Origin of the sequence: Streptomyces sp. NPDC017520 (assembly GCF_044329855.1) — a bacterium.
GTDB lineage: Bacteria > Actinomycetota > Actinomycetes > Streptomycetales > Streptomycetaceae > Streptomyces.
In genome coordinates this window covers 167,211-223,404 of the sequence record NZ_JBIRKB010000003.1, presented here as the reverse complement: position 1 = coordinate 223,404, position 56,194 = coordinate 167,211, and the positions used below count along the sequence as shown (strand labels likewise).

Below are 56,194 nucleotides of genomic sequence, written 5' to 3'. Positions count from 1 at the left end.
GGAGACGAACAGCAGCGCGCCGATCAGGCCGACGACGGCGAAGACGATGTTGACCAGCAGGCACCACCGCCAGTCGGCGTACTCGGTCAGGACGCCACCCAGCGCCAGCCCCACCGCGGCACCGGTGCCGGCGACGGTGCCGAAGACCGCGAACGCCGTTCCGCGCTCACGCCCGGCCGGGAACGTCACGGTGAGCAGAGCAAGCGCCGCCGGGGCCAGCAGCGCCGCGAAGACGCCCTGGAGACCGCGCGCCACGATCAGCTCGGTCCCGCTCTGCGCGAGACCGCCCCACACGGAGGCGGCGCCGAACCCGAGCATCCCGACCATGTAGCTGCGCTTGCGCCCCCAGTAGTCGGCGACGCGTCCGCCGAGCAGCAGCAGCGCGCCGAAGGCCAGGACGTAGGCGGTGATGACCCACTGCCGCTCGGTGTCGCTCAGCTCCAGTTCGAGCTGGGCCTGGGGCAGGGCCACGTTGACGATGGTGGCATCGAGCACGACCACCAGCTGTGTCAGGGCGATCACCGCGAGCGCCCACCATCGGCGGGGATCGGGCGCGGAAGGCAGGGAAGCCTGGGAAGGCAGGGGGACAGACATGAAGAAACCTCCGGGGTTCTGTCCAGATGAGCGCCGGAGGTTTCAAGCCTCGGACCAGACACCGGAAGGCGGGATCTGACCACCTCGGCCACGGGGCCGAGCCCATCCATCCTAACCACCGGCCGGGGCCTGGTTCGCGCCACGGACAGCCGTGATCCGGCTCACAGGCCGGTGAGGATCACGCCGCCCCGCCCCCGCCCCTGTACTCGGGGAAGAGATGAGGATGCCGCGCGGCGAGGGCCCGGGTGATCGCCTCGTCGGTGGGGTCCGTGACGCGCCAGCTGTGCTCGGACCGGTGCCCGGCGAACAGCTCGCACGCCTCCTTCCGCGCATCGCGCGCAGGGCACCACGGGAGCGAGACCAAGCGCGTGCGCTCCACGCTCCACCGGACCCAGACGGCGCTTCCGGGCCGTCCGCCCTCGTCCCACAGCAGCGCCGCGTGGTCGCCGCCGTGGTCGTCGTCATGGTCGTCGTCATGGTCCTCGCCCAGTTCACAGAGCACGTGTCCGGGCTCCGGACGATGCCCGGGGACGAGGGCGGGAAGGGCGAGAAGGAACTCCGGGGGCTTCAACAGGGCAACAGCGGTGCACTGGTTCATGGTTGCGGCCATCCTCATGAGGTGTCGGGCCCGTCGCCGGACAGGAGCCGTTCTGCGATCAGATCGCCCAGCGGGTCCGTCACGCTCCAGGAATGGGGCGCGGGGTGGTGGTCGGGGAACGCGCACTGCCGTACGACCCCGGTACGGAGGTGGCGGAGGACGGCCGGGCACCACGGCACGGTGGCCACCCGGTGGGGCCGGTCCGGGCCGGTACCGGTCCAGAAGAACCACAGAGCCGGAGCGCTGGACGGCTCGGCCGCCCGGAGGTAGGCGGCGTGCTCGGTGAAGGCGTCGTGCTCCCCCAGTTCGCAGAGGAGGAAGGGGGGCGGGATGACGGTGTCCGGTGGGCCGTCGGGCCCGCCGTCCACGGCGACGAGGGCGTCCAGAGCGTCACCGGGAGGAGCCGGGGTCACGGCGGTGCATTGCAGCACGTCGGCCTCTTCTGTCGGCGGGCCTAAAGATCGGTCAGGGAACCGCGCCACCCCGAGAGGGTCAGGCTCAGCCCGACCGCCGGGTCAACTACGGTGAACAGCAACGGAAATCCTGCTTCCAGGGCCCGTATCGCGTCGTCCTGGCGCTCACGGTCGGTCGCCCAGGCCCGCAACCCCAGCGGGGCGTCGAAGCCGTGGAAGAGGACGGGCCGCACGTCACTGGCCGGCGGCCCCAGCGGGCCGGGGGGCCTCGTGTGCCCGCGCCCGTGTCCGTCGGCCAGGCGGAGTGCTTGCCCCCGCAGCCACAGGAGCGCCAGCCGCCGGTTCCGTACGGTCACCCCGCCGAGCGAGGCGAACCACTGCCCGTCCGTCACGGTGACCTCGGCGGCGTACCCCGTGCGCGTCACGCGGCACGCTCGCCGGTGACCGCGAGCCGGACCCGTAACCGGGCGAGGAGGCTCACAACACCTCACCCCGGCTCCGGGCGTTGGCCCGCGCGGTACGGGCACGGAGCTGCTCTATGGGAAGCGCGGGGCGTACGTGGCGGGGCTCGACCTCCCACTCGATGCCGCCGCCGACGGGGCGGAGGGACCAGTAGAGGCCGGCGACGCCACGGAACTCGCCCACGCGATTCCCGCGACTGGTATCCACCATGAGGGTGCCGGGGGCCGGGGGAACTGTGGGAACCGTGGGACCAGGAGACTGCGGGATATTCGGACGCGCGTTCTCGCCGTACACCTATCGCTCCTCTCCGTAGCTGTTTGACTACCGGGGGGCCTCAGAGTGGCCTAGCGTCAAAGACCCTTCAACTAGCGGAAAAAGAAGGAAGGGGAGGGGCTTCAGCATGGTCAATCGCAAGGATCTGAAACCTGGCAGCAGCCCGCAGGCGGCCTACGGTGCCCGCATCCGGCGGTTCCGGGAGGCGCGGGGGTGGAGCCAGGAGGGTCTGGCCCCGCGCATCGGGTACTCGAGCCAGCACGTCTCGGCCGTGGAAACTGCTCGCAAACCGCCAACCCTGCGATTTTCGCGTAGGTCTGATCAGGCGTTCGGTACGACCGGTACGGCCGACTCCTTCGAGCGCGAGTGGGCCGAGCTGCGGAACGGCTCGCTGCTGGAGGGCTTTCCGGAGTACGTCGGGTACGAGGGCCGGGCGGTGGAGATCAGGCTGTTCGAGGTCGGCCTCATCCCGGGGCTGTTACAGACACCGGAGTACGCGCGGACTGTGGCGTACGGAGACGTGGAGCGCGGGTCCATCACCGCCGAACAGGCCGACGAACGCGTCTCGGTCCTGGCGGAGAGGCAGGCGGCGCTGGTGCGGTCCCGCCCGCCGATGGTGTTCGTCGTCATGGACGAGAGCTGCCTCCACCAAGCGGTCGGCGGCCCGGAGGTCATGGGGCCTCAGCTTGAGCGGCTGGAGGAGATGGCGGCGCTGCCCAACTGGATCATCCAGGTAGCACCGTTCAGCCTGGGTGCACGGAGGGCGTTCGACCTGCCGGTCTACCTGCTCACCCTTGCGGACCGGTCCATCGTCGCGTATGCCGAATCACAGGCGCAGGGCCATGTCGAGCGCGAAACTTCGTTCGTAGTACCCATGCTCACGGCCTACCATCAACTCCAGGGCGAGTCGCTGTCGAAGGCGGCGTCTGTGGCCAAGATCAGCCAGTTGCGAAAGGGCACTCCGTGATGAGCGAATCCCCCCGTTGGTTCAAGTCCTCGTACAGCTCGAACGGCGGCGCCTGCGTCGAGGTTGCCGCCAACCTCGCCGCCACACGCGGCATCGTCCCGGTCCGCGACTCCAAGGTCGCGGGCGGCCCCGTACTGAGCTTCCCCGCCGACGCGTTCTCCACCTTCGTCACCGGCGTACAGGCCGGATCGCTCGACGCCGCCTGACGGGCCGATCCAGGACCACCGCCCCACCGTGGCACGCACCGCACGGTGGGGCTTCCTGATCGGCCGGCCCGAGCGGACTGCTGCTCCCGGTCGTCGGGGGCGCCGCCGCGTCAGTCCGCCCTGTTGCGCCGGATGATCGTCCCGTCGAAGGAGGCGACGAGCAGCCCGTCGGTCCCGTATGCGCCGTTGGCGTGGATCAGCATCGCCTCCTGCCCCAGGTACCAGTCGAAAACGACGGAGCTGTCATCGGGGTTGGGCTTCAGTACGCCCAGTTCGGTCTCGGCGATGCGGCGAAGGCGGGGCAAGGCGTTCCAGTCGACCCGGTCGAGGTCCAGCAGGCGCTGATCCTCCCTCATGATGCTCGCATTGCCCCGAAGAGTGCCTTGGCCGTCCTCGTACGAGAACCCGTCGAGCACCTTCTTTCCCGGCACGAGCTCCTTCTCCAGGGGCGCGAGGCCCGAGGCGTAACCCGGCCGCAGGTCGAACATGGGGAGCACCTTGGTCCCCCCTGTCACCGCCTCCAACTGCTTGAGGACTCGCCGCGCACCGGCGGGGGTGAGCAGATCGGTTTCCTCCTTGCGCGTGGGTGTGGGCGAGGGAGTGGGGCTGGACGGGCTGGACGTGGGGGTGCGGGTCCCGGAGGGCGTGGACGGGGCCCCGGCGGACGGCTTGTCGTCGCCGCCGAAGGCGGGGGCGTACTCCCAGGCCAGCAGCCCGGCCAACAACGCGCCCAACAGCGCCGCCGGGAGCACGATCCGCCGGCGTGACCGCCCGGCGGCCCCCGCGACCTCCGTGCCGTCCACGGGCGTCCGGCTCGTCTCCGCACGGGAGCCTCCCGCGCCGTCGGTCCCGCCGTCCGGTGGCGGGCCGGCGCCGGGCTCCGGTGCCGCAGACGGGTCGGGTTCGCCCCGCACCGCCCCGGTGGTGCCGGGGCCGGGGCCGGCGGCGTCGCCGGCCGGCGGACCGGAGGCAGAGGCAGGGGCGGAGTCAAGGGACACCTGCTCCGTGGGTGTGTACGGGACCGGCGGCGGGGCCGGGGCCTCGTCGGGGGCCTCCACGGGGCCGGCCCGTACGGGTGACGCGGCGACGATGCCGTCGACGACCGTCATGACACGGGCACCGGCGGCTTGCGCGAGGAGGTGGTCGAGGGACTCCGCGTCGGGCCGGGAGGCGACTTCCTTGATGAGGACGGACGTCAGCACGGGGCCGAGGGGGCCCGCACGCCGGGGCGGCGGCACGTCCTCCTCCAGGATCGCGGCCAGCGTGGCGAGGGTGGACGAGCGGTGCATCGGATGGTGGCCCTCGACCGCGACGTACAGCATCATCGCCAACGACCACAGGTCGGAGGACGGATCGTCGTCACGGCCGCGCAGCCGCTCCGGGGCCATGTAGTCGGGTGAGCCGATGAGTTCGCCGGTGTTGGTGAGGCTGGTGGCCTCGCGCACGGCGGCGATGCCGAAGTCGGTGAGCAGGGGCGTGCCATCGGCCCGCATCAGTACGTTGCCGGGCTTGACGTCACGGTGCAGGATGCCCGCGCCGTGGGCGGCCCGCAGTCCGGCCAGCACGCCCCGGCCCCATTCCGCCGTTTCCGTGGGTGTGCACGGCCCGCGCTCCAGCCGGTCCTGGAGGGAGCCGCCGGAGATCAGCTCCATCACCAGCCAGGGGTGCGCCACCTCCGCCGAACTCACGATGTGGTGGATCGTCACCACGTTGGGGTGGCTGATCCGGGCCAGCGAGACGGCCTCCCGCAGCACACGCTTGTGCAGCATCTCCGCCGCGTCGGGACGCAACCGCAGCAACTCCGGATCCGGCGGCCGCACCTCCTTCAGCGCCACGTCCCGGTGCAGGACGACGTCGCGCGCCCGCCACACCAGCCCCATTCCGCCGCCGCCGAGCCGCTCCAGCAGTTCGAAGCGCTCGTCGATCACCCGTCCCTCGAAACCCGCAGTCATGGGCGAAACGGTACGGCACGGACTGATCACGCCTACACGGCACGAGCGCCCGGCAACTCCCTTGCGGAACAGACTGGTTGGCGCTTCCGCCGACGCTGACACCGACTCCGGGGAGAGGGCGTCCGACTGTTCACCCCGAGGTCCGGAGGAGCCTGTCGCGCTCAGCCGCAACGGCAACGGGACCGGCGACGCCAACGGCGGCGGGCCGGGTCCGCATCCAGTACGAACGGGTGGCGGCGATCAGGGCGCATCCGTAGACGCCGAACGCGACCATGCCGATCCAGCCGACCAGCAGCGCGTCGCCGGGCGAGGGGAAGTCGCCCCGGCTCATCGTGACGACGTCGGCCGTGGCCAGAGCGAGGTAGCCGCCGCCGAGCACCCCGTACGGGGCCAGGGTCGCGGCACCCAGGAGGGCCGGGACGAGAGGGAGCGCGCGGGGGACGCGCCGGCCGCGCAGCCACGGTGTCCAGCGCGGGTAGACCTGGCCCCATGGCCGGACCAGACCCCACAGCAGGAAGACGCCGAGCGCGGCCAGCAGCACGGTGCCGTCCAGGCCCCAGGACTCCAGGGTGAGCCAGATCCCCGAGGCTCCGTTGTGCTCGGAGATCGCGAGCATCTGCTCGCCGGTGTTCCCGGCGAAGGTGCCCCCGGACACCCATACGATCTTCATCGCCGCATAGGGCAGGAAGGCCACCGTGCCCGCGCAGGCGGCGAGTTGCACGGGCCGGGTGGCGGCGGACGGGGCCGGCGGGGCGGCCGCGACGATCGCGGCGGTCGCGCCGCCCGGGCCGCCGACGGTCCGGGCCGTGGCCGCGAGCAGCAGGCACCCGGTCGCCGCCAGGGCGTGGTTGGCGGCGGCCGGCGCGCTGTCCACGCCCTGGCCGAAGACCAGCGTGACGATGTCCAACAGCAAGCCGAACGCGGCAAGCGCGGCCAGTACGCAGGTCACCCACAGCAGTACGCGCAGGCCCGGCCGCATCCCGTACCGCGTCACCGCGCCGGAGACCGTCGCGGCCAGCACCCCCACCCCCACGACCGCCCAGTTCAGGGCCGGGGAGGCCGGGGTGTCGCCCAGGGAGAACAGCGGCGTGGCCCACACCACGCCCACCAGGCCGAAGCCCGCGTACGCCACCGCCCAGGCGGTCGCGGCCCGGTCCACCCGGCTTCGCCACCGCTGCCACCACGCGCGCCGAAGCGCCCTCGTGCCCGCCTCGGACCCTGCCTCTGGTTCTGCTTCGGCCTCCATGAACCGAACATCGCACCGGCAGAGGCGGGCGCCATCAACCGTCAGAACGAACCGCCTCCCCCGCGCGGCCGATCGTCACCACCTGGTCCACCACAGGCGCGGGCACGACCCCGCGCACCGTCTGAAGACCCTCGCCCCCGACCGCGCGCCCGCCGGAAGTCGCACAGCGAGCGCCCCGTCAGACGAGTTCGATCACGTGCTTGCCCCGCACCCCGCCCGCCTCCAGGGCGCGGTGGGCGGCGGCGATCTCCGTCAGCGGGTGGACCGTGTCGACGACGGGCCGCAGGTCGCCCCGTTCCACGGAGGCCGTCAGCTCGGCGAGCAGGTGGTGTTTCGGGTTTCCGCTGAAGAAGCGGACGCGCCGGCGGCCGTGCACGGTCGAGCCCAGCAGGTAGCCGACACTCCGGACCGGACGGTCGAGGTCGAAGGCGATGGAGACGAACCGGCCTTGCGGCGCCAACCGGCGGCGCAGCACTCGGTGTTCCGTTCCCACCGTGTCCAGGATGACGTCGTAACGGTCCAGGCCGTCCAGGGGCGTCGCCCGGTGGTCCAGGGCCACGTCAGCGCCCAGGTCGCGGACGAAGTCGAGGTTCTGCGCGCTCGCGAGACCGGTGACCTGTGCGCCGAGGGCCTTGCCGAGCTGGACGGCGACGCTGCCGACGCCGCCGGAGGCCCCGCGCACGAGGAGGCGTTCGCCCGCCCGCAGGCCGGCCTTGTCACGCAGGGCGGTGAGGGAAGTGGTACCGCCGGCGAGGAGCGAGACGGCCTCGGTCGGGGTGACGTTCCCGGGGGCGTACGCGATCTGGCGCGGGCGGACCGAGACGTACTCGGCCGCGCTGCCGAAGGTGCGCCCCAGGAGGCCCCAGACCCGGTCGCCCGCCCGCAGCCCGGTGACCGCCGCGTCCACCTCGGCGACCTCGCCCACGAAGTCGAGCCCGGTCCGCTGCGGAAAGCGGCGGCCGGTGACCAGGCGGACCTTCCCGGCGCGGCCGTGCAGCTCCCCGCCGTTGACGCTCGCGGCGTGGACGCGCACGAGCACCTCGCCCGGCCCGCGTACCGGCACGGGCACCCGGCCCTCGTAGAGGACCTCGGGCGGTCCGTAACGGTCGTAGAGCGCCGCACGCATGTCGTTCACGATGGGGGTCCTGTTCTGTTCCGCCGATACGAGGTACGTCCTGTCCCTCGTCCCTCACCTTTCACGGTAGGCGGCTAAACGGAGGACACTCTCCATTTACCGTAAAGTGAGAGACATGTCGGCTCGGCCCTCTCACAACGCCCCCCTCCCCGGCTCCGGCCCCGCCAGTGGCCCCGCCGCCAGTGGCCCCGCCAGTGGCCCCGCCCTGCGGGCGGACGCGCGGGAGAACCGGGAGCGCATCCTGCGGGCCGCCCGGGAGGCGTACGCGTTGCACGGCATCGACGTGCCGATGAGCGCGATCGCGCGGCGGGCGGAGGTCGGCGTCGCCACCCTCTACCGGCGCTTCCCCACCCGGGCCTCGCTGATCACCGAAGCGTTCGCCGAGCAGCTCGCCGAGTGCGCGGGCGTACTGGACGAGGCGCTGGAGGACCCGGACCCGTGGCGCGGCTTCTGCACGGTGTTCCGGAAGGTATGCGCGATGCAGGCCGCCGACCGGGGCTTCACCCACGCGTTCCTGTCCCGCTTCCCGGGCGAGACGGCGTACGCCGGGGAGCGTGACCGGGCGGAGGAAGGGCTCGCGCTGCTGGTACGTCGGGCGAAGGCGGCAGGGGCGCTGCGGCCGGACTTCGACGTCTCCGACGTGGTGCTCGTCCTGCTGGCCAACAGCGGCGTGGTGAACGGGGCGGGCCAGGAGTCCGCCGCCGCGTCCCGTCGGCTGGTCGGCTACCTGCTGGAATCCTTCCGGGCCACCCCTTCGCCCCGCCCTCTCCCGCCGCCTGCGGGGCTGGAGTTGAACCGGCTTTACGGGACGGGGTGAACATCCGTCCCCGGACGGAACCCTTGTCCCCCACGGCTCACCCGATCAGGCCGAATAGCCTGCTTGACACCGGAATTGACCTGGTGGTCACTGATACGTTGACCCACTCGGGAGGGGAGGGCGCAGCATGGGCAGACCCTGGGAAGCTGATCCTGACACCGGCTTCAAGAGACGCCTCGGAAAGTCGGCACTGGAGCTGGGCGCCACCGCTACCGGACCCGAGTGCCCGGATATCTGGGAGCTGGAGAACGGCGACATCGCCGTGATCGGACGCGACCTCACCGGCTCTCTGGGGACGCGCCTGCCGGACGGAGTCTCCATCGGCCCCGATGAGCGTCTCGTGGTCATTCCCCGCAGGATGCTCGTCGCCGCAAAGGTGGACATCCCTGATGTTTGAGTGCTTCCGCGGCGGTGCCGGTGAGGTCCTCTCAAGAGCTGACTACCTCGCCGATTTCGGTCGGGTCCATCAGAGCGACATCAGCCTGCTCGCCAAGATCGAGCGTGGTCAGACGTTCAAGGAGCAGGGCTCTCCCAGTTATGACGCCTTCGCCTCCGGGGACTGGGCCGGGGCCCTTCGGCTGATCGAGGACGAGCGGGATGCGACTGCCGCCTACTTCCGGGATGCCGCTCGACGCGGCCTGGCTTTCCGCAGAATTCGTGTCGTGGAGTTCCCGGTGTCCCCGTATCTGCAATGGGAGATGAACGTGTTCCGGCTCAGGTCGGAGCTGGGCGAGGACATCCGTGTGCTGGACGCCCGGAAGATCGCGGACCTGGAACGGGATGCGCCGGTGCCCGAGGTCATCGTTCTCGGGCGTTCGGTGATGTACGCCGTGATCTACGACGACGAGTTGAAGGGGGCGGGGGCCCGTCGCTTCACCGACCCCGACCAGGTCAACCGGACGACCCGGGAGTTCGAGGCCCTGTACGCGATGGGCGAGGGTTTTCCGGAGTTCTTCGAACGGGAGATCGCCCCGCTCGCCCCGCCCACCGTCCACTGACCGCAGCCCACTGGCCGATGGCCGCTGACCACCGACCACCGACCGCCGACCGCCGACCGCTGACGTCGACCTCAACACCGTTAGGAGCCCGCGTCATGAACCCGGAGCTGGTCGCGCTCGCCCAGAGCGCGAGCGTGACACTCGTCGGTCTGATGGCGACCGACGCTTGGGAGCACACCAGGGACGGGTTCGTCGCCCTCTGGCAGCGGGCTCGACCCGAGCGAGCTGATGCGGTGGCCGCCGAACTCGGCAACACGCGGGAGGATCTGGCCGCCGACGCCACCGCCGAAGGTGAACTCGCCGCCGAGTGGCAGGGCCGGATCCGGCGGTTGTTGATCGACCGGCCAGAGGCCGCGGAGGAGCTTCGAAGGCTCCTCGACGAGCTCGCACCCGGCGCTTCAGCACCCGCCACGACCGTCTCACAACATGCCACGGTCGGCGGCCACTCCAGGGTCTACCAGGCCGGCCGGGACCAGCACATCACCGAACGGTGAACGGCTCGACCGAGGGGCGGGCGGAGGGCAGCGGCCGCGTCTTCCAGAGCGCCGGCGACCAGCACATCACCGAGCACCACCACCACGGACAAGCGGCGTTCCCCGTCGGGTCCGCTCCTGATTCCGTGCGGCAGCCGGCGGTAGGGCGCGCACCGGTCGTCCTGCGCGACCGACTGGAGCTGATGACGCAACTGCGGTCGGCCATGGAGGATGGTGGAGCGGAGCAGGTCTACGTACTTCACGGCCTGGGCGGATGCGGAAAGACCGCCGTCGCCTCGGAGGCCTTTCGCATCGCGACCGCCGAAGGCGGCCGGGCCGGCCTCTGGGTGAACGCTCCCGACCTGGCCTCACTGCGCGCGGGAATGCTCGCTGTCGCCGCAGACCGCGGCGCGGGCGAAGGCGAGCTCGCCGCTGCGCGTAACGGGCTGCGCGCGGCCGCGGACCTGGTGTGGGAGCGGCTGGACCGTTCCGACCAGCCCTGGTTACTGGTGATCGACAACGCCGACAACCCGGCCATCCTGCGCGAGGGCAACTGGCTGCGCACCAGTCCGCGCGGCATCACTCTGGTCACCACCCGCCAGGTCGCCGCCCATTGGTGGCCCGGTGCGACCCTTCATCACGTCGGGGTACTGCCGCGCGAGGACGCAGCCCAAGTGCTGTGCGATCTCGCGCCGGAGAGGGGCACGGCGGAGGAAGCGGCCGAGATCGCCGATCGGCTGGGCAGGCTGCCACTGGCGCTCACCCTCGCTGGTGGCTTTCTGGCGCATCAGGTGATCAGTCCGTGGAGCATGGCGGAGTACGGGCGGGCGCTCGACCGGGGCAACGAGACGGACCCCATCGCGCTCCTGGACCAAGGGGTCTCGTACAGCGGCGGTGACGCCTCCCGCCATCTCGCCAGCACCACCTGGGAACTGTCGCTGAACGCACTGCATGACCAGGGGCTGCCGGAAGCCACCGTCCTGGTCCGGTTGCTCAGCTGCTGGTCCCACGACCCTCTGCCGCTCCATCTGCTCACCGGGTCGGACATCGATGCGGTCGTGCCCCGGGCGCGGGTGGAGTCGGCGCTGCGCGGCCTGCTCGACCACTCCCTCACCCGTCTGGTCCCCGGCCCGCCCCGCTGTCTGCGCACCCATGGCGTACTGCTGGACAGCATCGCCCGCAGTGCCCCGGCCGATCAGCACGACGTGCTGGTGAGCACGGCCGCAGAGCTGCTCAGTGCGGTCGTGCCGGAGTTGTCCCGACCGTGGGCGCGTGAGGATCCGCCCCTCGCCCCGTACGTACCGCACACCCTGGCATCGCTGCGGCGGGCGACCCGGTGGACGGGGGTGGGACCGGCGGCCCTGATACGCGTACTGGAGTGCACGTTGCGGCTGGCGGTCGCGCTCCATCGAGCCGGGGACTACGCGTCGGCCCTGTCGGTGGCGCAGGAAGCGGTGGCCCGCGGGACGCGGGTGCTGGAGGCGACCCACCCTGCGGTGATCGCGCTCCGCCAGCGCGTGGGCCGGTCCCTCTACCGGCTCGGGCGGTACGAGGAGGCGGAGGCGGCCCATCGCCTCGCCCTGGCCGACTGCACCGCCGTGTTCGGAGCGAGCGCCGTCGAAACACTGGAGAGCTGCGCCGGGCTGTCCCCGGTGCTCGCCTGGGTTCTCGATCGGAAGGACGAGGCGGTGGCGCTGGTGCGGCGCGCGGTCGAGGGGCGGACCGCCCTGCTCGGCCCGACCCACCCGTCCACACTCATCGCACGGACGTACCTGTTGGAGTTCACCGCCGGTCCCGACACACATCCGGACGCCGGAGCCGCCTTGGTGACGGACTGTCGCAGCGAGGTCGGCCCCGGCCACCCCATCACCCTGGACGCCGAACTGAACCACGGCTTCGCCTTGGTCACAGCCGACCGCCAGTCCCAGGCCCTGCCTCTTGTCCGCAACGTGGTCACGGGCTCCGAGCACACCTATGGAGTCGACCATCCGAAGACTCTCGCCGCCCGTTCCCTGCTGAGCCGCGTACTCGCAGAGCTGGGGCAGTCCCAGGAGTCGGCAGAGCAGGCGGAGTTGGTGGCGGATACGCGGAAGCGCGTACTGGGGGCCGGGCATCCATGGACCCTGTGGTCGTTGGATCGCCTCGCGGAACGCCGGCGCACCTCCGCACGGAACGCCCGGCGGTAGGCGCCCGGCGTCGTGCCCAGGGCGTCGAGGAAACGCCTGCGGAGGTTGGTGGCCGAGGAGAGCCCGACGCGGCGGGCGACGGTGTCCACCGGGAGATCGGACGACTCCAACAGCTCGCGGGCCGCGACGATCCGTTGGGCGAGCAGCCACCGTCCCGGGCTGGTACCGAGCTGCTCGGTGAAACGACGGGCCAGGGTTCGAGCGGAGCAACCGGCATGTACGGCCAGGTCCTCGACGGTCAGCGGTTCGTCGAGTCTGCCCGTCGCCCACTCGACGAGCGGCGCCAGCGAGCCGTCGACCTGGGAGGGGTGGGGCGGCGCGGCGTACTGCTCGTTCATCCACGCTCCCGCCGGCTCGTGGCACATCCCGCAGACGACGTCGGGCTGCACGCTCTTCGTCTTCTACCCCGAAGGCTGAGTCCGTGAGTGGCCGAGTGGCCGAGTGGCCGAGTGGCCGAGTGGCCGAGTGCTGAGTGCCCGAGTGCTTGCCGCAGCCGGTCACGGCAGGTCTTCGAGGCGCTCCATGTGCTCCTCGCCCCACTCACCGAGCGGCATCAGCGCGGCGACCAGGGAGCGGCCGAAGTCGGTCAGCGAGTACTCCACTTTGGGCGGCACCTGCTCATGCACCTCTCGGTGGACGAGCCCGGCCGCCTCCAGTTCGCGCAGTTGCAGCGTCAGCATCCGCTCGCTGATTCCGGCGACCGTCCGCCGCAACTCCCCGAAGCGCAACCGCTCTTCCTCGCCGAGCCAGAAGAGAATCAGCCCTTTCCATTTTCCGCCCATGACGGCGATGGCGGCGTCGAATCCGCAGGTGTACCTCGGCATGTCCCTTCTTCCCACTGACAAGAGTGTGGGTACCGAACAAAAATGTCGGTACTTGTGCAATCTATCGTGCCACCACAGCATGGAGATCACCGGAGCCCGGACCCACCGGGCCGCCCCACCTCCCCCAACAGGAGCGGAAGATGTCCACGCGAAACGAACACGAGCACCAGCCCCAGCCCCCGCCCCCGCCCCAGCACCAGACCCCCGTGACCGTCATCGGACTGGGCGCGATGGGCAGCGCACTGGCGGCGGCCTTCCTGGCGGCGGGGCACCCGACCACGGTGTGGAACAGAACCGCGTCGCGGGCTGCCCCGCTCGTCGCCCAGGGCGCCGCACATCCGGAGACCGTGGCGGAGGCCGTCGCGGCGAGCCCGCTCGTGCTCACCTGCCTGACGACGTACGAGGACACCATCGAGGCCCTGGAACCGGCGGCCGCCGCGCTGAAGGGCCGGGACCTCGTGACGCTCAACAGCGGTTCCCCGGACGGTGCCCGCCGTACGGCGGAGTGGGCGCGAGGGCACGGCGCACGCTTCCTCAGCGGTGCGATCAAGGACGTACCGCCGGCGGTGGGCGCCGCCGACACGCTCCTCTACTACAGCGGCAACGCCACGGTCTTCACCGCGCACGAACCGGTACTGCGGGTGCTGGGCGGGGACACCGTGTATCTCGGCGCCGACCCGGACCTCGCCGCCCTGTACGAGATGGCGGTGGGCGGCACGCTGCTGCCCGCCCTCGTCGGCTTCTTCCAGGGAGCGGCGGCGCTCCAGGCACGTGGCCTGGAGGCGGCTTCGATGGTGCGGTTCACCGAACGGTGGCTGGCGATGATCGCTTCGGTACTGCCCGTGCTGGCCCGGGAGATCGACAGCGGCGACTACAGCGAACCGCTGTCGTCGGTGAACGTCTTCGTGGCCGCGGCCGCGCACGACGCGGAGCTCGGAAAGGAGGCGGGCCTCGACGTGGAGTGGCACAGGCCGTTCCACGCGCTGCTGGAGCGGGCGGTGGAGGCCGGTTACGGGACGCAGAGCATCGCGGCGCTGACGGAGATCCTCAAGGAGCCCCGGCCCCGGCGCGCCGCATAGCCGCGGCGGGGATCGTCATCCGCACGGGCGCCGCAGGCGGGCCGTGCTCACCCCGCCCACCTCCCCGTCAGGAACGTCAGCGCGACGAGCGTCGTCACCGGCACGGCCACGCTCAGGTACGCCGTCCTGAACCACGGTCTCCGCAGGCTCAGCGCCGCCAGACCGATCCACAGCGGCCACCACAGCAGGGTCGCGCGCGGGATGGACGTGTACCAGTACGAGGTGCCCAGGGCCCAGAGGCTGAGGGCCACGTACAGCGCCTCGGGCCAGCGGCGGCGGTACAGGAGTACGCCCACCAGCGCGAGCCCCACCAGCATCGCCACGATTTCCGCCTGGAACATGAGCGCGTAGCCGGTCGTCTGCGTGGGGCCGAACGCCGCGTTCCACGTGTTCGACCACGCCTCCCACGGGGTGTGGAACGTCCGGTACCAGCCGCGTTCCTGCGCGTGCTTCCAGGCCATCCAGTCGCCGGTGTGCGCGTGCAGATACCAGCTGTACACGACCGGGGGCAGCGCCGGAAGCAGCATCCAGCCCGCCGCTCGCAGACTCCGCCGGCCCTGCTCGTCCCGCTGCTGGTCCCGCTTCTCCCAGACGGCCAGCGCGAAGAGCAGGGCGATGGCGGCGGCGAGGAACAGGCCGCTGACGCGCACCGTCGTCGCCAGCGCCGTCAGCACGGCGGCGAGCGCCCAGCGGTGCCGCACGGCGGCGAGCCAGGCGGGCAGGGCGAACGCGAGGAACAACGCCTCCGTGTAGCCGGCGGCCAGGAACACCGCGCAGGGCGAGAGCAGGAAGAGCACAGCCGTACGGCGGCCCCCCGCGTCCTCCGGCAGATACGCCCGCGCGATACGGGCCAGGGCCAGTACGGCCACCGCCCCCGCGACGAACGAGATCAGCAGCCCGGCCGCCGTCCAGTCCGGCACCACCGTGTGCACGGCACGGAGCAGGAAGGGATAGCCCGGGAAGAACGCCTCCCGGTTGTCCCAGCCGTTCGTCCACGGACCCGTGCCCGCGGGGAAGTAGCCGTCGCGCGCTATGTGGAGGTAGTGGTTCGCGTCCCACCGCTGGAAGGACGCGAGTACGGGCGCCGCCTCCCGCGTGTCGGGGCGGGCCGGGAACAGCCGGCGGGCGAAGTGGGCCGTGATCCACAGGGATATTCGGGTCAGGAGGTAGAGCCACAGCACGGCGCGGTCGGCAGGGGTCAGGCGGGCCGCCACCCGCCGGAGCCGCCCCGCCCGGGGCTCGGCCGGTTCGGCGATCCGTTGCCCGGGGCGGGAGGGCGTCCGGGGCTCGGGTGGTACGGGGCGGTCGTCGGAAGGCCGCAGCCCGGGGGAGAGCGTGGACAACTGAGGCACCTTTCGGGCGTGCCTCGCGGATACGCGGATACGCGGATACGTCGAGGCGTAAGGGATCGCCCGGTGAGATCGCCGGGGCGGGGAGGAAGGGGAAAGGGCGGACCCGTGCGGGCTCGGACGGACCCGGGCGGACCCAGGCGGGCTCGGACGGACTCGGACGGACTCGGACGGACCCGGGCTGTCGGGTACGCCGGCGGGCAGCGCCATCAGCCGGGGCGTCAGGGCATCGACGTCGCCCCGTCGGTCGCCCCATCGGTCGCCCCATCGGTCGTCGTCGATGGCTTGGACGTGGGCGGCAGCCGCGTCGTACCTGGGCTCGTCTCCCAGCCCGTGCCCGTGCTCGCCCCCGTGCTCATACCTGTCGGCGCTCCGCCCGGCCCGGTGGACCCGTCCCCCGGCAGCGTGGTGCTCGGCGTCGGCGGCAGGGACGGCGGCTGCTTCGACAGCCGGTCCGACGGCACGGGCGACGGATAGCTGGGCGACGGGACCGTGGCCGGGGCGACCGGCTGCGGCCGGACCGGCAGCAGGCCCACCGCGACCGCGCCGCCCCCGCCGACGACCAGGCACACGCCCACCGCCACCAGGGCCATCCGGCATCGCTGTGCGCGCATTCCTCGTCGCGTGATGCTCGACGCGTCGTCCGCGTCGGAGCGGGTCTGCCCGAACTCACCGGCCTCCCGGAACAGGGACCGCAACGGATCCCGCGGGTCAGACATCAGGGGCCTCCTCGATGCGGGGGTCCCGCAGACGGTGGGCGAGCGCCGCCCGTCCGCGAACCAGATGCGTCTTGATCGTGCTGCCGGAAAGCCCGGTCTCCCCGGCGATCTGCTCGACCGTGAGGTCGCACAGGTAGTGCAGGGTCAGCGTCCGCCGCTGCTGCGGGGCCAGTTCCCGGAGCGCCTCGACCAGGACCACATGGCCCGGGTCCGGCGGCTCCACGTGTCCGGGCGCGCCGCTCCCCCGGCTCCAGGCGTCCGCCGAACGCCGCCGGAAACGCCAACGGCTCACCGCCAGCCGCCAGGCGACCGTACGGATCCACGCCTCGGGGCCGCCGTCGCGGTCCAGCCGGCCGCGCCGGACCCACGCCTTGACGAACGCCTCCTGCACGACGTCCTGCGCCTCCTGGAGGTCGCCGGTCATCACGTACAGCTGGCCCGTGAGACGGGCGACCGCCCGGGCGTAGAACTCTTCGAACTCCTCGACGGTCAAAAGTTGCTCCCGGACTCTTTCGCTTCACCGGGTATACGCCCGCCGCAGGTCATCCGGTCGACACTACCCAGGAGGAATCAGGGGTGACGGTCGTCACAGCGTCACAGCGGTGGGAGGGCGCGGCGCAGCGCGACGGTCGCGGCCGGCCGGACATCGTGCCCGTGCTGGTCCATCCAGGCGAGCCACGCCTCGATGTCGTCGTCCATGTCGGGCTCCTCGCCCTTCCCGGCGTCGGTCGTCCGCTCCCGCAGCCAGGCGACGGCGTCCGCGCGCCGCGCCACCGCGTGAGGGGCCAGTTCGCCCACGGCCAGCACGAGTTGCTCCGCCGCCGACAGGCGGGGCTCGTCCTCGAACCGGGCGAGGAAGCGGCCGATGAGGTCGTCCGCCCGGTGGGTGGCCCGTGCGAGTACGGCGGCCACTCCGGCCCGGACGTCTTCGTCGCCTTCTACGTCGTCGGCGAGGAGCGGCAGCAGCGCGTCGACCGCCCGCTCCCAGGCGGCGGGCCAGGCGGCGGGCGCGGTGCACCACCGTCCGCCGGACTTCGGGCCGGACCCCGCGGTGCGGGCGCCGTTCCCGGCGCGGGCGAGAACGGCGAGCGTCTCCAGGATCTGCGTACGCACTCGCACGGCCACGGCCGGGTCCCGGACGGCCTCGACGAGGAACGGAAGCACCTCGGGCGCCGCGGGCCACAGCGAACTGCCGTCGCCGCAGCACACGAAGTGGAGGGTGGCTTGGGCGTCATCGGCCGTTAGCAGGTCGGGCGACCAGAGCCGCTCCAGCAGGTCCGGCCCGTACTGTCCGTCCGGCCCGGGGATATAGGGGTCGATCACCTTCGCCCAGTCGACCTCGGCCGCGAGCCGGTCCGTCAGCTCCGCACTCGCGCCCGCACCCGCGCCCGTACCCGCGCCCGTACTCGCACCCGTACCCGCGCCCTCTGTGTCCGTCATGCCGCCCCCTCCCGTTCCGCTTCGACCTCCCGAAGCTCAAGCCGTGAGATCCGAGCGCTCTTAACAAGGATGGGGTGGATGGGTCAGTTGTCCCACCCACCCGCCCACCCTGGCTGCGAAGTTGACAGTTTGTGATCGAGTTGCGACACACGGTCGCCAGGCTCTAGCGTGCGCAGGACCTGGACCAAAAAGTCGACCCCCACCGGTGCTCCAACACCGACAGGGGTCTGACCACCGAAGATCGCCCCAACTCGAAAGAACACGATCCCCATGGCTGCCAGCCAGTTTAGTGATGCCCACCGCGCCCCGCGCGAGACCTCGCCCGAGACCGGTGCCGCGAGCCCGCCCACAGGCCCCGCCGCGCACCCCCACCCCATGGCCAACCCCGGCTACGGCAAGCGCTCCGCCCCCGGCGAACGCCCCCGCACCGACCGGGACTTCGCCCACCTCCTCCCCCGCGACGCCGCCGTCGCCGCCTACATCGACCGGCTGCCCGACGGCTCCGACATCTCCGTGAAGACCCTGGCCAAACACCTGCCGTACGGCCAGTGCGCCCTGGGCACGACCCTCAACCGGCTCCAGGACGCGGGACATCTGCGGCGCGGCAGCGAGTGCGTGATCACCGACGAGGTCATGCTCTGGGTGACCCGCACCTTCTTCTCCCGCACCGCACGCGAGGACGACTGGTGGAACGCCTTCACCCGGGGTGACGCCCCGCCGGACGAGCCCCGGCGGCCCACCCGTTCGCGGGCGTTCATCCTGCTGGCGGCGCTCGGCCGGACCGCCCCCGCGCTGACGCTGTCCGCAGCCGACTGCGTACACCTGGAACCGCAGGTCAGCGAGTGGTTCGCGCGGGGCGCCACGGAGGCCGAGCTGCTGCACGCCCTCACCGGCGGGCTGCCGTCGCCCGTCCACTGCGCCGCCCGCCTCGTCGAACGGCGGCTGCGCGACAAGCTGCCGCCCGAACGGGTCCTGCCCCACCCCCGTACGGTCCTGCGCACCCTGGAGTGCGGCGAGTGCGGGGCCCCCGGCGCGCCCGAAGCGCTGCTCGGCGGCCTCTGCCGGCCGTGCCGGGGACCGTCCCCGCAACCGCCGGTCGGCCCGCCGGGGGCCGTGCAGCCGACCGGCGTACGGGACCGGATGAACGCCGTCAGGGCGGGCCTGATCCCCCGGTCCGAAAGGACATACCGATGACCGTGCAGCTCACCCCCAGACCGGACAGGGCACGATGGAGGGGAGGAGGCGACGCCATGACCCCCAGCACCGCCGATCACGCACCACACGCCCAGATGTCCGTCGAGGAGTTCGAGCAGCTCGCCCGCACATCCCCCGAAACCGTGACGCTTGAGCTCATCAACGGAAAGCTGGAGGTCAAGCCCGTGCCGGACGGGGATCACGACGAGATCATCATGTGGGTCGCGATGCAGTGCATGCGGCTCCAGCCGGATCTGCGGTTGTACCGCGAACGCGGGCTGCGGATCGGCGGATACCGGAACGGCCGCGCCCGCCCGGACGGCACTCTGGCCCGCGCGGGCCGCTTCGCGGGTGACGGCGAGTGGTCGAACCCCGACCGCATCCTCATGACCGTCGAAGTGACGTCGCACGACCACGACACCGACAGCCGTGATCGCACGGAGAAGCGTGACGGGTACGCCGCAGCGGGCATCCCGGTCTATCTCCTGGTCGACCGCGACCACGACACCCTCGTCGTCCACAGCGAGCCCGACAAGGGCCGCTACCGGCAGCAACACTCGTACGACTACGGCGACGCCGTCCCCCTCCCCGGCCCCGTCGATATCACCCTGGACACCGAGGAGCTCAAGGACTACGCCCGCTGAAGCCTCACCGCACCTCGGCCGCGAGCTGGGTGGTCGCCAGTTCGCGGTACAGGTCGTCCCCGGCGATCAGCTCCTCGTGCGTGCCCGACGTGCGGACCCGGCCGTCCTCCAGGACCACGATGCGGTCCGCGTGCCGGACGGTGGAGAGTCGGTGGGCGATGACCAGCACCGTGGTGTGCTCCGCCAGTTCGAGGATCACGTCGCGCAGCGCCTGCTCGTTGACCGCGTCCAGCTGCGAGGTCACCTCGTCGAGCAGCAGCAGGCGGGGGCGGCGCAGCAGGGCCCGGGCGATGGCTATCCGCTGGCGTTCGCCGCCGGAGAGGGTGACGCCCCGGTGGCCCACCGCCGTGTCCAGTCCCTCCGGCAGCCGGTCGACCAGGCTGTCCAGGCGGGTGCGGGCCACCGCCTCCCTCACCGCCTTCTCCTCGGCGTCCGGGGCGGCGAAGAGGAGGTTCTCCCGCAGCGTCCCGGCCAGGACCGGCGCGTCCTGTTCCACATACGCCAGCGAGCCGCGCAGCTCGGCCAGCGGCCAGTCGCGGATGTCCCGTCCGGCGACCGTGATCGTGCCGCCGTCGTGGTCGTAGAAGCGTTCCAGCAGGCTGAACACCGTGGACTTGCCCGCCCCGGACGGGCCCACCAGCGCGACCAGACCGCCGGTCGGAACGTCGAACGTCACCCCCTTGTGCGCGGGCGCGCGCTCGTCCCCGTAACCGAACGTCACGTCCTGGAACGTGACGCCGAGCGGGGTCGCGGGGATCTCCTGCCGTACGGCTCCGGGATCGGCGGCCGGTTCGCCGGGCAGCGACTCGACCTCGTCGATCCTGCGCACCGCCGCGAGCCCGCTCTGCAAGCCCGTCCAGCCCTCGACCAGACCGCCGATCGGGCCCATCAGGTAGAAGAGGTAGAGCAGGAACGCGATCAGCGACGAGATCTCCAGCGAGCCGGACGCGACCCGTGCGCCGCCCACGCCCAGCACCGCCAGGAACGCCAGCTGGATCGACATCGCCATGGTGACGTCGGAGACCGACGACCACCGCGCCACCGAGACGCCCCGGTCGTGCGCGTGCCGGGCGGCCTCCGCGACGGCCGCCGTCTCCCGCTCCTCCGCCCCGCTCGCCTTGACCGTGCGGAACGCCTGGAGCACCCGGTCCAGTGCCGCGCCCATCGCGCCCACGGACTCCTGGGCGCGGAGCTGGGCCCGCTGAATGCGCGGCATCAGCAGCGAGGTCACGGCGCCGATGCCGACGATCACCACCAGCGTCACGCCGAGCAGCGTCAGGTCCATGTACGCCATGAAGCCGATCGTCCCCAGCAGCATCAGCACGCTGTTGAACGACTCGACCAGGCCGCTGGAGAGAACCGTCCGCAGGAGGGTCGTGTCGCTGGTCACCCGCGACTGGAGGTCGCCCGGGGTCAGCCGGTCCACCGCCGGAACCTTCAACCGCATGATCCGGCCCACGAGTTGATCGCGTGCGCGGAGGACGACGCCTTCTCCCGTACGGGACATGAGATAGCGCCCGTACGCGGAGAGGCAGGCTCCCACCAGCACGAGCGCGGTCAGCGCGACGAGCGGTCCCGCGGGCGAGCGGTCCGCGGCGAACGCGTCGACCGCGTGCTTCGCCATCAGCGGCATGGCGAGGCCCGCCCCGGAACCGGCGAGCGAGAGAAGACCCGCGCGGACGAGGACGCCCCGGTGCGGACGGACCCGGGAGAGGAGAAGCCGGAGAGGGGACGGGCCCGCACCCGGCTCGCCCTTGGCGGACCTCTCGACGGGCCCCTCAGGCCGGCCGCTCCCGTCCGTCGTCCCCTCGGGCACGCGGCCCTCGTCCCCGCCCGTCAGCCCCTCGGGCCCGTGGCCCTCATCCGCGTCCGTCGTCCCCTCGGGCACGCGGCCCTCGTCCCCGCCCGTCAGCCCCTCGGGCCCGTGGCCCTCATCCGCGTCCGTCAACCCCTCGGGCCCGTGGCCCTCATCCGCGTCCTTCGTCCCCGCTACCGTGCCCACCCGGGCCCCCTCCGTCTGCCGTCACCACCATCAAGGGACGCAGATCCGCCGGTTCCGCCTGCTCGCCGACCGTACGGCCCCCCGCCTGCACCCAAGCATGCGGGGAGAACGGCGGAGCCGCCCGCACCCCCGCGCACCAGTCGGGCCAGACACCGGACATCCGGCAGGCCAGGGCGACGGCGACCGAGCGGGGCAGGCAGCCGTAACGGCCCGCGCAGCGGCGGCTGGTGGTGACGACCGCCTCCAGCACCTCCAGCGTCTCCGCGTACGAGGCCGGGCGGGCACCCCGGGCGCACCCGGCCAGCACCCGGCGCAGCCGCCCCGGCTTGAGGCGGGCCAGGACGAACGCGGCGGCGATGGCCGTGCGCAGCCGTAACCCGCCCGCCCCCGCGCCCCGGCGCGGCATCGTCATCTCGGTGGTCATGGGTGCAGGATCCTCGCCTCGACGAGCCTGCTGGTCAGCTCCGCCACATCCGACTCCGCCTCGGCCCGCTCGACGTCGAAGTCGGCGAGAATCCGCTCCACGGCGATCTCGGGGGTGTGTCCCGAGGCGAGGGTGTCGACGACGATGACCCCGGTGTCGTTCAACTGCCAGTAGCTGCCGTCCTTCTCGTCGAGGAGGACGCCGCCGTACTCGGTGGTCGTGACGGCGATGCCTTTTCTGAGCTTCATCGGATGCCTCGCTGGTGGTCAGATGGGGGACGTCGTACGTGTCCGAGGGGCCGGCCAGGCGTCCTCGGCCGTGCGGAGCCAGGTCTCCCCGGCCACGGTGGAGCTGATGGAGTGCTCGACCAGGACCGGCGAGAAGGGTTCGGCGGCGAGCCGGAGCAGCCGGCGGGAGTCGACCAGACCGCGCTCCGCCAGCCGGGAGCCGGTCCACAGCGCGGCCAGTTCCGGGCCGTGTTCGCGCAGGCCCTGGTATTCGTCGGAGGACATGTGGTCCTTCGTGGTCCGGGCCAGGAGCGTGTCCGGGACCACGCCGCGCATCGCCTCGACGAGCAGCGGTTTGTAGCGCCAGGGGCTGATCCGCTCCGGCAGGCGGACGGCGAGGGTCGCCTCCAGGACGCGGTCGTCGTAGAAGGGCGCGGCGACCGGCAGTCCGATCGTCATGCCGATGTCCTCCATCGCCTGGAAGTGCCGGGCCCCCATCCGTACGGCGTCGATGTCGACGTGCCGTCCGCGCCAGGGGTCGATCGGCTCGGCGTGCTCGGCGGCGGCCCGGAACTCCTCGGTGATCAGGGTGTTCGCGTGGTCGGTGAACCAGGGCCGCAGCGACTGCCGTACGCCCCAGGAGAGCAGCGGGGTCCGGGCGACCGGCTGAGGTTCGGCGGTGACCGCCCCGGCGAGCCAACGGGGGAACGTGGAGCGGTTCAACAGGCCCCGCACCGTGGGCAGGAGCGGCCAGCCGAGCTGGTGGCGCAGGCCGCCGAGGTGGCTCCAGGCGGTGAACGGGTTGCCGTGGAAGAGGTCCTGGTAGGCGTGGGGCAGCCCGAGGAAGAGTTCGTCGCCGCCGTAGCCGGTGAGGTGGTAGCGCGAGCCGGTGGCGTGGGCGCGGCCGAGCAGGAGGTGCGCGCGGGCCCGGCCGGGGGCGACGGGGAGCGGTTCGTCGTTCAACTCGTCGGCACAGGACGCGAGATCGGCGTAGAAGTAGGGGGTGTCGTCGGCGGGGATGATCTGGTGGTCCAGGGCGGTGGACGCGGTGCTCGTGCTCCCCCCGGCCGCCTCCACGGCCCTCCGCGCCCAGGTCTCGTCCTCGCTGTAGCGGTCCCGGGCGGCCACGGTGAGGAGGGACAGCTCGGCGGGCCCGGTCGCCCGGGCGGCGAACGTGAGCGCGGTGGAGTCCAGGCCGCCGGACAGCTCGCAGCTGATCCGGTCCAGGCCGCCGACATGGGCCCGTACGGAGGCGGCGACGGCGTCACCGAGTCTTCGGGCCCCCTCGGCCAGGGAGAGTTCGGCGGGCGGCGGTTCCCACCAGCGGTGCTCCGTGGGGCCCGGGACAGCGGTCGTGCCCGGCGTCGCGGCGGGCAGGGCCAGGCCGTACCCGGCGCCGGTCTCGTACACGCCCCGCCATACGACGCGGCGGCTCAGCGGGTGCGGCAGGAAGTCGAGCATGCGCAGGGCCAGCGCGCCGTCGTCGAGGGGCGCGTCGATCAGGCGGGCGAGGACGGCGGGACGGTCGGAGGTGATGGTTCCGGCCTCCGGGTGCCGGGCGTGGTAGATCCGGCGCAGCCCGGTGGCGGTGCCCCGGATCCAGGTCTCGCCGGAGAGCCGGGCGATCACGTGGTGGAGTCCGGGCAGCCGGGCGAGGCGGCGTTCCAGGCCGGCCCGGTCGCGGGCGCCCTCCAGAAGACCGGCGAGCACGGCCTCGGGGACCCGGTCCGGGCCGATGAGGACGAGGGCGTCGTCGCCCCGGCGGAGATGGCTCACCTCGCGGACCAGCAGGCGGGCGATGACCCAGGGCCGGCCCGAAGCGTGGGCGACGACCGGCGTCCCGGGGAGTTGCCCGGCCACCGCCGCTCCCGCCGCACTGTCCGGCAGGACGACGAAGTAGTCACGCGGGTGGCCGGGCATGTTCACCTTCCGGAAGTTCTCATACAGCGCACACAGGGGGCCGGGGGCCGGATCAGCTGATGCGACGGACCCAGTACTCCTTGTACGAGCCGTAGAAGTAACCGGCGGTCTTCTTCGAGAAGTCACCCTGCTTGAACAGCGACGGCTTCACGTAAGCCTTCTTCCGCAGCTTCATGACACCTTCCCTTCTGTGCGGTTGACGTCCGATATGCCCAAGTGGCTTCTGCATAACGGAAGTTGTTTATGCGACGGGTGTTCACCACGTGAACACCAGGGCCATCATGTCCCGCAGTCCCACCGGTACGCATGATTCCGACTTACCGTCCGAAGTTGGCTGGATAGCGCGAGTGGCGAGGACCGGAGCGTGCCGCTCCGGACCGTCTCCACCGGGGCCGGGAACGTCGGCGAAGCGCCATGTGCAGTCGCACACCACCGGGGCGCGGACGCGGGGTGGACTGGACCACTGACCGGCTGCGGTCGCCGGGCCGGGCGGTGAGCTGCCACGGGAGGGAGCGGCCCGCCGGGGCAGTGGGGAACCAGCCGGGACGGGCCGCCGGACGGCTCCGCGTCCGTCCTGCTCCGGGGGGCGCGGGCCGCCACCGTGATCGGCCCCACCGCGCTGACACGTACTGCCTCATCGGGAAGGGCGCGGCAAGTGGCCATTCGGCCACGCGCCCGCGCACCGGGCTGCCCGCATCGGCCCGCGTCGGCCCGGAGGAGGCCCGGAGGAGGCCCGCGTAGGCCCGGAGGAGGCCCGCGTAGGCCCGGAGGAGGCCCGCGTAGGCCGGGCGTCGGCCCGTCGGGGAACGCCACAGGGGCGGCACCTTCACGAAGGAGATACCGCCCCTGTGGGACGTACGGCGAACTTCGATCAGCCGGAGGGCTCCCGGGCGGGCCCGGGACTCCGCGGCGGATCAGAAGTCCATGTCACCGCCCGGCATGCCGCCCGGGGCGGCCGCGCCGGCCTTCTCGGGCTTGTCGGCGATGACGGCCTCGGTGGTGAGGAAGAGCGCGGCGATGGACGCGGCGTTCTGCAGAGCGGAGCGCGTGACCTTCGCCGGGTCGAGAATGCCCTCGGCGATCATGTCGACGTACTCGCCGGTCGCGGCGTTGAGGCCGTGACCGATCGGCAGGTTGCGGACCTTCTCCACGACGACGCCGCCCTCAAGACCACCGTTGACGGCGATCTGCTTGAGCGGGGCCTCCAGCGCGAGCTTCACGGCGTTGGCGCCGGTCGCCTCGTCGCCCGTGAGGTCGAGCTTCTCGAAGACGGCCGAGGCCTGGAGCAGAGCCACGCCACCACCGGCGACGATGCCCTCCTCGACGGCGGCCTTGGCGTTGCGCACCGCGTCCTCGATGCGGTGCTTGCGCTCCTTGAGCTCCACCTCGGTGGCGGCGCCGGCCTTGATGACGGCCACGCCGCCGGCCAGCTTCGCCAGACGCTCCTGGAGCTTCTCGCGGTCGTAGTCCGAGTCGGAGTTCTCGATCTCGGCACGGATCTGGTTGACGCGACCCTGAACCTGGTCGCTGTCACCGGCGCCGTCGACGATCGTGGTCTCGTCCTTGGTGATGACGACCTTGCGGGCACGGCCGAGCAGGTCCAGGCCGGCGTTCTCCAGCTTGAGACCGACCTCCTCGGAGATCACGGTGCCACCGGTGAGGATGGCGATGTCCGCGAGCATGGCCTTGCGGCGGTCGCCGAAGCCCGGAGCCTTGACGGCGACGGACTTGAACGTGCCCTTGATCTTGTTGACGACCAGGGTGGAGAGCGCCTCGCCCTCGACGTCCTCGGCGATGATCAGCAGGGGCTTGCCCGACTGCATGACCTTCTCCAGCAGCGGGATCAGGTCCTTGACGCTGGCGATCTTCGAGTTGACGATCAGGATGTACGGGTCGTCGAGCGACGCCTCCATACGCTCCATGTCGGTCGCGAAGTACGCCGAGATGTAGCCCTTGTCGAAGCGCATACCCTCGGTGAGCTCAAGCTCCAGACCGAAGGTCTGGGACTCCTCGACGGTGATGACGCCTTCCTTGCCGACCTTGTCCATCGCCTCGGCGATCTTGGCGCCGATCTCGGTGTCGGCGGCGGAGATGGAGGCGGTCGAAGCGATCTGCTCCTTGGTCTCCACGTCCTTGGCCTGCTCCAGCAGAGCGGCGGAGACGGCCTCGACGGCCTTCTCGATGCCCCGCTTGAGGGCCATCGGGTTGGCGCCTGCGGCGACGTTGCGCAGACCCTCGCGGACGAGAGCCTGAGCCAGAACGGTGGCGGTGGTCGTACCGTCGCCGGCGACGTCGTCCGTCTTCTTGGCGACCTCCTTGACCAGCTCCGCACCGATCTTCTCGTACGGGTCCTCGAGCTCGATCTCCTTGGCGATGGAAACACCATCGTTGGTGATCGTGGGCGCGCCCCACTTCTTCTCGAGGACGACGTTACGGCCCTTGGGGCCGAGGGTGACCTTGACGGCGTCGGCGAGCTGGTTCATCCCGCGCTCGAGACCGCGCCGTGCCTCCTCGTCGAACGCGATGATCTTGGCCATGTGAAGTGGTCCTCCCGGACAGGGGTGGATTCTCCGGACCGAGAGGCGCCCGCGACGGACGGCCTGCCTGCGTGGTGGTTCCTTGCCCCACCACGCCTGCGGGCCTCACCGGCCCGGTCCAAGTTTCTGTCACTCTCACCTGGAGAGTGCTAACGCCAATGATTAGCACTCGACCCCTGCGAGTGCAAGCGTCCCCCGTCGGATGTGGACAACGGCGCGCCTCGGACGAGGACGGCGGTACGCCTCGGACGCGGGCGGCAGTACGCCTCCCGGCAGGGCCCGGGGCGGACGCACGGAGGGCCCGGTCCCCTGATCCGGGGGCCGGGCCCTGCGTGCGTGAGTAGTGTCGTCGGACGACCGCGCCGAGCTCAGCCGACGGCGAGCTTGACCATGTCGGCCTGGGGCCCCTTCTGGCCCTGCGAGATCTCGAATTCAACTCGCTGACCCTCTTCGAGGGTGCGGTACCCGTCCATCTGGATCGCGCTGTAGTGGACGAAAACATCCGCACCACCGTCGACCGCGATGAAGCCGTACCCCTTCTCCGCGTTGAACCACTTGACGGTGCCCTGAGCCATGCCTAACTCCCCTATTACTGGCCCTTGCACGGGACCGCACTTCGCGGCCCCGGGTCGGAACTCACCCCCCGACAGGAGAGGGTGCGCGGCGCCGCAGCGCATCGACCGCGGCCGAATGTATCCGTCCAACTGCCCTCTGCAACAGGTCAATCGGACGAGAATTCTGGGCGCGGCGGAACACGCGAACATGCGGGTTTGCTGAGATTTACGGGCAAGTCGGGCCAGGCAAAGGGCACTTATGCCGCAAGAGGTTCACGTACTTTGGCTGCTTCTTATCGGGGCCGGGCGCATTCTCATATGCGGGCGGCACGGGCAGCGGACGGGGCTTCCCCAACTGTACCGTGCTCAACCATACAGAATTGCCCCCTCCGCTTCTCTCGCGGAGGGGGCAACTGTGGTCACACAGAGGTGCGATGGGCCGCCGTGGAGCGGCCCGGGCGGTTCAGCAGCCGCCGGCGACGGCGGGGATGATCGAGACGCCCGCGCCGTCCGGCGTGGCGGCGTCCAGGCCGCCCTCGAAGCGCACGTCGTCGTCGTTGACGTACACGTTCACGAAGCGGCGCAGCTTGCCCTGGTCGTCCAGGACGCGGGCCGCGATGCCCGGGTGCTCCTTCTCCAGGGACTCGATGACCTCGGAGAGCTTGGCGCCCTCCGCCGGGACCTCGGCCTGGCCGCCCGTGTACGTACGGAGGATGGTGGGGATGCGGACCTTGACGCTCATGGTGGGGTGCCTTCCTGAAGTCTCGGGTGATCAGTTGGCGGCGAGGCCCGCGGCGCGGAACGCGTCCAGGCTCGGCTTGATGGTCGCCGTGGCCTGCGAGGTCGCGGAGACCGCGTCCAGCGTCTTGAGCCCGTCGCCGGTGTTCAGGACGACGGTGGTGAGCGCCGGGTCGATCACGCCCGCCTCGATCAGCTTCTTCGTCACGCCGAGCGTCACGCCGCCCGCCGTCTCGCCGAAGATGCCCTCGGTGCGCGCCAGCAGCTTGATCGCGTCGACGACCTGCTCGTCGGTCACGTCCTCCACCGCGCCGCCGGTGCGGCGGGCGATGTCCAGGACGTACGGGCCGTCCGCCGGGTTGCCGATGGCCAGCGACTTGGCGATGGTGTTCGGCTTCTGGGGCCGTACGACGTCGTGACCGGCCTTGAAGGCGGCGGAGACCGGGGAGCAGCCCTCGGCCTGGGCGCCGAAGATCTTGTACGGCCGGTCCTCGACGAGGCCGAGCTTGATCAGCTCCTGGAACCCCTTGTCGATCTTGGTGAGCTGGGAGCCGGACGCGATCGGGATGACGATCTGGTCGGGCAGCCGCCAGCCGAGCTGCTCGCAGATCTCGTACGCCAGCGTCTTGGAGCCCTCGCCGTAGTACGGGCGCAGGTTGACGTTGACGAAGCCCCAGCCCTCGCCGAGCGGGTCGCCGATGAGCTCGGAGCAGAAGCGGTTGACGTCGTCGTAGTTGCCCTCGATGCCGACCAGCTCACCGCCGTACACCGCGGCCATGACGACCTTGCCCTGCTCCAGGTCGTGCGGGATGAACACGCAGGAGCGGAGTCCGGCCCGGGCGGCGGCGGCGCCGACGGCTCCGGCCAGGTTGCCCGTGGAGGAGCAGGAGAGGGTGGTGAAGCCGAAGGCGCGGGCGGCCTCGACGGCGATGGCGACGACGCGGTCCTTGAAGGAGTGCGTCGGGTTGCCGGAGTCGTCCTTCACGTACAGGCCGCCGGTGACGCCCAGTTCACGGGCGAGGTTGTCGGCCTTGACGAGCTTGGTGAAGCCGGGGTTGATGTTGGGCTTCTCCGCGACGTCGGCGGGCACCGGCAGCAGCGGGGCGTAGCGCCAGATGTTGTCCGGGCCGGCCTCGATGCGCTGGCGCAGCTCCTCCGGGGATCCGGTGGGCAGGTCGTAGGCCACTTCCAGCGGCCCGAAACAGGACGCACAGGCGAAAAGGGGGCCGAGCTCGAAACGCTCGCCGCACTCGCGGCAGGAAAGCGCCGCGGCGGGGCCGAGATCGACGGCCGGGGCGGAAGAAGCGGTGCTACCGGCGGTGCTACCTGCAACGGTCTGAACAGCCATGATGGCGGAGGTCCCTTTCTCCTCATCTTCCCTGCGACGCGTTTCGCCGCAAGACGGAATTGGCACCTTCCCCACCGTGACCTCGCGGTCGGCAGGAGGGTTGCCGGGACTTCAACGGGCCGTTCCCTCAGTCCCTCTGGATGAGCTCTTATGGCGCTGGATCTTCGATCCAGGCGTTTGTGCGCGCTCCGACCCCGACATGCGACGGCCATACGCGTTGTTCAAGACTGTAACCGAAGCATCGGACCGTTGAGATAGTCGTCCGAACCGCGAGATGGATCACACACAGGGAGTGCCGACCGTGCTCGAAGAGGTGGAACGCTGGCTCACCAGGCGGTCCTGGTCGTCCGGCGACCGCCCGCTGAACCGGCTCACCGACGCCCGGGACGCCGATCCGCACCGCACGTCGGTGAGCGTGGTGCTGCCCGCGCTGAACGAGGAGGCCACGGTCGGCGCGATCGTGGCGACGATCCGCCGGGAGCTGATGGAGAAGGTCCGGCTCGTCGACGAACTCGTGGTGATCGACTCCGGCTCCACCGACGCCACCGCCGCCGTGGCCCGGGCGGCGGGCGCCCGGGTGGTCCACCGGGACGCGATCCTGCCCCGCGTCCCGGCCCTGCCCGGCAAGGGCGAGGTGCTGTGGCGGTCACTCCTGGTGACCAGCGGTGAGATCGTCTGCTTCGTCGACGCCGACCTCAGGGACTTCTCCGCGGACTTCGTCTCGGGCACGGTCGGACCGCTGCTCACCGACCCGTCCGTGCAGTTCGTCAAGGCGATGTACGACCGCCCGCTCGGCGACAGCGCAGGTCAGGGGGGGCGGGTCACCGAGCTGGTGGCACGCCCATTGCTCAATCTGCACTGGCCCCAGCTGGCCGGGTTCGTACAGCCGCTGGGCGGCGAGTACGCGGTGCGGCGGTCCCTGCTGGAGCGGCTGCCGTTCCCGGTCGGTTACGGAGTGGAGCTGGGCCTGCTGGTCGACGCGCTGCACACGGTGGGCCTGGACGCGCTGGGCCAGGTCGACGTCGGCGTACGCAGACACCGCCACCAGGACGGGCAGGCGCTGGGCCGGATGGCGGCGGCGATCTACCGCACGGCGCAGCTGCGGCTCTCCCGGGGCCATCTGGTGCGGCCCTCGCTGACCCAGTTCGAGCGCGGCGAGGACGGCTTCGTACCCCGCACCCATGCGGTGGACACGGAGGAACGGCCGCCGATGCGGGAGATCGCGGAGTACGCGGAGCGCCACGCGGCGTGAGGCGGTGGGCGGCACGAAGCCCGGAGGCGTTTGGGGGCTTCCCGAACGGGCTAGGTTCCGCTACATGGTCTCCGAGCACGCCGAACACGAAACCGAACCCGGATCCGGACCCGAAACCGAAACCGAGCCCGGACCCGGATCCGCGGCCGCTTCCACCGCCCAGGTCCTCGTCGCGTCCAACCGCGGCCCCGTCTCGTACGCGCTCGCCGAGGACGGGACGCTCGACGCCAAGCGCGGCGGCGGAGGTCTCGTCTCCGGGCTCAGCGCCGTCGACGACAAGCTGTGGGTCTGCGCGGCCCTCGGCGACGGGGACCGCGAGGCGGTGCGGCGCGGGGTCGGCGAGGCGGGCGTGCGGATGCTCGACATCGACGCCGAGGTACACGCGGACGCGTACAACGGCATCGCCAACTCGGTGCTGTGGTTCGTCCACCACCTGCTCTACCAGACGCCCGTGGAGCCGGTCTTCGACGCGGAGTTCCGCCGCCAATGGGCTTCCTACGAGACGTACAACCGGGCCTTCGCCGAGGCGCTCGCCGAGGAGGCCGGCCCCGGGGCGTCGGTCCTCGTGCAGGACTACCACCTGGCCCTGGTCCCCGGCATGCTCCGTGAGCTGCGCCCGGACCTCACGATCGGCCACTTCTCGCACACCCCGTGGGCGCCCGTCGACTACTACCGGCTGCTGCCCGACGACATCGCGGAGCAGTTGCTGCGCGGCATCCTCGGCGCGGACCGGGCCGCGTTCCTGACCCGCCGCTGGGCGGACGCGTTCATCGGCTGCTGCACGGAGATCCTCGGCGGGACGGGCCGGACGAGGATCGGGGTGCACGGCCTGGGGGCCGACGCGGACTTCCTGCGCCGGCGCTCGCGCGAGGCCGACGTGGACGAGCGGATGGCGGCGCTGCGGGAGCAGGTGGGCGAGGGCCGGAAGACCATCGTCCGGGTGGACCGCACCGAGCTGTCCAAGAACATCGTGCGCGGCCTGCACGCGTACCGGGCCCTGCTGGACGCCCACCCCGAGTGGCGCGAGCGCGTCGTGCACATCGCCTTCGCCTACCCCTCCCGGCAGGACCTCGCCGTCTACCGGGACTACACGGCGGCGGTGCAGGCCCTGGCAACGGAGATCAACGGGGCGTACGGCAGCGATAGTTGGACCCCGGTCGTGCTCCACGTCAAGGACGACTTCGCACGCTCGCTGGCCGCGTACCGGCTGGCCGACGTGGCTCTGGTCAACCCGATCCGCGACGGAATGAACCTGGTCGCCAAGGAGGTCCCCGTCGTCTCCGACCACGGCTGCGCGCTGGTGCTGTCGCGCGAGGCGGGGGCGTACGAGGAGCTGGGCGAGGACGCGATCGTGGTGAACCCGTACGACGTGGTCGGCACGGCCGAGGCCCTGCACGAGGCGCTGACGATGAGCGCCGACGAGCGGTCCGGCCGCACGAAGCGACTGGCCGAGGCGGCGACCGCACTGCCGCCCCAGCAGTGGTTCCTGGACCAGCTGGAGGCGCTGCGGCAGGGGTGAGGCGCCGGTCTCCCGACTCGGGTCCCGCCGGTCTCCCGACTCGGTTCAGAGCCGCTCGGCCAGAGCCGCCAGGAACGCGACCACGCCGGCCGGGCCCGGCACCGACAGGTCCGCGCGCTCGGCCAGCTCGGGCACCTCGGTGCTGCCGCTGCACACCAGGAGGCCCGGGATGCCGTCAGGGCCCTCGGTCCGCAGCTTCTCCACCGCCGAGAACGCGGCGAGGTCCCCGAGGTCGTCGCCCGCGTAGATCACGGACTCGGCGTCCAGCTCCGCGACGAACGTGGCGAGCGCGACGCCCTTGTCCATGCCGGGTGGCCGCAACTCCAGCACCAGGCGGCCCGGTTCGACGATCAACCCGTGCTTGGCGGCCAGCTCGCCGAGGGGCCCGCGCAGCGTCTCGAATGCCGCCTGCGGGTCCTCGGCACGCCGGGTGTGGACGGCGACGGCCCGCCCCTTCTCCTCGATCCAGGTGCCGTGCCAGGAGTCGAACGCATGCAGTACGCCGGGGAGTTCGGCTCGCACCGCGGCCACGCCCGGATGCGGGGCGGGGGCGTTCACGGTGCCGGTCACGGCGTCCCAGCGTTCTGCGCCGTAATGACCGAGCACGACGAGGTGCTCCAGCCCGGGGACGCCCGCGAAGCCTCCGTAGCGCACCGCGACGCCCGCCGGGCGGCCGGTGATCACGGCGACGGCGGCCACCTTCGGCGCGAGCGCGGCGAGCGCGGCCACCGTGCCGGGGTGGGCGCGGGCCTGCTCGGGGTCCGGGACGATGTCGGCGAGCGTGCCGTCGAAGTCGAGTGCGACGACCGCGCGGTCGGGCCGGGCGAGAACGGCGTCGAGCCCCTCGCGGCCGGCCGGGGTGGTCGGGTTCGGCAGATGTGCGGAGTGGCTGCCCATGGGGCGAGCCTATGCCCTGGACGGGTTGATCACGAGTGTTGTCAATGCGTCGACGGCTGCTCGCGGGTGCTGCGGAACGATCCGGCGACGGCCCCGCGGGCGCTGCGGAACGATCCGGCAGCGGCTCCCCGCGGGTTTGGTGAGCAGCCGCCGACGAGGACTACTCCCGGGCACCCGCGAGTTCGACCGCCCGGGTCCGCAGGGCGAGCGAGGCGGGCAGGACGGCGGAGACGGCGGCCAGGGACGCGGCGGCCGCGACGACGAGGCCGAGCGTTCCCCATGGCACCACGACGGCGGACGTGACGCCCAGCAGCACCAGCGCACCCCACACCACCAGCAGGTTCACCGCCGCGACCACGCCCCCGAGCACGGCACCCACCCCGACCGCGACCACCGCCTCGGCCGCGACGAGCCGCAGGACCTGGGGGGCGGTGGCTCCCGCGAGACGGAGCACGGCGAGATCCCGGACCCGGTCGGAGGTGGCCATGACCAGGGTGTTGGCCAGGGCCGTCGCCGTACAGAGCAGAGCGATGCCGAGGATCATCCGGAACCCGGTCCTGGTCCGGTCGTTCGTCCCCGGGCCGTTCGCGTCCAGCCACTCGGCTCGGGTCGTGACCGGCGTACCGGTGGCGGCCCCGGCGGTTCGCAGCGCGGCGGCGACGGCCCGCCGGTCGGCGCCCTCGGCGACCTTGACGTCGATCCGGTCGACGCCCGCGCCCCCGGCGTTGCGCGGGGTGACGTAGACGCCGTTGTCGCCGGTTCCGGTGGCCAGGACGGCGGCGATCCGCAGCGAGGCCCTACGCCCGTCGCCCAGCCAGACGGTGCCCCGGTCGCCGACCCGTGTGGTCAGCCACTCCTCGTTGACGACGATCGCGCCGTCGTCGAGGTCGGCGAGCCGGCCCGCCGTGACAGGCAGCTCCGACACGGCGGCCAGCCGGGCGGGGTCGACCGCGCGCGCCTCGGAGGTCACGAGGGCCGTGTCCTCTTCGAGGACGGTGACGGCCGTGGACCGCGAGACGCTGACCACGGCCCCCTCGACGGCCCGCGCCCGCTCCACGAACGCGGGCGCCAACGGGCGGCCCTCCTGTCCCGACGTCACCACGAAGTCGGCGGTCGTGGCGGTGCGCGCCTCGGTGGCCCTGGCCTCCTCCAGGGTGGCGACGGTGCCCGTCAGGGTGGCGGCGAGGGCGACGGTGATGAGGACGGGCGCGGCGACGGCCGCCGTCCTGCGCACCCCGGTGGCGGTGTTCTCCCGGACGAGTACGCCGGTGGCACCGGGCAGCCGCGCGGGCAGCCAGGTCAGCAGCCGGCCGACGGGGCGCACCAGGACGGGGGCCAGGAGCGCGCAGCCGACGACGAGGAGCATGGGCCGGGTGATGTAGGACTTGCGGCCCAGCAGGTCGCCGGGGTCGACGGCCAACGCCAGGGCGGGCAGGCCCAGTCCGGCGAGCAGGACCAGGACGGCCGCCGCCCAGCGGCTCGCCGGCATGACACGGCTGTCGACGGCCGCCTCGCGCAGCGCCTCGGTCGGGGCCGTTCGCCCGGCCCGGTGACAGGAGACGAGGGCCCCGGCCGTGGCGACGAACACACCGGTCCAGAAGGCGGTGTGCAGCGGCCAGGAGGCGTCGCCGAGGGCGAACCAGGGCGGTGCGAGGCCCGCTTCGGCCATCCGGCCGACGAGCAGGGGCGCGGCCCGGGCTCCGAGCCACGCGCCCGCGGCCGAGGCGAGGACGCCGACGAGGATCGCCTCGACGCACACCGTACGGCGGATCTGGCCGGGCGTCGCTCCGACCGTGCGCAACAGGCCGAACTCCCGCCGCCGTTGGGCCACGGCGAAGGAGAACGTCGAGGCCACGACGGCGGCGGAGACGAACAGGGTGATACCGGCGGCGGTGCCGAGCAGGGCGTTGACGGAGACCAGAGCCCGGGCGTCGCGGTCGGGGTCGGGGTCGGCGCGGCGGCGGTCGTGGCCGGTGAGGACGTCCATGCCACTGTCCGGCCCGAGCGCCCTGCGTACGGCGGTGGCGTCGGCGTGCACGACGAGGGCGTCGATGTCCGGGGAGATCCGGGCGGCCTCGTCGTCGGTGAAGAAGACGGCGTCCTCGAAGCCCCGGCCGGCCACGGTGCCGACGACGGTCCGGGGGGCGATTCCGGCCGGGGTGCGGACCAGAACACGGTCACCGGTACGGAGCGGGGCATCGCCGCCGGGCCGGCTGGTGACGACGATCTCGCCCGGGGCGGCGGGGGCGCGGCCCGAGGTGAGGCGGTACGGGGCCGCGGCGGCGACCGGCCACGGGTGCCCGACCCGGGTTTCGGCGTCCCGGCCGGTAGGGGACTTCCTGGCGTCGGCGCCGGTGCGCGGCTTCTGGGCGGCAGGGCCGGTGGGCGGCTCCTCGGCCCTGGCGTCGGCGCCGGTGCGCGGCTTCTGGACGGCAGGGCCGGTGGGCCGCTCCTCGGCGTCGGTGCGCGGCTTCTGGGCGGCAGGGCCGGTGGGCCGCTCCTCGGCGTCGGTGCGCGGCTTCTGGGCGGCAGGGCCGGTGGGCCGCTCCTCGGCGCCGGTGCGCGGCTCCTGGACGGCAGGGCCGGTGGGCCGCTCCTCGGCGCCGGTGCGCGGCTCCTGGACGGCAGGGCCGGTGGGCGGCTCCTCGGCATCGGTGCGCGGAGCCGTGATGTCCGCCGTGAACGTCCGGTCCTCCACCGTGCGGCCGAGGGCGGCCAGCCGGTCGGCGATCCGCTCGCCGACCGGTCCGGGGTGGTGGAGCGGCTTGCTCCGGGTACCGGTCGAGGTGTCGACCCGGAGGTGATCGGCGGCCCGGACGACGACGGGGGCGGCGGCGAACCGTTCGGGGCCCCGCTCCGGGGCGTCGAACGTCGAGGCGAGGGCGAGTCCGGTGGCCGCGATCAGGCCGACTCCCAGCGCCAGGGCGACGAACGACCCGACGAAGGTGACCCAGCGCGTGCGCATCCCGCGCAGGGCGAGCATCAGCACGGGGCCACCGCCGGGGAAGCGGAGGGGGCCGGCGGGGCTGTCGGGAAGGCGGAGGGGGTCGGCGGGGCTGTCGGGGAAGCCGGAGCCGCCGGGCCCGCGCCCGCCGCCATGCGGGCGGCGACCCGCTCCGCCGTGGGCGCGTCCAGCTCCTCCCGGATACGGCCGTCGGCGAGGAAGACGACCCGGTCGGCGAAGGAGGCGGCGACCGGGTCGTGGGTCACCATGATCACGGTGCGCCCCTCGTCGGTCATCGCGCGCAACAGGCCGAGCACCACGCGCCCGGCGGTGGAGTCCAGGGCCCCGGTCGGTTCGTCGCCGAAGAGCACCTCGGGCCGGGTCACCAGCGCGCGGGCGATGGCCACCCGCTGCTGCTGGCCGCCGGAGAGCTCACCGGGCCGGTGGCCGGCCCGGTCCCGCAACCCGACCTGGTCCAGCGCGTGGAGGACCTCGGCCTTGCGCGGCCGTCGGCCGGCGAGCCTCAGGGGCAGGGCCACGTTCTGCGCGGCGGTCAGGGAGGGCAGCAGGTTGAACGCCTGGAAGACGAAGCCGATCCGCCCCCGGCGCAGCCGGGTCAGCCGGGCCTCGCTCAGCCCGGTCAGATCGGTGTCGCCGAGCAACACCCGGCCGCCGGTCGGCCGGTCCAGGCCCGCGACGCAGTGCAGGAGCGTCGACTTGCCGGAGCCGGAGGGCCCCATGACGGCGGTGAACGTGCCGCGGTGGATGGTCAGGCTGACGTCGTCGAGCGCTTTGACCGTGCTGCCATCGCGGCCCTCGCGGCCCTCGCGGCCGTAGGAACGGGTCACGGACCGGAGTCGAACGGCCGGTGGCCGGCCGGCACTCGCTGCTGGATTCATGGGGCCCACTCAACCGGCGGCGCTCGCACGGCACATCGCAGCGAGAGGGGGCTTCCATGGTGGAGCCAGCTCCACCATGGAAGGGGCAGGGACCAGGGTGGCCCGCCCGGTGGACCGTCTCGTAGCGTGCCCGGCATGCTCTCCACCGGCTCACCGCCGCCCACGCCCTCGGAGCCCCAACCGGACGCACCCTCGGAACCCCGGCCGCCCACGCTCTCGGAGCCCTGGCCGGTCGCGCCCTCGGAACCACGGCCGGCCCTTCCCCGGGCCGGCCTCCGAGCTGCCCCCGGGGCCCTCCCCCGGGCCCTGTCGCGTCGGCTCCTGGGCGGCCGGCTGCTCGGCGGCCGGCTGCTCGGCGGCCGGCCGTGGCGTGCCGCGCTCTACCTCCTGACCAGCGTGCCCCTCGGCGTCGCGACGCTGGTGGCGCTGCTTCTGCTGGCGGTCGCGGGCAGCGCGCTGACCGTCCTCGTCATCGGGGTGCCGCTCCTGCTGACGCTCGTCCTCGCCGGCATTCCGCTGGCCGGGCTGGAGCGGCGCAGGCTCCGGCTGATCGACCCGGCCCCGCTCCTCGACCCGCACCGCGAACCGCCCGAACCGGGCCTGGCGTCCTGGCTGCGGACCCGGCTCCAGGAGCGGTGCACCTGGCGGGAGTTGGCGTACGCGCTGCTCTTCGCGTTCGTCCTGTGGCCGCTGGAGGCGCTGGCCGTCGGCAGCGTACTGCTGGTGTGCGGCGGGCTGATCGGGACCCCGGTCATGATGGCGGCGGGCGGGGACGGGGAGGCGCGCGTCCTGAAGCTCTGGCTCGCCGACTCCTGGCCGGAGGCGTTCGCGGTGCTGTTGGCGGGGGTGGTGCTGCTGCCGTTGCTGATCCGGCCGCTGGGGGTGGTGGCCCGGGGCCGGGCCGTACTGACCCGGGCGCTGCTCTCCCCGCCGGACTCCGCGCTCGATTCCCGGATCGCGGAGCTGGACCGGTCGCGGACGCGGCTGGTGGACGCGTTCGAGGCGGAACGCCGCCGTATCGAGCGCGACCTGCACGACGGGGCGCAGCAGCGGCTCGTGGCCCTCTCCATGACGTTGGGCCTCGCCCGGCTGGAGCGACCCGCCGAACCGCTGGGCGGCCTGCTGGACCGGGCGCACGAGGAGGCGTCGGTCGCCCTGGTGGAGATCCGCGAGCTGATCCACGGGATCCACCCCCACATCCTCACCGACCGGGGTCTGGAGGCCGCCGTCGAGGATCTGGCGGACCGCTCACCGGTCCCGGTCGAGGTGCGGTTCGCCGTACCGGACCGGCTGCCCGAAGCCGTCGAGACCGCCGTCTACTTCGCGGTCAGCGAGGCACTGGCGAACGTGGCGAAGCACAGCGGTGCGACCCGCGTGACGGTGACTGGCACGACCTTGAGGAGGTGGCTGACGGTGGAGGTCGAGGACGACGGGCGCGGGGGCGCGCGGCTGGGCGGGACGGCGGACGCCGAAAACGGCGGGCGCGTGAGCGAGGGCGGAACGGGCCTCCAGGGCGTCGCCGATCGCCTCTCGGTGCTGGGCGGCACCCTGCTACTGTCCAGTCCGCCCGGGGGGCCGACGGTATTCCGGCTGGAGGTTCCCTGCCCGCCCGCGAATTCGAGGACCTGATGCTGCGCGTCGTACTGGCCGAGGACAGCGTGCTCCTGCGCGAGGGCCTGGTCGGCCTGCTGGAACGCTTCGGGCACCGTGTCCTCGCCGCGGTGGGCACCGCCGAGGAGCTGACGGCCGCCGCTCTGGAGCACCGCCCGGACATCGTGGTGACCGACGTCCGGATGCCGCCCGGCTTCTCGGACGAGGGCCTGCGGGCCGCGGTCGCGCTGCGCGAGAAGCTGCCGGGGCTGCCGGTGCTGGTGCTCAGCCAGTACGTCCAGCGCGCCTACGCCGAGGACCTGCTGGACGCCTCGGACGGTACGGGGGTGGGCTACCTCCTCAAGGAGCGCATCGGTCACGTCGAGGAGTTCGCCGACGCGCTGCGCCGGGTGGCCGAGGGTGCCACGGTGGTGGACCCCGAGGTCGTACGGCAGCTGATCCGGCGCCGCCGCGACCCGCTCGCCCGGCTCACCGCCCGTGAGGTGGAGGTGCTCGCGCTGATGGCGGAGGGCCGCTCCAACGCGTCCGTCGCCGAGGCCCTGCACGTCGGCGAGGGCACGGTCAGCAAGCACTTCGGGTCGATCCTCACCAAGCTCGACCTCGACGTCTCGGACGCCACCAACCGCCGGGTGCTCGCGGTCCTGGCGTTCCTGCGCGACTGAGCCCACCGCACCCCCCTTCCCACTCCCCGTCCTCCTCCCTCTCCCTCTCCCCGTCCTCCTGCCCCGCGCCCGGACTACCGCGCCCCGGCCTCGCCCCGCCCCGGTCCCACCGGCCTGCCCGGCTTGACAGCCATTCCCCCGCGACTCCATGATTCCATTAATTGACTCATGGAATTGCTCCTGGAATTGAGGTGAGGCGCGTGGCGGACACGGGCACTCCGAACACGACGCCCGGCTCCGGCAGCTGGGCGCTGGAAGCCCGCGGCCTGGGCAAGCGCTACCGGCGCGGCTGGGCGCTGCGCGACTGCTCCTTCCGGATCCCGGCCGGCCGCATCTGTGGTCTGGTCGGCCCGAACGGGGCGGGCAAGAGCACCCTGCTCGGGCTGGCGACCCGGCAGGTGCAGCCGACCACCGGCGAACTGCGGATCTTCGGCGTACCGGTCGACGACCCCGCCGTGATGCCCACCTTCGCGTTCCTCGGCCAGGAGAAGCCGCTGTTCAAGCGGTTCACCGTGGCCGACACCCTGCGCATGGGCGCCGAGCTGAACCCCGCCTGGGACGCGGCCGCGGCGACACGGATCGTCCGCTCGGGCAACATCCCGCCACACGCGAGGGTCGGCACGCTCTCCGGCGGCCAGCGCACCCGCGTGGCCTTCGCGCTCGCCTTCGGCAAGCGGCCGGACCTGCTGCTCCTGGACGAGCCGATGTCGGACCTCGACCCACTGGCCCGCGACGAGATGAGCACCCTGCTGATGGCGGAGGCCGTCGAGCGCGGCACCACGGTGGTGATGTCCTCGCACATGCTGACCGAGCTGGAGGACATGTGCGACTACCTGCTGGTCGTCTCCGAGGGCCGGATCCGGATGGCCGGTGACGCCGACGCGCTGGTCCCGGCCCACGCGCTGGTCACCGGGGTGGCCCGGGACGGCTCACTGCCGCCCGAGCTGGCCGACCACACCGTCGTCGAAACCCGCCTCCAGGGACGGCAGTTCCAGGCGATGATCCGGCCGAAGGCTCCGCTCCCGGCCGACTGGGAGAGCGCCGAACCCTCCCTGGAGGAAGTCCTCCTCGCCCATCTCCGCTCCCCGGACGCGCCCTCGCTCTACACCCAGGGCGCCCGCATCGAGGCCGAAGGGACCCAGGCCGCATGAGCACCACCCTCACCGAGAAGCCCGCCGGACCCGGCTCCGGACGCCGCCTGCTGCGCGGAATGCCGTGGCTCGTCGTACGCCAGCACCGGACCGCGCTGGTCTGCGTCCTCGGCCTCACGCTGCTGACCGCGCTCTGGATCGTGTACGAGCGCAACGAGCTGGTCCAGCTGCTCGACGCGAAGGGCTGGCCGGAGAAGGACGCGGGCCAGCCACTGGAGAACAACCGCGGCTACAACTACATCACCTCCGTCCTCGGCGGACTCCCTCTGATCCTCGCCGTCTTCATCGGCGCCCCGCTGATCGCGGGCGACCAGGAGAACGGCACCGCGCAGCTCGTCACCACCCAGTCGGCGACCCGCCGCCAGTGGCTGATCGCCAAGCTGGGCCTGGCCTACACCCTCGCGCTGGTCTCCGGCGTGGTGCTCTCGGCGCTGTTCACCTGGTGGTGGAAGCCCTACCGCTCGGTCTTCCTCAGCGAGTGGATCGACGGCGTCATCTTCGACAACACCGGGCCCGTCCTGCCCGCGTTCCTTCTCTTCCTCACCGCGGCCGGCATCACCATCGGCACCCTGATCCGCCGGACGCTCCCGGCCATGGTGATCACGTTCCTCTTCACGGCGATCACCACCATGTTCGTCTGGGACGAGGTGCGCCGACGCCTCGGCGACACGCACATCTTCACCTACCCGATGGGCAGCGAACTCCCGGCCCGTTACGCCGAGGCGTACGAGGTGGACCGCTGGGTCGGCAGCGCCGACGGGACCCTGTACGGCTGGGGCACCTGCGCCGAGGCGACCGAGAAGGCGCAGAACGCGTGCATCAAGGAACACGGCATCGTCAACGACGTGATCGAATACCTCGACTACAGCCAGATGGCGACGATGCAGTGGACCGCCGCAGGCATCCTGGTCGCCGGAACGGCCCTGCTCACGGCGTTCACCGTGTGGCAGGTCACCCGCCGCCCGCTGTGAACACCACCCTCTCCTCCTCCCTAAAATGTCGATATCGAGCGGAAGGTGAAGACCGTGGTCGTGTTCCGCATCGACCGGCGCAGTGGAGTGGCGACCTATCTCCAGATCGTCCGGCAGGTCGAGCAGGCGCTGCGCATGGGCGCCCTGGAGGAGGGTGACCGGCTGCCCACCGCCGCCCAGGTCGCGGCGACCACCAAGGTCAACCCGAACACGACCCTTAAGGCCTACCGCGAACTGGAACGGATGGGCCTCACCGAGGTACGCCAGGGAGCGGGCACGTTCATCACCCGCTCCCTCGCCCAGCCCCAGTCCGGCCCCGGCTCACCGCTGCGCTCCGCCCTCGCCGAATGGCTGGACCGGGCCCGCGCCGAGGGCCTCACCGGGCAGGACGTCACGGCCCTGTTCCAGGCGGCGTTCGAGAGCGCGTACCCGGGCGAGGCGTCGGACTGACCGGTCGGGACCGGCCGACGCGGGCCGACCGGCCCCGACCGGGACCGGGACCGACCGGGACCGGCCGACGTGGACCGACCGGCCGACGTGGACCGACCGGCTCCGGACCGGCCGGCCCCGGACCGGCCGGCGTGGGTCAGGCGCGGTTGTAGCGGTAGCCGCTGCCGTGGGCCGGGCCGACGTCGTGCTGGATTCCGGACCCCGCGACGGCGAAGAACGAGGGGTCGGTGTCGCGGCACATACCGGTGGAACGCGCCTGGTCCACCACAGCCGTTCCGACGTTGATCCGCTGCCCGCCGTCCGCCACCGACGTCAGCTTCGCCGTGTACTCGCAGTGCCCGGAGCCCTGTACGTCGGCGACGAGGGTCACCGCGCTCTGCCCCGGAGACACCCGCCGGACGACCACGGTGTGGGGCTGGAGGACGTCGTACTGGGACGCGATGGTCCAGGTCCCGACGAAGTGCTGCGGCACCCGGCCGTCCGGGGCGGCGGGGTCCGGGTCCGGGGCGGGCGGTTTCGCGGCGCCCCCGGAGCCGCCCGCCCCCGACGAACCGGCCCCGCCCTGCGCGGCGCCTCCGCCGGAGGACGCCGCCCCGTCGCCCCCGGACGACCCGCCTCCGGAGCCGGAGCCACCACCGCGACCGGCGTCCTGCCCGCCTTGGCCGTCACCGCCGTCACCGCCGTCGTCGCCCTGGTCCTTCTCCTTCCCGTTCTCCTCCTCCTTCGCGCCGTCCTTCGCGCCGTCCTTCGCGCTGTCCTTGTCGTCCGCGTCGTCGCCCTTCCCGGAGGGCGACGCGGCAGGACCGGAGGGGGCGCCACTGGCGGCGGGCGGCGCGGCGGCCCCTCCGCCCCGGGTGTCGCCGGCGCCACCGGGGTCGCGGTTGAGGAAGGCCGTCGTGCCGCCGGCTGCCACCACCGCGACGACGACCGCCGCGACGATCCAGGTACGCCGCCGGCGAAGCCGAGACCGGTCCCCGGCCGGAACAGGCGGGAGAGCGGGCGTCGAGTCGGCCGTCGGCGCACCTGGACCGTCGCCCTTCACCGAAGCCGGCCGCAGATCGACGGTGCCGAGGTCACGAGGAGCGGGCGCGGGCACGGAAGCGAGGGCTGGAGCGGGGGCGGCCGGGGGCTCGGCGCCCCCCGGCACGGCGGCCACGGCATCCTCGACCGCCGGCACGTCCGCACCCTGCGGCACCTCCGGGGCCTCCGGGGCACGCCGTACGTCCAGGCCCACCGGCCGCTCCGCAGCGTCAGCGGCCTCAGCGTCATCCCCGACCTCAGCGGCATCTCCGGCCTCCCGCGCCTCCACGGCCTCCCGCGCCTCCACGGCCTCCGGCGCCTCCCCGGCCTCCCGCGGCTCCCCGGCCTCCGGCGTCTCCGGCACCTCCGCGTCGAGCAGCAGTGCCGACTGCTGTGCCAGCCGGGCCAGGAGCACCGGCGGCAGCCAGGCGCCGCGCAGGGCGGCCGAGGACGGCGCGGGCGTCAGCCCGTGCAACAGCGCCTCCACACCGGGGCGTTCGGCGGCGCTCTTGGTCAGGCAGCGTTCGATCAGCTCGCGCAGGGGGGTGTCCGTCACCGCGGTGAGGTCCGGCGGGGACTGGACGATCCGGAACATCACCGCGTGCTGGTTGCTCACACCGGCCCCGAACGGCAGGCGTCCCGTGGCCGCGTACATCAGCACACAGCCGAGGGAGAAGACGTCCGCCCCGGGCCCGGTCTCCTCGCCGAGGATCTGCTCGGGCGCCATGAAGCCGGGCGAGCCGATGACCATGCCGGTGCTGGTCAGCAGGGACTCCACGGAGACCTGGAGGGCGCGGGCGATGCCGAAGTCGATGACGCGGGGGCCGTCGACGGTGAGCAGGACGTTGGACGGTTTCAGGTCCCGGTGGACGATCCCGGCGGCATGGATGCCGCCCAGCGCCCGCAACAGCCCTTCGGCCAGGGCGTGTACGGACTCGGCGGGCAGCGGACCGTGCTCCCGGACGGCCTGTTCGAGCGAGGGGCCGGGCACATAGCCGGTGGCCACCCAGGGCGGCTCGGCGTCCGCGTCGGCGTCGAGCACCGGGGCGGTGTACCGCCCGCCGACCCGGCGGGCCGCCGCGATCTCCCGCCGGAAACGGGCCCGGAACTCCCCGTTCGCGATGTGCTCCTCGTGGACCACCTTGACGGCCACGGTGCGCCCGCCCGCCGAGCGGGCCAGATACACCCGGCCCATCCCGCCCGCACCGAGCCGCCCGAGCAGGGGATACGGCCCGATCCGGGCCGGATCACCGGCCGCGAGGGGACGTATGCCCTCCATCGCCGTGTACCGCCCGCTGTCCTTGCCCGTGTTTTCGCCCATGCTGACCCGATCCCCCGATGGCCCTGTCCCCTGCGGTCGTTCACGCCCGGCCGGAGCCGCGCGCGCCCGCCCAGGATAGGAGCCCAGGCGGCCGGCGCTTCATGCGGATCCGGCCGGAGGAAGGGTCAGGGAAGACGGGGGCCGTCGTCGGCGAGGTGCAGGCGGGCGAGGACCGCCCGGAGCAGCGGCTCGCGCTGCTCGACCAGGTAGAAGTGGCCTCCGGGCAGGACGTCCAGCCGAAAGCCGCCGGACGCGACGTCGGACCACGCCGACATGTCCTCCACCGAGGTCCCCGGGTCCTCGTCCCCGATGTACGCGTACACGGGGCAGCCCACCGGATCGGCCGGGCGCGGTCCATAGGTCCCGACGATCGCGAAGTCGGCGCGCATGGCGGGCAGGATGATCTCCCGGAGGCCCGGCTCGTCGAGGACCGCGTCGTCGGTACCGCCGAGCCGGCGCACCTCCTCGATCAGCGCTTCGTCCCCCTGTTCGTGCAGGGCCCGCGGGTTCAGGCGGTGCGGTGGCACGCGGCTCGACACATGCAGCGCCGCCGGGCTGCTCCCGTGCCGGTGCCTCAGGCGCAGCGCCACCTCGTAGGCGAGCGAGGCCCCCATGCTGTGGCCGAAGAGCGACAGCGGTACGTCGTGGAAGGGGAGGACCGCTTCGGTCACCCGGTCGGCCAGTTCGTCCATCGCCGTGATGCAGGGATCGCCCAGCCGGTCCTGACGTCCGGGGTAGCGCGCGACCAGAAGCTCCGTACCGCTGTCGAACTCGGTGCCCCAGGAGTGGAAGAAGCCCGCCGAGCCGCCCGCGTGCGGCAGGACCAGCAGTCTGCGGCGGATGCCCGCCGTCGCGGGGTAGCGGCGCAGCCATCCGTCCGCGACGACGTTGGCCGACGGTGGGGTGCGGTGGGTGCCGACGCTCATCCGGTCATCCTTCGGGGCTGGGCGGCTCCTGGCGATGGGGGCCGCTCGACGGGAGGTTGGAGTGCTGGGGATCCGGATGACGGGTGTATCCGCAGCGGGGTCATCGCCGCGTGGTCCTCCGCGGCCAGGACCACCGACCGTAGGAGCTTGCCACGTCGAAGAATATCGCGCCGTGCGTCGGCAGTTCGGGGTTTCCGGATCCCCCGAGCCGACAGAAGAAGCAGGTCCTGAGGGGATACGTAGAATCCGGGAGGCGGGGACGAACACGGGGAACCGCGCCCGAGGGCGCCTCCGGGAGCGTGCCGTCGGCCCGGTCTGCGCGGTCCTGGCGTTCTGCGGGGTGCCTGCCGGTCTGCTGGCGGGCCCGTCAGCCGGCTGGCGCGCGGGTCCTGCCCCTGACGGTCGCGGTGCTGGGCGCACGCGCCGTGGCTTCCCCGCACGCCAGGGACCGGATCCGTCCCGGCGGCGGCCACCGTGCGCCTCGCCCTCCGCTGGGAACGCCGCACCGAACTCCACGACGCCTTCATCTCCCTGGCCTGCTGCCTCATCTGCTGGAGGCGTCTCAAGAAGATCGAATGGTGACCTGTCCTGCAATTCTAGGAGTTACGAATCACGATCGAGTTGGCGTACGACGCGAGATCGTGGACCCAAACCTGCAGACGCCGTCTCCTGAACATGTGCGAGAGGGGGAGGGCGTGTCGGTAGGTCGCTGACCAGGTGATGTTGGTGCCGCCTTGAGAAGCTCCGACCAGGTCCACAGACCCTCGATGAGATGTGAACAGCCCTGCGCCCTGTTCGTAGCTGAACCGCTGATCGGGAACCATCTCGACGACGCGCTCGCGGCAGCACGTACGACCAGTGTGGGAACGGATGGTGCGCTGGTCACCCACACGTGCCGGTCGGTCGACTCCTGCAGGCACATCCCACTCGACGTCAGCGTAGGGGGACCACAACGGCCAGGATTCTGCGTCCAGAAGCGCCGCGTAGACGATGGCGGCAGACGCCGATGAGTACGAAGCAGCAGTAACAGCGAGGGACGCCACCCCAGCAAGGGTAGACCGCGTCTCACCATGATCGTGTTGCGAGCTCTGAGGACTGTCCCGCAATTCCCGGCGGGACAGCCCTTGGACGCAGGATCACCGGCTACGGCTGCGAGCTCAGGCGGTGAACCTGGCCGCTCTTGTCGACCTGAAGGAACTCGGCATCGCCGGTCCCTTCGACGTCGGCGATCAGAATCCGCTCCGGAGCGATTCCGGTATCCGCCATGACCGTACGTTCCTTCTCGGCGAAGACCCCGACTCCCCGGCCTTCCCAGACCAGCACCCCACCCTGAGATGTGATCAGAACCTTGTCGATGAATTGATCGTCGTTGATGTTGGCGAACCTGATGTCACCTTCTCGCTCGACAGGCTTGCCGATCTCCGCGGGAGCAGACCACTTCACGTCCGCTTGCCCATGCCGGCCGGTGGTCCGGTTGTACCAGACGGTCACCCTTCCGTCCGGTTCGATGCGCAGGTAGTCGGCAAGGACATCCCCGTCGATGTCGGCGAACTGAATCTCCTTGAGGTCTTCGACATCGTCAAGGTGCCCCTCCGGGGAGACATCAGCGACCGCCACAGGCTTTTCCATACACATGCGGCTTCCATCGGGGCCGACTGCGAGCCAGGTGCGGATGGTCATCCCGCCGTCCGTGTCGACGACAATACAGTCGGGCAGATCGTCATCATCGATGGTGCCGAAGCGCAACGCGGCACCCGTCGCACCGGCCTCGGGTCTGTACGAGCTACTCCCCCGACCCTTGTCCTCCAAAAGGCCTTCTTCGTTGAAGCTGATGTTCCACAAGAAATCAAATTTCTGACTTGCACGCACTCTGAAATACTCAGCTGCGGGCTCGACTCCGATATCGAAGACGAAGTACCTTTCTCCGTTCGTATGCCAAGCGGGCACTTTCGGATCGGCCCGCACCGGGCTCGAAGCCTTCGAACTGGTCCGCGCCGGGCCCGGAGCCTTCGCGTCGGCATCCGATCCCCAGGGCATCGGCGCGAAGTGCAGGACCGAGGCAACGACCGCCAGAGCCGCAACCGACGCGGCCACGACCACCCGATGCCGCCCCTTGCCGGGACGCCCTGTCACGTCGCGGCGCCCTGCCGCGGCCGGAGCAACCATGCTGGGCGGCACAGGCCCGGGCCCTGCCTCCGGCGCCGGTACGTAGGGTTCACTGCGCGTGGCGAGGATGAGCCGGCGAAGAGCGGTGAATGTCCGGTGCCGGGGCGAATCGGCCTTGAGGATGCTGAAGTGGTCGCCCGGCAGGGCGGAGCTGTCGGGGAAGACGGACTGCGCCGACGTGCGGGACACCACGCCATCGCTCTCGCCCGCGTACACCGACACCGGAATGGGACAGGTGCGATCCGTGACTGCGGAGGCGTGCACGACATCACGCACGACCGTGCGCAACGTCGTGTTGACCTGGTCGTTCAGCGGGCGGAGATCCGCCTCCTGCGGGTGACGCCCGCCCAGCACGCGCCGCCGCAGGGAGAGCAGCAATTCGGAGCCGTTGCTGGGACACGCAAGCATGACCAGGCGCTGGATTCGGACAAGTTCACCGCCTCTGCCGTCCTGGAGCATACGGGCCAGGTAGCGCTGGGCCACCAGCCCACCCTGGCTGTGAGTGACCAGAAGCAGCTGATCAAAAGCCCCGGCTTCGGTGACCAGGTACTCCTTGAGGCTGTCGGCGACCGTGTCGATCGACGGGAAGACCTGCAACGGATTGACTGAAAATAACCCGGTCGCGTATTCAAACGACAACGTTTCGACGAATCCGAGAGTTCGGTCAGCGGCGATCAGCCCGCGCAACGGCTCCCATACCTGCGGCCCGGACATCAGCCCGTGGACCATCACGATCCCCAGTCGACTTTCCCCCACAGCGCCGTTCCCCTCTCCAGAACACGGAAAGTCCACCCTAGTCCCTTCCTGGCCCTTCCCCGGACTGTTTCCAAACATCCGGAGAAGTTACAAGGATTAAGGGGTCCGACGTTGAATTCCACGCGCGACCCTGCAACCCACCCGGCCGGAAATCAGAAACCCCAGGTCACGGTGAGTGTGAGTCCTGGGGCCCATCCGAGCCGCCTTCGGGATGCGAACCCGAGACCTACGCATTACGGGACCGAGAACGTTCGTGCTGCGTGGGGTCGCACAGTGCCGCGTGATGACGTTCTGCCTGATCAGACCAGGCGCGGCAGTCTCCCTTGGGTGACCTCGTGTTGGCTCGCCCAAAGGCGCCTGCCCACCCGTTGCCCACCGGCTGTCCACCGGCTGTCCACCGGCTGCCCACCGGCTGTCCACCGGCTGCCCACCGGAGCGCGACTTGATGCGACTGACGGTGAAAATCCGCTGGCCCACTGGCCTCAAGGGCTGTCCGTCGCCGACTTCGAGCACAGTCGGACGATCTCGTCAGAGTCTCACCATCGACGCAGGCGCTCCGTCCGCTTGGAGCCTGTCCGGGCGATCACGAGCGGAGCCTGATGACGAGGGCTGCGACGGTGACAGCGCCGAACATCGTGACCGCGTTTGTCCTAGCGAGTCGCGACGGCCCTGTGGGCCTTGAACTCGTCAATGGCGCGGTCGACTGCTTGCGCTCTTTGCAGCGTTCCCTGTCGAAGCCGGGTGGCCGTCCGCCGCGTGACCCCGCAGCCGCCGGGTCGACTTGCGGCCCTTCTTCTCCTCGGTAGTGCTGGCCGCGCGTCCGGCCAGCGCCTCGCCTCGGGTCCGGGCGCGATCCAGCGTCCGTTCGAAAGTGGCTGACATGAAGATACTGAGGTCCCAACGGTCGACCAGTTCCGGGCGCAAGAGGAAGACGCCGTCGAAGAGCAGCACGGCGTCCGCCCGTGCTTCGGTGACGGGGAGACACAGTGCGGTGTCGCAGCCTCGGTCATAGGCCGCCGGCTGAAACTTTCGGTCACCGTTCGGGCCCAGCGCATCGAGCAGGACCTGAACTCCAAGGACCCCTTGAGTAGGGCTGCCCAGGGAGATGCCGATGCAAGTGCCGGTGCCTGCCGCCGCCCACAAGTAGCCGCAGTAGCCGCAGTAGCCGTCGGGAAGGCTGACTGTGCAGGGGACGCTGAGCCTGGTCAGTGACGACCGGGTGGAACCAGGCCGGCCTCGTACGCGGAGATGGCCGCCTCCACCCGGTTGCGGGCGCCCAGTTTCGCGAGTACCGCGCTGACGTGTGCTTTCACCGTCCCCTCCACGAGGTGCAGTCGGCTCGCGATCTCCGCGTTCGACAGGCCGGTCCCGAGTCCGGCCAGCACCTCGCGCTCCCGTTCCGTGAGCCGCTCCATTGAGCGGTGGGGGTGTGCCGCTCGGTGCGCGCGCATCCCTGCGATGACCCGGCCGGCGACCCGCGGAGACAGGTAGGCCCCGCCGGCTCCCACCGCCCGTATCCCGTTGAGCAGTTCCCTCGGATCGTCCGCCTTCAGCAGGAAGCCGTCAGCACCCTCCTCCAAGGCGCGCGTGACGTACTCGTCCTGACCGAAGGTGGTCAGCATGATCACTCCCACCGTCGCTGATTCCCGGTGGAGCCGCGCCGCTGCTGTCAGCCCGTCCAGACCCGGCATCTGGATGTCCATCAGCACCACGTCCGGCCGGTGCGCGCGGGTGAGCGCGATGGCCTCGTGCCCGTCGCTCGCCTCGGCGACCACCTCGACGTGCGGGTCCCTGGCGAGGATGGCCCGCACCCCCGCCCGGACCATCGCTTCGTCGTCGGCTATCAGCACCCGGACCGGGCGACTGTCCGGTGTCGTCTCTTCCACCCGGCGAGCCTATGGCCGAGTCGCCGCGGTACCAACGGTGGGTTTCGCCGATCAGCCCGTGCGAGGAGTGCACCCCTGACGAACGGCAGGACGCCGCTGCCGTTCGACCGATGGGCGGCGGGCCCACGGACTTCTAGCGTCGCTCTCGTACAGGAATCGCGGCAGTTCCCGCCTCGTGGCCGGGCACCACCTGCCGGCCGGTAGGCGCGCCGCCGACTTCCGTGTTCCGCGACCGGCACCGAGGAGCTCTGTGATCACCCTGCGACAACTGACCAAGCGTTACGGCGAGACCGTCGCCGTGGACGGTCTGACACTGGACGTCAAGGGTGGTCTGGTGACCGGCTTCCTCGGCCCCAACGGCGCCGGGAAGTCGACCACGATGCGCATGATCCTCGGCCTGGACCACCCCTCCGAGGGTGAGGCGCTCATCAGTGGAAGGCCGTACTCCTCCATGCGCCACCCGATCCGTGAGGTCGGCGCGCTCCTGGACGCCAAGGCGCTGCACCCGGCCCGCTCCGCACGCAGCCACCTGGTGGCGCAGGCGCGCAGCAACGGCATTCCGGTGAGCCGAGTGGACGAGGTGCTGGAGATGGTCGGCCTGGCGAAGGTGGCACGGCGCTCCGCCGGGGCTTTCTCCCTCGGCATGTACCAGCGGCTGGGCGTGGCGGGCGCGCTGCTCGGCGACCCACAGGTACTCATCTTCGACGAGCCGGTCAACGGCCTCGACCCCGACGGCGTCCGCTGGGTGCGTGAACTCGTGCGGTCCCTGGCAGCCGAGGGCCGGACGGTCTTCCTTTCCAGTCATCTGATGAGCGAGATGCAGTTGACCGCCGACCAACTGGTGATCATCGGGCGGGGAAAGCTCCTGGCCGACACCCCGATGGCCGATCTGTTGGCCGGCAGCACGCTGTCGTCCGTACGGGTGCGCACCCCCGACGCGGCAGACCTGCGCAGGCTGATCAGCCAGCTTCTGAAGGACGGCGACGTGACCGTGGAGTCGCCCGCCGCCGACGAGCTCGTCGTGAAGGGCCGCAGTGCCGAGCAGGTGGGCGACCTGGCCCACGGGCTGGGACTGCGGCTGCACGAACTGCGGACCGTCGCCGCCTCGCTGGAACAGGTCTACATGGAACTCACCGCGCAGAGCGTGGAGTACGAAACGGGCGGCACGATGCTCGACGGCACGTGCGCCGGGCAGACGCAAGGAGCGGGAGCATGAGCGCAGTGTCGACCGACGTGAGCGACGACCGCGGTGGCCGGGTGGCCTCCGGCCCCACCGGCGGTGGCTTCCTCGGTGCCTTCACCTCGGAGTGGACCAAACTGTGGACCATTCGCACGCCGTACGTCTGCCTGCTGGTCGGCCTTGTCGTGACCTCGATCTTCACGTTCTACTACGGGTCGATCGCCCGGATCAACGACAAGCCGATCCAGCCGGTAGGCAATGCCTCAGTGTCTTCGGTCATCCTCACCCAGTTCGCCCTGGTAGTTCTGGCCATGACGATGGTGACGGGCGAGTACTCCACAAGCAGCGTGCGCACCTCGCTGCTGTGGGTACCGGTCAGGGCCCGGGTGCAGCTGGCCAAGGCGCTGCTGAGCGCCCTGGTGGGCTTCGTCACCGCGATGGTATGGGCCGTGTTGGGCATCGCCCTGGCCTGGGGCCCTTTTCAGGGACACGCCGAATTCGAGCTGCCGAAGGTGGCGTACCAAGCCGTAGCCATGGGCGTGTACTCCGCGCTGATCTGCGTACTGACGGTGGGGGTGTCGTTCGCTCTGCGCACGGCAGCCGGCGCCGTGGCCGTGATCTTCCTCGTGGTTTCCGCCCTGCCCGGCATGCTGGTCGGACTGGGGGGTCCGGTGCTGCTGGCCGTCAACGAGTACATGCCGCAGACCGTGGGTGGATATTTCATGCTGGGTGACGGGAAGGCCCCGTTCCCGGACGCCGTGAGTGTGTTGATCCTCCTGTTGTGGGCCGGCGCCGCCCAGCTGGCCGGTCTCCTCGTGCTGCGACGGCGGGACGCCTGAACTTCGGCGGAACCCCTTGCGTCGCACCCAGCACATCCCCCCTGGCCGGGTGTCCGGGCGCGTCCCACAGAATCGACCCTGGCAGATGAGGGAAATCAGCGGAAGGACGGCCGACGCACGATGCTGCACCCTCGTACAACGTCAGCCAGGTCCGCGCGCGCCGGCGACGCGGCTCTGTGGGCCGCGCTCGCGGCTACCACCGGCTACGGGTTCCATGACGCGGCCACGGCTTCCTTGACGATGGACCTGTTCCTCCCTCTGGCCGTCCTGGCCTTGGCCGTGCCGTGGTCCCGGCACCGCCCGGCGGCCGCCGTGGTGCTCGTCAACGGATTGTGTGTTGTGGGCCTGGCCGACCCCGCGACTCCAGGCAACGCCCACGTCCTGTCGCTGGCCGCTCTGAGCTGTCTGCTCGGCTCCCGGGTAGCCGCGGCACGGCGCCCGCTCCTGGTCCTCGCCGGGTGCGCTGCCGTCAATCTCGCGACCTGCGCCGTGCTGCGTGCGCAACCTGTGTGGTGGTTCTACGCGATATCCGTCCTGCCCGCAGCTCTGCTGCTTCCCTGGCTCACGGGACGGCACTGGCGCGGTCGGCGCCAACTCGTCCGGGAGGGCTGGCGGCTGGCCCGCAGCCTGGAGGAGCGGCAGCACCTGGTCGCGGAACGGGCGCGCCTGACCGAACGCTCGGAGATCGCGGCGGACATGCACGACTCCCTCGGCCACGCCCTGAGCCTGGTCGCCCTGCGCGCCGGGGCTCTGGAACTCTCGCCCGACCTGACCGACCGCGACCGCGCCGACCTCGCCGACCTCCGCGCGACGATCGCGGACGCGGTGGAACAGCTGAGGGATACCGTCGCAGTCCTGCGGGACCCGCCCAACAGGAACCCGGGTGCGGGCCTGCCGGTCAACGACACTGTCGAGGGCCTCCTCGCGCGGGCGGTCGCCTCTGGAGTACCGGTGCGCTGGGAGCGGCGCGGGGCATCGCCTCTCCTGCCGCCCCTGATCAAGCACGGGATGTACCGGGTGGTGCAGGAGGCCCTCACCAACGCGGTGAAACACGCGCCGGACTGTCCCATCAGCGTGCGGATCACCCACGAGCCCGACCGTACCCGCGTGAGCGTCACGAACGCAGTCCCGTCGGCCGGCGGCCCGGCGCACGCGAGCGTCGATCCAGCAAGTGGCTTGGGCCGGGGGCTCATAGGACTTCACGAGCGTATGTCCGTCCTCGGCGGCTCCCTGCGGACCGAGCCCGACGAACGCGGGTTCCATGTCACCGCGGTTCTCCCGCACCAGGCAACCGCCCGCACCGGGACGCCGGAACCGGGACCAGTGAGGGTGCCCGGAACACCGGACTGGGCTGAAGAACCCGCGTCGCCGACCGAGGCCGCCCTGAACCAGGGCGCCGACACAGCCCCGGGCCCGGTTCTACCGGAGTCCGCCAAGCGGCTCGCCTCCGTACGAGGCGAGGCTCGTCGCCGCTCCGCCGTCGCCTTCGTCGCCCCTGTTGTCGCAGCCGTCTTCTTCGTGCCGTCCGCCGTCTACTTGGCCTGGCAACTCACGACGAGCGTGCTCCCACCCTCCCACTTCGACCAGCTGTCCGTGGGCCGGTCGCGCGCCGAACTCGCGCCTCTGCTACCGGCCCGCGCCTACCTCTACCCACCCGACCACGCACGTTCCGCACCCCGGCCGCCCGGCGCCCGTTGCGAGTTCTACCGTTCCGGCCGGGACCTGTTGGACGACGTTGACCTCTACCGGCTCTGCTGGTCCGGCAACACGCTGTCAGCGAAGGACACCGTGCCCGCAGGACGCCCTTGACGCCGAACAGAAGGGCCGCAGCTTCGGCTGACAACGGGTTGTCCGTCGCCATCAATGACCAGCTCCGGGGCCGGCACCGCTGACGGCCCCCTATCCGCTGGACCCCGCCAAAGCCCTGTTTATTCTCGACTGCCCCAATTTCCGTGTCGGGAGGTAGTCCCGCAAGGGGCCGAGCCGAAGGGCTCAGTAGACCGAAGTGGCAGGTCAAAGCCTCTTCGCGGCGCGCTGACAACAGGGAGCGAACCCACAACCAACGCATAGCGATGCACAAGCCACAAGTGCCCGATCCGCCCGAATCCCAAGGCCAACCCAACGAGAAAACCCCAGGTCAGAGGCCCGACCTGGGGTTCATCATGGAGCCGCCTTCGGGATTCGAACCCGAGACCTACGCATTACGAGGGCCTGCATGATCGTCCCGGGTGGTGCTGGACTGTGCCACGGGCTCTCGTTTTCGCTGGTCGGAAGCGTGCGGCCGAGACCTGCGTGCTGCCCGATCCATCCTGTGCCACCCCATCCGCTCACGCAGCGCTCACGCAAATCCTTGTGGCGCGCTGCAAGCTGAGGTGCCTGTGGTGGGACGGACTCCCCGTCCTACCACAGGGCATCTCTCATGCGGTGAACGTCACGTGGCCCCAGACATCCGTCTGCTCGAAGGTGACATTGGTACCCAGGGCCTCGAAGTGTTTGCGCCCACACTTGATCTTTCCCAGCTCTTCCGGTCGGAGAAGGCTCTCTTGCTGGGTGCCCTTCGTCTCTATCACCAGGTAAAGGCACTGCTCGCCGTCGGGAAGGCGACGCACGATAGCCCAGTCCGGGTTGTATGTGCCGAGCGGGGTGGGGACTTTGAACCAGGACGGGAGCTTGGCGTACACCTCGACGTCGCTCGCCGACTCCAGATCCTCGACGAACTTCCGCTCGGTCTCGGAGTCGTAACGGACTTCCTCGTAGACACTCTTCGCCGCAGGAGTCAGGTTCTTGCCGAGATAACCGTGCAGCTCCTCGGTAAGGAAGAGCTCCTGGGCGTAGAAGTCGCTCTCCCCGAGCTTGACGTACTTGATCCCGTCGACAAGCGCCGCACGCCGAGCCTCTGTGATCTTCTCAGCGGCGAGGGATACAAACTCCTGCGGGTTGCGCTGGAAATCCCGGAAGCGGCCGCTTTCAGAGAGGATCCGGTGGATGGTGCGTCGAGTCAGCTTGGTCTGCTCAGCCAACTCGCCGAGGATATCCGGTAGCGGGATGTCTCCCTGCTCGACCAGCTGCGGGGCCGAGGTCGACTCAGCACCGGTTTCGATGCCACGCTCGCTTATGGCCAACGTCGTTGACGTCCACACCATGCGGGCAGGAAGAATCTGGCGGGCCTCCTTCAGAGCAGCCGCTGCGTCCGCGATCAGCTTCTCCGGGTCGAAGTCCACCCGGTAGGTGCTCCTCTGTTTGATGCGGTTCCAGAGTTCGTGGAACTGTGGGTTCTCGAAGACCTGCTTACGGACCTTGACCGTTCGTCGTTCATCCCGGTCATTGATGGTGACGCCCTTGGCACGCTGCTGGAGCCGCTCCGCAACTACAGACTCCAGGCCGGCGAACTCCACGGGCAGTGTGAACGTGTCCTCCGCGAGAGCCTGCTGCAGCAGTTGCGCGTCGATCTTGCCGTTGCTCTGAATGTAGCCGGCCTCCTGCAGAGCAGCGAAGAGCCGTTGCGAGCCCTCGCTACCGAGCCGCTTCCCATCGCTGTCGGGAAGGAGAAGGCTGGAAAATTGGTGCGGCTCGATTCGACCGAAGCTGACCTTGGCGTCCTGCTCGTACTCGGTCTGGAGTGAGGTGGCAAACTGCTCCAGGCTCTCAGTCGCAACGACCGTAAGGGTGTTTACGTCGAAGCCATGGAGCCGCTGGCCTTCCTGATTCACTGCGAGCCGTAGACCGCGGCCGATGGTCTGCCGACGCTGCCGTTCGGAGCCCATCTCTCGCAGACTGCAAATCTGGAAGACGTTCGGGTTGTCCCAGCCCTCTCGAAGCGCCGAGTGGGAAAAAATGAACTTCACCGGCTCGTCGAGGCTGAGTAGGCGCTCCTTGTCCCGCATGATCAGGTCATACGCGCGCTCGGCGTCCGCGCCATCCTGGGCCGCTCCCTCCTTGATGTCCTTGGGCTTGCCCTTGGCATCCCGAGCGAAGTAGCCCTCGTGGACGGCGCTCGGCTCAGAGTCGAGATCCACCCCGCCGTAGAGGGTCGAGTAGCGGGGGTTGCGCTGGAGCTGCGAATACTCCTCTTCGAAGATCTTCACGTATTCGCCCGGTACAGAAGCGCCATCCGAATCTTCGGCGCGGTAGCGGTCCACGCGATCGATGAAGAACAGGCTCAGCACCTTGATGTCCCTGGAGCGGAGCTCCAGTTCCCGATCAAGGTGCACCCGGATGGTCTTGTTGATCAGATGCCGGGCGCGCTCGAGCGCCGGGATGTCGCCGTAAGCCTCGCCTTCCCTGAGGTACTCGTCGATTCCACCACCATGGACCTGGATGAACCCCGACTCACTCCTGCCACGGCCCTTTGTGACGTCGCCGACCAACAGGCCCTCGTAAACACGGTTGTCGGTGATCGCCTCAAGGCTGCTTCCGGGGCTTACC

53 protein-coding genes, 1 pseudogene and 1 riboswitch (2 of these 55 only partly in view) are annotated in these 56,194 nt (G+C 71.3%); of the genes and pseudogenes, 21 read left to right on the top strand and 33 right to left on the bottom strand.

Annotated features, from left to right (window positions below):
* From ACH4KB_RS08825 to ACH4KB_RS08805, 5 genes are all read right to left on the bottom strand, one after another.
* Nucleotides 1-594, bottom strand: the 5' end (the start) of a protein-coding gene (locus tag ACH4KB_RS08825) for an MFS transporter (RefSeq protein ID WP_398065053.1). 885 nt of this gene lie to the left of the window's left edge; the window shows 594 of its 1,479 coding nt (coding positions 1-594); the start codon lies at nt 592-594; its stop codon lies off the left edge, out of view.
* Nucleotides 595-772: 178 nt separating this feature from the next.
* Complete coding sequence (locus ACH4KB_RS08820; protein WP_398065051.1) at nt 773-1,192, bottom strand: hypothetical protein; 420 nt, start codon at nt 1,190-1,192, stop codon at nt 773-775.
* 14 nt (nt 1,193-1,206) lie between these two features.
* Nucleotides 1,207-1,623, bottom strand: coding sequence for a hypothetical protein (locus ACH4KB_RS08815; protein WP_398065049.1), 417 nt, complete (start codon nt 1,621-1,623; stop codon nt 1,207-1,209).
* A 23-nt stretch (nt 1,624-1,646) separates the two neighbouring features.
* Nucleotides 1,647-2,030: a hypothetical protein gene (locus tag ACH4KB_RS08810; protein WP_398065047.1), complete on the bottom strand. Its 384-nt coding sequence runs from the start codon at nt 2,028-2,030 to the stop codon at nt 1,647-1,649.
* 52 nt (nt 2,031-2,082) lie between these two features.
* Nucleotides 2,083-2,361: a hypothetical protein gene (locus ACH4KB_RS08805; RefSeq protein WP_398065045.1), complete on the bottom strand. Its 279-nt coding sequence runs from the start codon at nt 2,359-2,361 to the stop codon at nt 2,083-2,085.
* Between the two features lie 106 nt (nt 2,362-2,467).
* On the opposite strand from ACH4KB_RS08805, the gene ACH4KB_RS08800 reads away from it, so the two are divergent.
* Both ACH4KB_RS08800 and ACH4KB_RS08795 read left to right on the top strand, forming a co-directional pair.
* A complete protein-coding gene (locus ACH4KB_RS08800) occupies nt 2,468-3,307 on the top strand; it encodes a Scr1 family TA system antitoxin-like transcriptional regulator (RefSeq protein WP_398065043.1) in 840 nt (279 codons plus the stop codon).
* The gene (locus ACH4KB_RS08795) at nt 3,307-3,513 is read left to right on the top strand and encodes a DUF397 domain-containing protein (protein WP_398065041.1); all 207 of its coding nucleotides are present in this window, start codon (nt 3,307-3,309) and stop codon (nt 3,511-3,513) included. Before ACH4KB_RS08800 ends, ACH4KB_RS08795 begins: the two co-directional genes overlap by 1 nt.
* Before the next feature lie 110 nt (nt 3,514-3,623).
* On the opposite strand, the gene ACH4KB_RS08790 is transcribed toward ACH4KB_RS08795, so the two are convergent.
* From ACH4KB_RS08790 to ACH4KB_RS08780, 3 genes are all read right to left on the bottom strand, one after another.
* Nucleotides 3,624-5,465 carry a serine/threonine-protein kinase gene (locus tag ACH4KB_RS08790; RefSeq protein ID WP_398065039.1) on the bottom strand — a complete coding sequence of 614 codons (1,842 nt, stop codon included), beginning with the start codon at nt 5,463-5,465 and terminating at the stop codon, nt 3,624-3,626.
* A gap of 130 nt (nt 5,466-5,595) precedes the next feature.
* Complete coding sequence (locus tag ACH4KB_RS08785) at nt 5,596-6,711, bottom strand: hypothetical protein (protein WP_398065037.1); 1,116 nt, start codon at nt 6,709-6,711, stop codon at nt 5,596-5,598.
* 178 nt (nt 6,712-6,889) lie between these two features.
* A complete protein-coding gene (locus tag ACH4KB_RS08780; protein ID WP_398065035.1) occupies nt 6,890-7,846 on the bottom strand; it encodes an NAD(P)-dependent alcohol dehydrogenase in 957 nt (318 codons plus the stop codon).
* Between the two features lie 115 nt (nt 7,847-7,961).
* Between ACH4KB_RS08780 and ACH4KB_RS08775 the strand changes: the two genes are divergently transcribed.
* The 5 genes from ACH4KB_RS08775 to ACH4KB_RS08755 all read left to right on the top strand — a co-directional run bounded on the left by ACH4KB_RS08775 (nt 7,962) and on the right by ACH4KB_RS08755 (nt 12,320).
* The gene (locus ACH4KB_RS08775; protein ID WP_398065033.1) at nt 7,962-8,663 is read left to right on the top strand and encodes a TetR/AcrR family transcriptional regulator; all 702 of its coding nucleotides are present in this window, start codon (nt 7,962-7,964) and stop codon (nt 8,661-8,663) included.
* Between the two features lie 127 nt (nt 8,664-8,790).
* Nucleotides 8,791-9,060 carry a hypothetical protein gene (locus ACH4KB_RS08770; RefSeq protein ID WP_398065031.1) on the top strand — a complete coding sequence of 90 codons (270 nt, stop codon included), beginning with the start codon at nt 8,791-8,793 and terminating at the stop codon, nt 9,058-9,060.
* On the top strand, nt 9,053-9,661 hold the full coding sequence (locus ACH4KB_RS08765) for a DUF6879 family protein (RefSeq protein ID WP_398065029.1): 609 nt from the start codon (nt 9,053-9,055) through the stop codon (nt 9,659-9,661). The genes ACH4KB_RS08770 and ACH4KB_RS08765 overlap by 8 nt, the downstream gene beginning before the upstream one ends.
* A gap of 95 nt (nt 9,662-9,756) precedes the next feature.
* Complete coding sequence (locus ACH4KB_RS08760) at nt 9,757-10,155, top strand: hypothetical protein (protein WP_398065027.1); 399 nt, start codon at nt 9,757-9,759, stop codon at nt 10,153-10,155.
* Nucleotides 10,152-12,320 carry a tetratricopeptide repeat protein gene (locus ACH4KB_RS08755; protein ID WP_398065025.1) on the top strand — a complete coding sequence of 723 codons (2,169 nt, stop codon included), beginning with the start codon at nt 10,152-10,154 and terminating at the stop codon, nt 12,318-12,320. The genes ACH4KB_RS08760 and ACH4KB_RS08755 overlap by 4 nt, the downstream gene beginning before the upstream one ends.
* A gap of 50 nt (nt 12,321-12,370) precedes the next feature.
* Here ACH4KB_RS08755 and ACH4KB_RS08750 read toward each other — a convergent pair.
* Nucleotides 12,371-12,547: pseudogene (locus ACH4KB_RS08750) on the bottom strand (helix-turn-helix domain-containing protein); the annotation flags it as partial.
* Here ACH4KB_RS08750 and ACH4KB_RS08745 point away from each other — a divergent pair.
* Nucleotides 12,480-12,737 (top strand): hypothetical protein, encoded by a 258-nt coding sequence (locus ACH4KB_RS08745; protein WP_398065612.1) that lies wholly within the window; start codon nt 12,480-12,482, stop codon nt 12,735-12,737. The pseudogene ACH4KB_RS08750 and the gene ACH4KB_RS08745 sit on opposite strands and share 68 nt — an antisense overlap.
* Before the next feature lie 80 nt (nt 12,738-12,817).
* Here the strand turns inward: ACH4KB_RS08745 and ACH4KB_RS08740 are convergent, their stop codons facing one another.
* Nucleotides 12,818-13,144 carry a winged helix-turn-helix transcriptional regulator gene (locus tag ACH4KB_RS08740; protein ID WP_398065023.1) on the bottom strand — a complete coding sequence of 109 codons (327 nt, stop codon included), beginning with the start codon at nt 13,142-13,144 and terminating at the stop codon, nt 12,818-12,820.
* Between the two features lie 140 nt (nt 13,145-13,284).
* On the opposite strand from ACH4KB_RS08740, the gene ACH4KB_RS08735 reads away from it, so the two are divergent.
* Nucleotides 13,285-14,223, top strand: a complete 939-nt coding sequence (locus ACH4KB_RS08735; RefSeq protein ID WP_398065021.1) for an NAD(P)-dependent oxidoreductase — start codon at nt 13,285-13,287, stop codon at nt 14,221-14,223.
* 47 nt (nt 14,224-14,270) lie between these two features.
* Here ACH4KB_RS08735 and ACH4KB_RS08730 read toward each other — a convergent pair whose 3' ends face one another.
* From ACH4KB_RS08730 to ACH4KB_RS08715, 4 genes are all read right to left on the bottom strand, one after another.
* Nucleotides 14,271-15,566: a mannosyltransferase family protein gene (locus tag ACH4KB_RS08730; protein WP_398065019.1), complete on the bottom strand. Its 1,296-nt coding sequence runs from the start codon at nt 15,564-15,566 to the stop codon at nt 14,271-14,273.
* Nucleotides 15,567-15,793: 227 nt separating this feature from the next.
* Nucleotides 15,794-16,291, bottom strand: coding sequence for a hypothetical protein (locus tag ACH4KB_RS08725; protein WP_398065017.1), 498 nt, complete (start codon nt 16,289-16,291; stop codon nt 15,794-15,796).
* Entirely contained in the window at nt 16,284-16,784 is a 501-nt protein-coding gene (locus ACH4KB_RS08720) for a SigE family RNA polymerase sigma factor (protein WP_398065015.1), read from the bottom strand. The genes ACH4KB_RS08725 and ACH4KB_RS08720 overlap by 8 nt, the downstream gene beginning before the upstream one ends.
* Nucleotides 16,785-16,885: 101 nt before the next feature.
* Nucleotides 16,886-17,731 (bottom strand): hypothetical protein, encoded by an 846-nt coding sequence (locus ACH4KB_RS08715; protein WP_398065013.1) that lies wholly within the window; start codon nt 17,729-17,731, stop codon nt 16,886-16,888.
* Between the two features lie 375 nt (nt 17,732-18,106).
* On the opposite strand from ACH4KB_RS08715, the gene ACH4KB_RS08710 reads away from it, so the two are divergent.
* Together ACH4KB_RS08710 and ACH4KB_RS08705 are read left to right on the top strand one after the other, a co-directional pair.
* Nucleotides 18,107-18,925 (top strand): hypothetical protein, encoded by an 819-nt coding sequence (locus tag ACH4KB_RS08710; RefSeq protein WP_398065011.1) that lies wholly within the window; start codon nt 18,107-18,109, stop codon nt 18,923-18,925.
* Nucleotides 18,926-18,981: 56 nt separating this feature from the next.
* Nucleotides 18,982-19,569 carry a Uma2 family endonuclease gene (locus ACH4KB_RS08705; protein ID WP_398065009.1) on the top strand — a complete coding sequence of 196 codons (588 nt, stop codon included), beginning with the start codon at nt 18,982-18,984 and terminating at the stop codon, nt 19,567-19,569.
* Nucleotides 19,570-19,573: 4 nt separating this feature from the next.
* Here ACH4KB_RS08705 and ACH4KB_RS08700 read toward each other — a convergent pair whose 3' ends face one another.
* From ACH4KB_RS08700 to thrC, 9 genes are all read right to left on the bottom strand, one after another.
* Nucleotides 19,574-21,571 carry an ABC transporter transmembrane domain-containing protein gene (locus ACH4KB_RS08700; protein ID WP_398065007.1) on the bottom strand — a complete coding sequence of 666 codons (1,998 nt, stop codon included), beginning with the start codon at nt 21,569-21,571 and terminating at the stop codon, nt 19,574-19,576.
* On the bottom strand, nt 21,537-21,995 hold the full coding sequence (locus tag ACH4KB_RS08695) for a lasso peptide biosynthesis B2 protein (protein ID WP_398065005.1): 459 nt from the start codon (nt 21,993-21,995) through the stop codon (nt 21,537-21,539). Before ACH4KB_RS08695 ends, ACH4KB_RS08700 begins: the two co-directional genes overlap by 35 nt.
* Nucleotides 21,992-22,243 (bottom strand): lasso peptide biosynthesis PqqD family chaperone, encoded by a 252-nt coding sequence (locus ACH4KB_RS08690; protein ID WP_398065003.1) that lies wholly within the window; start codon nt 22,241-22,243, stop codon nt 21,992-21,994. The genes ACH4KB_RS08695 and ACH4KB_RS08690 overlap by 4 nt, the downstream gene beginning before the upstream one ends.
* A gap of 18 nt (nt 22,244-22,261) precedes the next feature.
* Entirely contained in the window at nt 22,262-24,142 is a 1,881-nt protein-coding gene (locus ACH4KB_RS08685; RefSeq protein ID WP_398065001.1) for an asparagine synthase-related protein, read from the bottom strand.
* A 52-nt stretch (nt 24,143-24,194) separates the two neighbouring features.
* A complete protein-coding gene (locus tag ACH4KB_RS08680) occupies nt 24,195-24,317 on the bottom strand; it encodes a keywimysin-related RiPP (RefSeq protein WP_018958807.1) in 123 nt (40 codons plus the stop codon).
* Between the two features lie 739 nt (nt 24,318-25,056).
* Nucleotides 25,057-26,679 carry a chaperonin GroEL gene (gene groL / locus ACH4KB_RS08675; protein ID WP_018958808.1) on the bottom strand — a complete coding sequence of 541 codons (1,623 nt, stop codon included), beginning with the start codon at nt 26,677-26,679 and terminating at the stop codon, nt 25,057-25,059.
* Between the two features lie 368 nt (nt 26,680-27,047).
* Nucleotides 27,048-27,254, bottom strand: a complete 207-nt coding sequence (locus tag ACH4KB_RS08670; RefSeq protein ID WP_003967346.1) for a cold-shock protein — start codon at nt 27,252-27,254, stop codon at nt 27,048-27,050.
* Between the two features lie 442 nt (nt 27,255-27,696).
* Nucleotides 27,697-27,975, bottom strand: a complete 279-nt coding sequence (locus ACH4KB_RS08665; RefSeq protein ID WP_219611448.1) for a MoaD/ThiS family protein — start codon at nt 27,973-27,975, stop codon at nt 27,697-27,699.
* A 30-nt stretch (nt 27,976-28,005) separates the two neighbouring features.
* Nucleotides 28,006-29,319, bottom strand: a complete 1,314-nt coding sequence (gene thrC, locus ACH4KB_RS08660; protein WP_398064999.1) for a threonine synthase — start codon at nt 29,317-29,319, stop codon at nt 28,006-28,008.
* Between the two features lie 19 nt (nt 29,320-29,338).
* Nucleotides 29,339-29,466: riboswitch (SAM riboswitch) on the bottom strand.
* A gap of 154 nt (nt 29,467-29,620) precedes the next feature.
* Here thrC and ACH4KB_RS08655 point away from each other — a divergent pair.
* On the top strand, nt 29,621-30,571 hold the full coding sequence (locus ACH4KB_RS08655; protein WP_398065611.1) for a glucosyl-3-phosphoglycerate synthase: 951 nt from the start codon (nt 29,621-29,623) through the stop codon (nt 30,569-30,571).
* Nucleotides 30,572-30,635: 64 nt separating this feature from the next.
* Nucleotides 30,636-32,090 carry a trehalose-6-phosphate synthase gene (locus ACH4KB_RS08650; RefSeq protein ID WP_398064997.1) on the top strand — a complete coding sequence of 485 codons (1,455 nt, stop codon included), beginning with the start codon at nt 30,636-30,638 and terminating at the stop codon, nt 32,088-32,090.
* A 45-nt stretch (nt 32,091-32,135) separates the two neighbouring features.
* On the opposite strand, the gene otsB is transcribed toward ACH4KB_RS08650, so the two are convergent.
* The 3 genes from otsB to ACH4KB_RS08635 all read right to left on the bottom strand — a co-directional run bounded on the left by otsB (nt 32,136) and on the right by ACH4KB_RS08635 (nt 36,830).
* Nucleotides 32,136-32,987, bottom strand: a complete 852-nt coding sequence (gene otsB / locus ACH4KB_RS08645; protein ID WP_398064995.1) for a trehalose-phosphatase — start codon at nt 32,985-32,987, stop codon at nt 32,136-32,138.
* Between the two features lie 160 nt (nt 32,988-33,147).
* Nucleotides 33,148-35,970, bottom strand: coding sequence for an FtsX-like permease family protein (locus ACH4KB_RS08640; protein ID WP_398065610.1), 2,823 nt, complete (start codon nt 35,968-35,970; stop codon nt 33,148-33,150).
* Entirely contained in the window at nt 35,970-36,830 is an 861-nt protein-coding gene (locus ACH4KB_RS08635) for an ABC transporter ATP-binding protein (RefSeq protein WP_398064993.1), read from the bottom strand. The genes ACH4KB_RS08640 and ACH4KB_RS08635 overlap by 1 nt, the downstream gene beginning before the upstream one ends.
* Nucleotides 36,831-36,965: 135 nt before the next feature.
* Between ACH4KB_RS08635 and ACH4KB_RS08630 the strand changes: the two genes are divergently transcribed.
* From ACH4KB_RS08630 to ACH4KB_RS08610, 5 genes are all read left to right on the top strand, one after another.
* A complete protein-coding gene (locus ACH4KB_RS08630) occupies nt 36,966-38,459 on the top strand; it encodes a sensor histidine kinase (RefSeq protein WP_398064991.1) in 1,494 nt (497 codons plus the stop codon).
* A complete protein-coding gene (locus tag ACH4KB_RS08625) occupies nt 38,459-39,103 on the top strand; it encodes a response regulator (protein ID WP_398064989.1) in 645 nt (214 codons plus the stop codon). The genes ACH4KB_RS08630 and ACH4KB_RS08625 overlap by 1 nt, the downstream gene beginning before the upstream one ends.
* 200 nt (nt 39,104-39,303) lie before the next feature.
* Nucleotides 39,304-40,254: an ABC transporter ATP-binding protein gene (locus ACH4KB_RS08620; RefSeq protein ID WP_398064987.1), complete on the top strand. Its 951-nt coding sequence runs from the start codon at nt 39,304-39,306 to the stop codon at nt 40,252-40,254.
* Nucleotides 40,251-41,225: an ABC transporter permease gene (locus ACH4KB_RS08615; RefSeq protein ID WP_398064985.1), complete on the top strand. Its 975-nt coding sequence runs from the start codon at nt 40,251-40,253 to the stop codon at nt 41,223-41,225. The genes ACH4KB_RS08620 and ACH4KB_RS08615 overlap by 4 nt, the downstream gene beginning before the upstream one ends.
* Nucleotides 41,226-41,270: 45 nt before the next feature.
* On the top strand, nt 41,271-41,675 hold the full coding sequence (locus ACH4KB_RS08610) for a GntR family transcriptional regulator (protein ID WP_398064983.1): 405 nt from the start codon (nt 41,271-41,273) through the stop codon (nt 41,673-41,675).
* A gap of 136 nt (nt 41,676-41,811) precedes the next feature.
* Here ACH4KB_RS08610 and ACH4KB_RS08605 read toward each other — a convergent pair whose 3' ends face one another.
* The 6 genes from ACH4KB_RS08605 to ACH4KB_RS08580 form a co-directional block, all read right to left on the bottom strand.
* Complete coding sequence (locus tag ACH4KB_RS08605) at nt 41,812-44,016, bottom strand: protein kinase (RefSeq protein WP_398064981.1); 2,205 nt, start codon at nt 44,014-44,016, stop codon at nt 41,812-41,814.
* Nucleotides 44,017-44,141: 125 nt separating this feature from the next.
* The gene (locus ACH4KB_RS08600; protein ID WP_398064979.1) at nt 44,142-44,942 is read right to left on the bottom strand and encodes a thioesterase II family protein; all 801 of its coding nucleotides are present in this window, start codon (nt 44,940-44,942) and stop codon (nt 44,142-44,144) included.
* A 596-nt stretch (nt 44,943-45,538) separates the two neighbouring features.
* Nucleotides 45,539-45,985, bottom strand: a complete 447-nt coding sequence (locus ACH4KB_RS08595) for an SRPBCC family protein (RefSeq protein ID WP_398064976.1) — start codon at nt 45,983-45,985, stop codon at nt 45,539-45,541.
* 100 nt (nt 45,986-46,085) lie between these two features.
* Nucleotides 46,086-47,837, bottom strand: coding sequence for an esterase/lipase family protein (locus ACH4KB_RS08590; RefSeq protein ID WP_398065609.1), 1,752 nt, complete (start codon nt 47,835-47,837; stop codon nt 46,086-46,088).
* 714 nt (nt 47,838-48,551) lie between these two features.
* Nucleotides 48,552-48,815: a hypothetical protein gene (locus ACH4KB_RS08585; RefSeq protein ID WP_398064974.1), complete on the bottom strand. Its 264-nt coding sequence runs from the start codon at nt 48,813-48,815 to the stop codon at nt 48,552-48,554.
* Nucleotides 48,816-49,069: 254 nt separating this feature from the next.
* Nucleotides 49,070-49,714, bottom strand: a complete 645-nt coding sequence (locus ACH4KB_RS08580) for a response regulator (RefSeq protein WP_398065608.1) — start codon at nt 49,712-49,714, stop codon at nt 49,070-49,072.
* Nucleotides 49,715-50,000: 286 nt separating this feature from the next.
* Here ACH4KB_RS08580 and ACH4KB_RS08575 point away from each other — a divergent pair, with 286 nt between their 5' ends.
* From ACH4KB_RS08575 to ACH4KB_RS08565, 3 genes are all read left to right on the top strand, one after another.
* On the top strand, nt 50,001-50,966 hold the full coding sequence (locus ACH4KB_RS08575; protein ID WP_398064972.1) for an ATP-binding cassette domain-containing protein: 966 nt from the start codon (nt 50,001-50,003) through the stop codon (nt 50,964-50,966).
* Nucleotides 50,963-51,769 (top strand): ABC transporter permease, encoded by an 807-nt coding sequence (locus tag ACH4KB_RS08570; protein WP_398064970.1) that lies wholly within the window; start codon nt 50,963-50,965, stop codon nt 51,767-51,769. The genes ACH4KB_RS08575 and ACH4KB_RS08570 overlap by 4 nt, the downstream gene beginning before the upstream one ends.
* A gap of 120 nt (nt 51,770-51,889) precedes the next feature.
* Complete coding sequence (locus ACH4KB_RS08565) at nt 51,890-53,578, top strand: sensor histidine kinase (RefSeq protein ID WP_398064968.1); 1,689 nt, start codon at nt 51,890-51,892, stop codon at nt 53,576-53,578.
* Between the two features lie 608 nt (nt 53,579-54,186).
* Here the strand turns inward: ACH4KB_RS08565 and ACH4KB_RS08560 are convergent.
* Nucleotides 54,187-56,194, bottom strand: partial view of a DEAD/DEAH box helicase family protein gene (locus tag ACH4KB_RS08560; protein WP_398064966.1) — the 3' portion only. It continues 974 nt past the right edge of the window; 2,008 of the gene's 2,982 nt are visible here — the last part of the coding sequence; its start codon lies beyond the right edge, outside the window — the gene reads right to left on this strand; its stop codon occupies nt 54,187-54,189.

Coding starts and splice junctions, on each gene's coding strand:
- ACH4KB_RS08565 (WP_398064968.1), top strand. CDS start 51,890: ATGCTGCACCCTCGTACAACGTCAGCCAGGTCCGCGCGCGCCGGCGAC.
- ACH4KB_RS08710 (WP_398065011.1), top strand. CDS start 18,107: ATGGCCAACCCCGGCTACGGCAAGCGCTCCGCCCCCGGCGAACGCCCC.
- ACH4KB_RS08785 (WP_398065037.1), bottom strand. CDS start 6,711: ATGGAGGCCGAAGCAGAACCAGAGGCAGGGTCCGAGGCGGGCACGAGG.
- ACH4KB_RS08820 (WP_398065051.1), bottom strand. CDS start 1,192: ATGAACCAGTGCACCGCTGTTGCCCTGTTGAAGCCCCCGGAGTTCCTT.
- thrC (WP_398064999.1), bottom strand. CDS start 29,319: ATGGCTGTTCAGACCGTTGCAGGTAGCACCGCCGGTAGCACCGCTTCT.
- ACH4KB_RS08600 (WP_398064979.1), bottom strand. CDS start 44,942: ATGAGCGTCGGCACCCACCGCACCCCACCGTCGGCCAACGTCGTCGCG.
- ACH4KB_RS08635 (WP_398064993.1), bottom strand. CDS start 36,830: ATGAATCCAGCAGCGAGTGCCGGCCGGCCACCGGCCGTTCGACTCCGG.
- ACH4KB_RS08690 (WP_398065003.1), bottom strand. CDS start 22,243: ATGAAGCTCAGAAAAGGCATCGCCGTCACGACCACCGAGTACGGCGGC.
- ACH4KB_RS08630 (WP_398064991.1), top strand. CDS start 36,966: ATGCTCTCCACCGGCTCACCGCCGCCCACGCCCTCGGAGCCCCAACCG.
- ACH4KB_RS08670 (WP_003967346.1), bottom strand. CDS start 27,254: ATGGCTCAGGGCACCGTCAAGTGGTTCAACGCGGAGAAGGGGTACGGC.
- otsB (WP_398064995.1), bottom strand. CDS start 32,987: ATGGGCAGCCACTCCGCACATCTGCCGAACCCGACCACCCCGGCCGGC.
- ACH4KB_RS08790 (WP_398065039.1), bottom strand. CDS start 5,465: ATGACTGCGGGTTTCGAGGGACGGGTGATCGACGAGCGCTTCGAACTG.
- ACH4KB_RS08605 (WP_398064981.1), bottom strand. CDS start 44,016: ATGGGCGAAAACACGGGCAAGGACAGCGGGCGGTACACGGCGATGGAG.
- ACH4KB_RS08695 (WP_398065005.1), bottom strand. CDS start 21,995: ATGACCACCGAGATGACGATGCCGCGCCGGGGCGCGGGGGCGGGCGGG.
- ACH4KB_RS08715 (WP_398065013.1), bottom strand. CDS start 17,731: ATGACGGACACAGAGGGCGCGGGTACGGGTGCGAGTACGGGCGCGGGT.
- ACH4KB_RS08665 (WP_219611448.1), bottom strand. CDS start 27,975: ATGAGCGTCAAGGTCCGCATCCCCACCATCCTCCGTACGTACACGGGC.
- groL (WP_018958808.1), bottom strand. CDS start 26,679: ATGGCCAAGATCATCGCGTTCGACGAGGAGGCACGGCGCGGTCTCGAG.
- ACH4KB_RS08640 (WP_398065610.1), bottom strand. CDS start 35,970: ATGCTCGCCCTGCGCGGGATGCGCACGCGCTGGGTCACCTTCGTCGGG.
- ACH4KB_RS08650 (WP_398064997.1), top strand. CDS start 30,636: ATGGTCTCCGAGCACGCCGAACACGAAACCGAACCCGGATCCGGACCC.
- ACH4KB_RS08760 (WP_398065027.1), top strand. CDS start 9,757: ATGAACCCGGAGCTGGTCGCGCTCGCCCAGAGCGCGAGCGTGACACTC.
- ACH4KB_RS08735 (WP_398065021.1), top strand. CDS start 13,285: ATGTCCACGCGAAACGAACACGAGCACCAGCCCCAGCCCCCGCCCCCG.
- ACH4KB_RS08770 (WP_398065031.1), top strand. CDS start 8,791: ATGGGCAGACCCTGGGAAGCTGATCCTGACACCGGCTTCAAGAGACGC.
- ACH4KB_RS08795 (WP_398065041.1), top strand. CDS start 3,307: ATGAGCGAATCCCCCCGTTGGTTCAAGTCCTCGTACAGCTCGAACGGC.
- ACH4KB_RS08775 (WP_398065033.1), top strand. CDS start 7,962: ATGTCGGCTCGGCCCTCTCACAACGCCCCCCTCCCCGGCTCCGGCCCC.
- ACH4KB_RS08625 (WP_398064989.1), top strand. CDS start 38,459: ATGCTGCGCGTCGTACTGGCCGAGGACAGCGTGCTCCTGCGCGAGGGC.
- ACH4KB_RS08685 (WP_398065001.1), bottom strand. CDS start 24,142: ATGCCCGGCCACCCGCGTGACTACTTCGTCGTCCTGCCGGACAGTGCG.
- ACH4KB_RS08765 (WP_398065029.1), top strand. CDS start 9,053: ATGTTTGAGTGCTTCCGCGGCGGTGCCGGTGAGGTCCTCTCAAGAGCT.
- ACH4KB_RS08570 (WP_398064970.1), top strand. CDS start 50,963: ATGAGCGCAGTGTCGACCGACGTGAGCGACGACCGCGGTGGCCGGGTG.
- ACH4KB_RS08740 (WP_398065023.1), bottom strand. CDS start 13,144: ATGCCGAGGTACACCTGCGGATTCGACGCCGCCATCGCCGTCATGGGC.
- ACH4KB_RS08725 (WP_398065017.1), bottom strand. CDS start 16,291: ATGTCTGACCCGCGGGATCCGTTGCGGTCCCTGTTCCGGGAGGCCGGT.
- ACH4KB_RS08590 (WP_398065609.1), bottom strand. CDS start 47,837: ATGGTCCACGGGCTGATGTCCGGGCCGCAGGTATGGGAGCCGTTGCGC.
- ACH4KB_RS08705 (WP_398065009.1), top strand. CDS start 18,982: ATGACCCCCAGCACCGCCGATCACGCACCACACGCCCAGATGTCCGTC.
- ACH4KB_RS08615 (WP_398064985.1), top strand. CDS start 40,251: ATGAGCACCACCCTCACCGAGAAGCCCGCCGGACCCGGCTCCGGACGC.
- ACH4KB_RS08680 (WP_018958807.1), bottom strand. CDS start 24,317: ATGAAGCTGCGGAAGAAGGCTTACGTGAAGCCGTCGCTGTTCAAGCAG.
- ACH4KB_RS08800 (WP_398065043.1), top strand. CDS start 2,468: ATGGTCAATCGCAAGGATCTGAAACCTGGCAGCAGCCCGCAGGCGGCC.